Here is a 57671-nt window from a genome sequence, read left to right as displayed (position 1 = left end):
GCTGTTCGTGGTCGTGCCCGACCTGTTCGGCACGCTCGGCACCGCCACCGCCCTGACGATCGCCATCGGCTCCCTCCTCTGTATCGCCGTGGCGTTCTGCTACTCCGAGCTGGGCACCATGATCCCCAGCGCGGGCGGCGAGTACGCCATGGTGTCGACCATGGCCGGGCGGCTGGCGGGCTGGCTGGTCTTCGTGCTGTCCCTGCTGGTCGTCATGATCGTCCCGCCGGTGATCGCGATGGGCACGGCCGACTACCTCGAACCGATCGTGCACCTCGACCCGTCGATCGCCGGCGCCGGCGTCATGGTGCTCGCCACCCTCGCCGGCCTGCTCGACCTGCGCGCCAACGCCTGGATCACCGGCGTCTTCCTGGTCCTGGAGGTCATCGCCGCCGCCGTCGTCGCGGTGCTGGGCTTCGCCCACGGCGAGCGCGGCCCCGGCAGCCTCGCCTCGATGGAGGTGGCCGGCGCCGACGGCCACACGGACGCCGTGACGGCCATGCTGGTCGTCTCCGGGCTCGCCATCGCCCTGTTCATCACCCAGGGCTTCTCCACCGCCGTCTACCTCTCCGAGGAGCTGGAGCACCCGCGCCGCAACGTCGCCCGCACGGTGCTGGCCACCCTCGCCATCTCCACCGTGATCATCCTGGTGCCGGTCGTCGCCATCACCCTGGGCGCCTCGGACCTCACCGAACTGACCGGCGGCGACATCGGCTCCATGGTCACCGCCTGGTCCAACTCGGCCGTCGGCACCTTCGTCAGCCTCTGCGTGGCCCTCGCCATCATCAACGCCGGCATCGTGATGGTCATCCAGAACTCGCGCGTGCTGTTCGCCTCCGCCCGCGACAAGGCGTGGCCCGAGCCGGTGAACAACCTCTTCGCCAAGCTCGGCCGCTTCGGCTCCCCCTGGGTCTCCACCCTCGCGGTCGGCGTGCCCGGCGCGATCCTCTGCTTCGTCAACCTCGACACCCTGTACGGCGTCACCGGCGTCTCGGTGACCGGCATGTACCTGCTGGTCGCGATCGCCGCCCTGCTGTGCCGGCGCGGCGACCACCGGCACACGCAGGCGTGGCGCATGCCCCTGTGGCCCGCCGTGCCCGTCCTGCTGATCGTGGTCCTCGCCTACATCCTGACCCAGCAGGAGACGAGCTACCTGCTGTGGACCGGCGGCATCACCGCCGTCGCCACCCTGTACTGGGCCCTGTACCTGCGCCCGCGCCGCGACACCCGCTGGCTGGTGACCCTCCCTGAGGACACCCGGGACGACGCCCGGGTCCCCGCCGAGGCGTGAGCCCGGACCGCCCCGCCGTCTACCGCGTCCGCGGTAGACGGCGGGGCGCCGTACGCCCGTGGGAGGGGCGGTGGTTCAGCCCCTGGAGGGCCCCCGATTCCGGTGGCGGACCGTACCGTTGACGCATGGATCTTCGACTGCCCCGCATGCGGGGGCTGCTGCGGCGGCCGCGGCGGATGCTCTCCGCCGCGGCCGCCGTCGTCGTGCTCGCCGGCGCGGGGACGTGGACGGCGGTCGCCTCCGACGACCCGCCCCCGGTACGGCGCACCGACCGGATGATGCCCGTCGGCGACGGAGTGCGTCTGGACACCTCCTACTTCACGGCCGGTTCCGGCGGCCGCCGTCCCGCCGTCCTGCTCGCGCACGGCTTCGGCGGCAGCAAGGCCGACCTGCGGCAGCAGGCGGAGAGCCTCGCCAGGGACGGGTACGCGGTGCTGACCTGGTCGGCGCGCGGCTTCGGCAGGTCCACGGGGAAGATCGGGCTCAACGACCCGGACGGCGAGGTCGCCGACGTCTCCCGGCTGATCGACTGGCTGGCGCGGCAGCCGCAGGTGCGCCTCGACAAGGCCGGCGACCCGCGCGTGGGCATGGCCGGCGCCTCCTACGGCGGCGCGGTCGCGCTGCTCGCCGCGGGCCACGACGACCGCGTGGACGCCATCGCCCCCTCCATCACCTACTGGAACCTCGCGGACGCGCTGTTCCCGAACGGCGTCTTCAAGAAGCTGTGGGCGGGCATCTTCGTCAACACCGGCGGCGGCTGCGACCGTTTCGAGGACGCGCTGTGCCGGATGTACCAGCGGGTCGCCGAGTCCGGGGTGCCGGATGCGGAGGCCGTGAAGCTGCTCCGGGAACGCAGCCCGCAGGCCGTGGGCGAGCGCATCGAGGTCCCCACCCTGCTGGCGCAGGGCCAGACCGACTCCCTCTTCCCGCTCGGCCAGGCCGACGCCGCGGCCCGGGCGATCCGTGCGAACGGCGCGCCCGTCGACGTCGACTGGATCGCGGGCGGGCACGACGGCGGCGACCTGGAGACGGACCGCGTCCAGGCGCGCGCGCACTCCTGGTTCGACCGCTATCTGAAGGACGACGAGGGCGCCGCCACCGGCCCCGCCTTCCGGGTCACCCGCACCGGCGGAGTGGACTCCACCGACGGACGGGCCCAGTTGCGGGGCGCGAGCGCGAACCGGTACCCCGGCCTGGGCGGCGGGCCCGCCTCCGTGCCCCTGGGCGGACGCGAGCAGCGCTTCGCCAACCCGGCCGGCGCGAACCCGCCCGCCGTCTCCGCCCTCCCCGGCATCGGCGGCGCGGGCGGGCTCGCACAGCTGTCCTCCCTCGGCGTCGGCGTCTCCCTGGACTTCCCCGGCCAGTTCGCCGCCTTCCAGTCGGCCCCGCTGACCGAGGACCTGCACATCACCGGCTCCCCGACGGCGACCGTCCACGTCCGCTCCACCTCCGACGACGCCGTCCTCTTCGGCAAGGTGTACGACGTCGGCCCCGGCGGCGCCGCCCCGGTGCTCCCCGCCCAGCTCGTCACGCCCGTCCGCGTCGAGGGCGCCAAGGCCGGCAAGGACGTCACCCTCACCCTCCCGGCGATCGACCACGAGGTCGAGAAGGGCCACCGGCTGCGCCTGGTCCTCGCCTCCACCGACCTCGGCTACGCCTCCCCGGCCGCCCCGGCGACGTACACGGTCTCCCTCGCGGGCGGCCTGTCGGTGCCGACGGCGCCCGGCGTCACCACGGCCGCCGCCCCGCTGCCCGCCTGGGTGTGGTGGCTGCCGCTCGCCGGTCTCGCCGTCGCCCTGGCCCTGCTGCTGACCGGCCGCCGCCGCACCGCCACGCCCGCCCCGGACCCCGCCCTCGCCGAGGTCCCGCTCCGGATCACCGGCCTCACCAAACGCTACGCCGGTGCGGCCGACCGGTACGCGGTGCGGGACCTGTCCTTCCGCGTTGAGAAGGGCCAGGTCCTCGGCCTGCTCGGCCCGAACGGCGCCGGCAAGACGACCACCCTGCGCATGCTGATGGGCCTGATCACGCCGGACGAGGGCGAGATCCGCGTCTTCGGCCACGCCGTCCGGCCCGGCGCCCCCGTGCTGTCCCGGGTCGGCGCCTTCGTCGAGGGCGCCGGCTTCCTGCCGCACCTGTCCGGCCGGGAGAACCTGGAGCTGTACTGGCGGGCCACCGGCCGCCCGCCCGGCAACGCCCACCTGGACGAGGCCCTGGAGATCGCCGGCCTCGGCGACGCGCTGGCCCGCGCGGTGCGCACCTACTCGCAGGGCATGCGCCAGCGCCTCGCCCTCGCCCAGGCCATGCTGGGCCTGCCCGACCTGCTCATCCTGGACGAGCCGACCAACGGCCTCGACCCGCCCCAGATCCGCGAGATGCGCGAGGTGATGATCCGGTACGCGGCCGCCGGGCGCACCGTCATCGTCTCCAGCCACCTGCTCGCCGAGGTCGAGCAGTCCTGCACCCACCTGGTGGTCATGGACCGCGGACGCCTGGTCCAGGCCGGTCCGGTCGCCGAGATCATCGGCTCCGGCGACACCCTCCTCGTCGGCACCGACCTCCCCGTGGAGGAACCGCTCGTGGAGAAGGTCGCCGCGCTGCCCGGCGTGGCCTCGGTCGTGCACACCGACGACGGGCTCCTGGTCCGCCTCGGCACCGACGGCACGGCGCCCCGCCTCGTGGCCGAACTGGTCCGGCTGGAGGTGCCGGTGGCCTCGGTCGGCCCGCACCGCCGCCTGGAGGACGCCTTCCTCACCCTGATCGGAGGTTCCGCATGAGCGCGCTCACCGAGCGGACCCGGCGGCCCGCCGAGCCGGCCGAGTCCGCGTACGACTACCGGCCGGGCCGCACCCTGCCCCTGCGGGTGGAGCTGGTGCGCCAGCTGAAGCGGCGCCGCACCCTGGTGATGGGCGCGATCCTCGCCGCCCTGCCGTTCGTCCTGGTCGTCGCCTTCGCGATCGGCGGCGAACCGGACGGCCCCGGCGACCGCATCACCCTGATGGACACGGCCACCGCCTCCGGCGCCAACTTCGCCGCGGTCAGCCTCTTCGTCTCGGCGGGCTTCCTGCTGGTCGTCCCCGTCGCCCTGTTCTGCGGGGACACCGTGGCCTCCGAGGCGAGCTGGTCCTCCCTGCGCTACCTGCTCGCCGCACCGGTGCCGCGCGCCCGGCTGCTCGCGTCCAAGCTCGCCGTCGGGCTGGGGCTCAGCCTCGCCGCGATGGTGCTGCTGCCGCTGGTCGCCCTCGCCGTGGGAACGGTCGCCTACGGCTGGGGGCCGCTGGCGATCCCGACGGGCGGCTCGCTCGCCCCGTCGGCGGCGGCACTGCGGCTCGTGGTGGTCGTGGCGTACATCTTCGTGTCCCAACTGGTCACGGCCGGGCTCGCGTTCTGGCTGTCCACCCGGACCGACGCCCCGCTCGGCGCGGTCGGCGGCGCGGTGGGCCTCACCATCGTCGGCAACGTCCTGGACGCCGTCACCGCCCTCGGCCACTGGCGCGACTTCCTGCCCGCGCACTGGCAATTCGCCTGGGCGGACGCCGTCCAGCCGCAGCCCGAATGGTCCGGCATGATCCAGGGCACCGCGATCTCCGTGACGTACGCCCTCGTCCTGTTCGCGCTGGCGTTCAGGGGGTTCGCCCGCAAGGACGTGGTGTCCTGAGCGGCCGGGCGCCGCACCGTTCTTTCCGGAACTTTTTGAATACTGCGCGGTCCAACCGGGTGAACCTGCGCAACCGATTCTCACGCGTCGGGTTTATGAAGCAGTAGGCATGCGGCGCCACGAGAAAGGAACGCGCAGTGCCCGAGAAGGCAATGGGCACCGACGCCGTCGCCTGCTCCATCCGCGGTACACGGGCCTTTCCCGCAGGAATTCGCGCAGCACTTCAAGCAGGAAGATCACGACATTGCGACAGACCCTGAGCAGGGGAGTGTTCGCGGCGGCCGCCGCCACGGGCATTCTGTCCCTGTCCGGCACCCCGGCACTCGCTGACAGCATCGCGGTGGGAGCCACCGACGATGCTTCCGGTCTGCTGTCCGGGAACAACGTCCAGGCGCCCATCGACGTGCCGGTGAACGTGTGCGGCAACACCGTCGGTGTGCTCGCGGCGTTCAACGACGCGTACGGCAACGCGTGCGGCAACGTCTCGCACAAGGGCCGGTCCGGTTCCGCCGGCGGCGCCCAGGCGGTGGGGCACACCGAGGACGCCTCCGGGATCGCGTCCGGGAACAACGTCCAGGCGCCCATCCACGCGCCGGTGAACGTGTGCGGCAACACCGTCGACGTGCTCGCGGCGTTCAACGACGCGTACGGCAACGCGTGCGGCAACGTCTCGCACGCGGAGAAGTCGTCCACGTCCTCGCACGACGGCTCCGCCGACGGCGCGCGGGCCGTGGGGCACACCGAGGACTCCTACGGCCTGCTGTCCGGGAACAACGTCCAGGCGCCCATCCACCTGCCGGTGAACGTGTGCGGCAACTCCGTCGACGTGCTCGGGGTGTTCAACGACGCGTACGGCAACGAGTGCGGCAACACCTCGTACGGGTCCGAGCCCGGCTACGGCACCGAGGAAGAGCTGCCTCCGGCGCCCGAGACGCCTCCGACCACCAGCACGCCCACCACTCCGCCGGTGCGCACGGTCGACACGCCGCCGTCGGTGGGTGTCGAGGAGCCCGGCGAGACGCCGCAGCTGGCCGAGACCGGCAGCGCGGGCATGCTGACGGCCTCGGTCGCCGGTGCCGCGCTGCTCGGTGGCGGAGCGATGCTGTACCGCCGCGGCCGCGTCGCCGCCCGCCGCTAACCCCTCCCGGGCGCCGGACGGCATCCGCCCGGCACCCGCTGTCCTCCTCGGCGAAACGCCCCCGGACCAACCCGGGCCACCACCAGGTGGCCGGGCGGACCGGGGGCGTTTCGCCGTGCCGGGCGGTCGTACGCCGCGGCCGGCGGTCCACCTGCGGACCGCCGGCTCGCCTCGCGGCAGCGGCCCGCGGGTGGGCGGCGCTCCCGTCAGTGGCCCACCGGCGACGGCGACGGCGACGCGGTCCGGCCGGCCACTCCCGGAACGGGGACCGTTCCGCGGGCCGGGGTCGCCCTGAGCCGGCGGCGCACCCCTTGGACGAGGGTCCTCGCCGTGAACGTCGCGCCGTGGACGAAGCGCATGGCCGGGCCGAAACCGGAGGCCGTCACCAGGCCCGCGAGGAACAGGCCCGGGTGGGACGACTCGAACTCCCGGCCGGTCGCCGGGGAGCCGTCGGGCAGGACCGCGAGCGTGCCGCACAGGTCGGAGGCGAGCATCCCCATCCGGTCGCAGCGCGGCTTGAACCCGGTGGCGGCGATGACGTGCTCGGTCTCCAGGGTGTGCACTGTGCCGTCGCGGCGCACCGTGTCCAGCCGCACGCCGCCCGCCACCGCACAGGCCGCGGAGACCTCGTGGCCCGGCATCAGCTCCACCGCGCGCTCCACCCGGTCCCGCACCCACCACGCGCCGGCCGGCCCCAGCGCCGTGGCCGCGATCCGGGTCCGGGTCGCCTCCGGCAGCCGCCGGAAGACACCGGGGCGCTCGGAGTAGAACCAGTTCCGCCAGCCGGGGCCGAGTCCGCTGTGCGGCGAACGGACCGTCTCCGTCCAAGGGCGCTCCCAGGGCGGCGGCACGTCGTTCCAGCGCACCCGCTCCGCCCGCGCCAGCACCCGCACCCGGGTGCCCTGCTCGGCGAGCAGCGCCGCGGTCTCCAGCGCCGCCTGGCCGCCGCCGATCACCGTCACGTCCTTGCCGCGGAACGGCGTGAGGTCGCTGTGGTGGCTGCTGTGCGTCACCAGCGCCGGGTGCAGCCCGCGCAGTGCGGGCGGTACCTCGATGAACGGCATCACTCCCACCGCCATCGCGACCGTCCGTGCGTGCAGCACCTCTCCGTCCTCGGTGACCGCCGTGAACCCGCCGGGGCCGGACGCCACCCGCGCCACCATGCGCTCGTCCACCTCCGGCACGGCGTGACGCGCGAACCACAGGCCGTACGACGCGAACTCCTCCACCGGGATCGGCTGCGCGTGACGTGCCGTCAGCCCCCTCTCCGCGCAGTACGCGTCCAGGCGCCAGCGTCCGTGGGGGTCGGAGAGGTTGGACGCCCAGGGCTCCGACTTCAGGTACATGCCGGCGGGCATGTGGTCCCGCCAGGACGCCATGGGCCGGCCGAGCACACGCAGGTTCAGCCCGGCGGCCGCGGCGTGGGACGCGATCGACAGACCGTACGGACCCGCGCCCACCACCAGAAGGTCGTACATCATCACTTGCTCGCTTTCTCGTTGTCGGTCAGGGAGGACGAGGCCGCCCTGGGGATCAGGTGTGATGCCGTCGACGTGCGGGCCGGCGTCGTCGGGCGCAGCCGCTCTCGCAGCCGGCCCGAGACATGACGGCTCCACAGGGCCCACATCGCCCATCCGGGTGCCGGGTCGTCCCGGGCGTACCAGGCCAGTTCGCGTCCGTCCGGGGCCGGACGCAGCACGGTCAGCGGCGCGTAGTTCTCCACCACGAACGCCCGTCCGGCCAGCGGGGCGCCGTCCGGGAGCGGGCGGCCCGTCAGGTCGAGATGCAGGGCGCGTACGACGTCCAGTCCCGCGCTGTCCGCGAAGAGCCGGAACTGCGCCCCGGGGCGCGGATTGAAGTCGAGCAGGTGATAGCGGCCCGTCGTGCCGCAGCGGCGGAAGTCGAGATCGAAGATGCCCCGGTAGCCCAGCTCGCCGGCGATCCGCTCGGCCAGCTCCTGCACCTGCGGGTTGGGTGTCCAGCGGCCCACCGCGGTCAGGCCCGCTCCCCGCGGCCACGCCAGCTGCTTGCGGCCCGGTCCGCCCGCGCGCACGGCGCCCGAGCCGTCGGCGTAGCCGTGGAAGAACCAGTCCCGGTCGCGCCCCGGCGGCAGGTAGGCCTGGAGCAGCAGCGGGCTGCCCGCCTCCGCGGTGCGCAGGTACAGCTCCCGCGCCTGCTCCGGGGACCGCACCAGCAGCGTGCTGCGCAGCCCGCTGCCGGCCGGCAGCAGCCAGGGACGGCTCCACTTCGCCACCACCGGCACCCCGAGCCGCCGCACGGCGTCGGCGGCCCCCGCCGCGCTGTCCGGGACCAGCGTCACCGGGTGCGGCACGTCCGCGGCGGCGCACACGGCGGCCAGTTCGCCCTTGTCGGCGACGCGTTCGGCCAGCGCGCCCGGCATCGCGGGCAGCAGGTAGGACGGGGCGAGGGCGTCGCGCATGCGGGCCACGGCGATCGCGCTCGCGTCGTCCATCGGGATCAGGACGGCGGGTGACGCCACCTCACCCGCCACCCGGCGCAGCACGGTGAGGATGTCGTCCGCGGACGCTCCCGGAAGCGGCGGGGGGTGCATCCGCCGTACGTAACGCGACTTGGGGAGGGGACTTCCGGCCGAGTCGGCGACGACGTGCACCGCCACGCCCGCCCTGCCGAGGGACCGCACGGCGCCCAGCGTTCCGTGGTGAAAGGGATTCGGATCGATCCGCAGCAGTACCGCGGGGACACGGGTGTCGAGCAAGGACATGAAATCTCACTTTCTTTTGGGTCTGTTCCGGGTCTTTTCACCCGCACGGGCGAGTTCGGCACTCGAAAGCCCCAAGGGCGGTGGCGCCCCGGAATGTCCTGTGTCTGAATTCATATGACTGTTCGTCAATAGCGAGAACAGAAACAGAGGTCGGACGAGAGCGAAGAAAGGAGCAGGCATGGCTCCACAGCACAAGCGGTTCCGGTTCGGCAGGCTGGCCGTGGGCGCGGTGACGGTGGCCGCGTCGGCCGTCCTGGCGTCCGGTCCCGCGGCGGGGGTGGGGGTGGTGCGAGGCACTGATCCACCCGCTCCGTCGCCGGCCCCGACCGGGCCCGCAGGTCAGCGGCCGGCCGTTCCCGAGCCGTCGGTGACGCCGTCGGCGGCCACCCCGGCACCGGGCCCGGAGGCACCGGCCTTCGGCGCCTTCCTCGCCTCCGACGCCCGTGGTGTGGCCCGTATGGCGCAGCTCAGCCACTGGCTCGGCGGTGCCGAACTGCGCGTCGGCCACACCTACCTGCCCGGCAACCGCTGGCAGGACATCGAGGGGGACATCCGCTTCCTCGAGACGTGGGCGCACTGGCGCAGGGCCGAGGACGACCGGATGCTCGTCCTGAACGTGCCCATGCAGGAGCGCAACGAGGAGGGCGTCTCCGACGGCGAGGTCCGGCAGCTGCTGCGGCGGGGCGCGGCCGGGGAGTTCGACCACCACTTCCGCGCCCTGGCCGAGCGGCTGGTCCGGCTGAAGGTGCCGGACACGATCCTGGTGCTCGGCTGGGAGATGAACGGCGTCACCTACACCCACCGGTGCGGGCCGGACCCGGAGGCCTGGAAGAAGTACTGGAACCGGATCGTCACCACCATGCGCTCGGTGCCGGGCCAGAAGTTTCGGTTCGACTTCACGCCGAGCCGCGGCCGGGACGCCCTTCCCTGGACCGAGTGCTACCCGGGCGACGACACGGTCGACGTCATCGGCATGGACTCCTACGACCAGCCGTCCGGGATGTCCTTCGACCAGCAGGTGAAGGAGCCTTACGGGCTCCAGGCGCACGTGGACTTCGCGAAGGCCCACGGCAAACCCATCTCCTACCCCGAGTGGGGGCTCTTCCGGAACGGCGACAATCCCGAGTACATGCGGCGCATGCTGGAGTGGATCGTCGAGCACAAGCCGCTGTACAACACGCTGACCGACTACTGCCCGCACGGTGTGTGGCAGTGCGGGGCCAACCCGGACGCCTCCCGCGTCTACCGGTCCGTCGTCTCCCGCCTCGCAGACGGGACGACACCCACCGCCCCGCCCGCTCCCACCACGCCCGATCCCACACCGACCGAGCCCACCGTGCCGCAGGCCCCGGAAGGGTGCTCGCCGCTGGACCTGGGCAGTTGGGTGGAGTACTGGCTCGGCGGCAAGCTCTGCCTCCGCTTCGAGTGGTGGTCGCCCGAGGACTAGGGCTCCCGCCGTCCCGGCCGGTGGCGGCGGGCCCGTGTCAGGGTCCGCCGCCACCGCCGGGCACCGCAGCGCCGTCACCGCTGCCCGTGCACGTCGGCGGCCGTGGCCGGGCCGGGCACCGACGGAACGGGGGCGGGGTCGTCCTCCCGGCGGGCGCGCCTCGGCCGCGCCAGCAGGGCCAGGCCGCCCAGCAGCCCGCCCGCGCTCGCGCCCACCAGGGTGGTCACCGTCGGCGAAGCGGACGTCGGGCTGCCCGGCTTCACCGCGCGGGAGAACTGCACGAGCCGGACCTGGGTGTTGTTCTTGGAGTGGTCCGCGTGCTGCGTCAGCGCCCGGGAGACCGCGTTGGCCATGTCGACGGCGAGGCCGGGCCGCGTGGAGGTGGCCGAGACGGCGACCATCGGCGCGTCCGGCGAGGTCGCGGTGCGCACCTTCTCCTGGAGGGTGCGCACCGGTACGCCCGCCCACACCTGCGCGTCCCCGAGCACCGCGAGCTGGGTGGCGACACGGCCGTACGCCTGCGCGAACCCGCGGGCGGCCTCCGGGGTGGACTTCGCCGTCGGCACCGCGACGACATAGCTGGTGGCCGTGTAGGTGGCCGGTGTGAAGAGGCCGTAGGCGCCGCCGGCCAGCGTGCCGGCGAGGGCGCCCGCCGCGAGCACGGACCAGGACGGCAGCTTCTTGACACGAGCCGCGGACACGAGGCGCCGACGGGTCGGAGTGTCGGTCATGAGGGGCTTGCTCCGAGGGTTGAGAGGGGTGACGGCGAACGGGAGACCGCTGCCGCGTAGACGTCGACGAGGCGGGCTGTACTGCGGGTGATGCAGTAGCGGTGCGCGACGTCCGGGACGGTGCGGGGCCCGGCGCCCGCCTGGCTCACCTCGGCGATCGCGCGGGCGTACGCGTCGGGTCCGCCCCGCACGCGCCGGGCGCCGGCGGTGGCCGACGGCGGCAGGTCCTCGATCGCCGGGCAGGAGGCGTAGAGCACCGGCAGGCCCGACGCCAGCGCCTCCACCGCCGCCAGACCGAAGGCCTCGTCCGGCGACGGGGACGCGAACAGGTCCATCGCGGAGGTGAGCGCGGGCAGGTCGGGGCCCGGGGAGCCGTCCGGGACGTAGGGGCGTTCGCCGGTGAACAGGACCCGCCCGGACACACCGGCCTCGTGGGCCGTGCGGCGCAGGAGGTGCTCGTCGGGGCCGCCGCCCACCAGCAGCAGCCAGTGGTCCTCCGGCAGCCGGGTGAGCGCGTGGACGAGGACGTCGAACCGCTTCCCCCGGGTGAGCCGGCCGACACCCCCGACGACGAACGCGTCCTGAGGCAGACCGAGACGCCGGCGGGTGCGTGCCCGCCGGTCCCGGTCGAAGCGGAAGCGGTCCAGCTCGATGCCGTTCGGGACGACCTCGATGCGGGGAGCCGGCACGCCCCAGTGCTTCAGCCGGTGGGCCACCGCCGAGGAGACGGCGACCGTCGTCGAGCCCAGCCGCTCGCTGGCGAGGTACAGCGCGCGTACCCCGGCGGTGAGCCTGCGGCCCTCCATCTGCGAGTCGCCCAGCGAGTGCTCGGTGGCGACCACCGCCCGGACCCCGGCGACGCGCGCGGCGAGCCGGCCGTAGACGCAGGCCCGGTACAGGTGGGTGTGGACCAGGTCGTACCCGCCGGCGCGGATCAGCCGGACCAGCCGGGGGAGCGCGGTCAGGTCGCGGTTGCCGGTCATGCCCAGGTGCACGACGCGGACACCGTCGGCGGTGAGGCCCTCGGCGACCGGGCCCGGGTTGGTGAGCGTGACGACGTCGCACGAGACGGGCAGATGACGCAGCAGCAGACGCAGTTGCTGCTCGGCCCCGCCGACGCCGAGGCCGGTGATGATGTGCAGGGCCTTCATCTCACAGGCCTTCCACGGGACGCCGGCGCAACCGGTGCAGCCGGTGCTTGAGGTACAGCCGCCAGGCCGTGTCGTTCTGCCCGACGTGGACGCGGGGCAGGGCGTGCGGGCCGGTCAGCGGGCCGGGGTCGATGGCGCAGGCGTAGGCGTACCCGGCGTCGCGCACCGCCTCGACGGCGCGGGCGTCGACCGTGCCGTACGGGTAGCAGAAACCGTCGGGGCGGACACCGGTCAGCTCCGCCAGCCGCGCGCGGCTCTCGACGACCTCGGTCTTCAGTTCCAGGTCGTCCGCCCGGGTCAGATCGACGTGGGTCAGTCCGTGCGAGCCGATCTCCACGCCTTCCGCGGCCGCCTGCCGGATGCCGTCGGCGGTCAGCAGCGGCTTGCGCGGGCCGAGCGGGTCCCAGGCGTTGTCGCCGCCGAGCCGTCCGGGCAGGACGAAGAGGGTGGCGCCGCAGTTCCACCGGCGCAGCAGCGGCAGGGCGGCCGTGACGAAGTCGGCGTACCCGTCGTCGAAGGTGAGCCCGACCAGGCCCCGCCCCTCGCCCCGGGCGCGGGCGGCGAGCAGGTCGGCCACGGACACGCCCCGCAGCCCCCGGCGGCGTAGCCACGCCAACTGCTTGCCGAGTCGCTCGGGAGTGACCGTGATGCGGTACGGATCGTCCGAGCAGTCGCCCACCGAGTGGTACATCGCCACCCAGGGCAGGGAGCCCGGGTGCGGGGCGGCGGGTCTGGCGGTCTGGACGGAATCAACGGAAGCGGCCATGGGTGAGCCTTCGTGTGACGGTGCGCAGGAAACGCACGGCGGATGAGGAACCCCGGACCCCCGTGGCCCAGGCGAGCGGGACGAAGACGGCGGTCACGGTCAGGCAGCCGGCCGCGAGGCCCCCCACCGGGGAGCCGAACCGGCTCGCGGCGAACGCCCCGGCGGCGGTGGCGGCGACCGTCGCGAGCACGGGCCCGTTCAGCTGGGCCAGGACCTGCCGGACGCGGACCGTGACACCGTGCGGGCTGCCGCGCCGGCCCGTTCGCAGCCCGGCGAGGAGCAGGGCGGCCGTGACGGTGATGCCGAAGGCGTTGGCGGCGGCGATCCCCGCCACCCCCCAGGGGCGCACGGTCAGGGCGCCGATCAGGGACGTCACGCCGATGCCGGCGGCCATCACGGCGGCGGGGTACCAGCGGGGCCGGCCCGCCGAGAAGTAGGAGCGGATCAGGGCGCCCACCAGGGTCTGGCCCAGCAGCCCGACGGCGTACACCCGCATCACGTCCGCCGTCGCGACGGTGTCGCCCTCGGTGAAGGCCCCCCGCTGGAAGAGCAGTTCGATCATCTGCGGGGCGCAGGCGATCACCGCGCACATCCCCATCAGCACCACGCAGGAGGCCAGCACGAGGTCCCGCTCCACCCGGCTGCGGGCCCGCTCGGTGTCGCCGTCCGCGAGGGCCCGCGCCACCACGGGAAAGGTGACCGTGCACACCATCAGCGACAGCGTCATCGGGATCTGGGCCACCTTCTGCGCGTAGTTCAGGTGGGAGATGGCCCCGGCGGGCAGGGAGGAGGCGAGGAAGCGTTCGACGAGGACCTGCGACTGGCGGCACAGGGCGAAGAGGAGGACGGCGGCGACCAGGGCGAAACGCATCGGCCGTTCCCCGGCGTCCGTCCCGGTCCCGGGCCCGTGCGACGCCGGTGTGCGCGATGTCAGCTGCCGCCACAGCGAGGGCAGTTGGACCGCCACCATCAGACAGCCGCCCACCGCGACGCCGGCCGCCGCGGAACGCACGCCCCACCGGCCGCCGAGCAGGAACATCGCGGCGATGATGCCGGTGTTGTAGGCGACGTAGATCGCCGCCGGCGCGAAGAAGCGGCGGTGCGCCCGCAGCGCGGCGCTGCAGTACCCGGCCAGCCCGAAGGCCAGCAGGCTGATCGCCGTGAGCCGGGTGCAGTCGACGGCGAGGCGGGGGTCGGGCAGGCCGGGCGCCAGGGCCCGGACCAGGAGGGGAGCCGCACCGGCGACCAGCGCGGCCACCGCGGCGAGGGCCAGGCACAGACGGGGCAGGGTGGCGGCGACCAGGGCCCGGACCGGGTCCCCCGCGGCGCCCCGGGCGCGGCGGGCCAGCGCCAGGCTGAACGCCGGGATCAGCACCAGCGCCAGCCCGTCCTCGATCAGCAGCGTGGCGGCCAGCTCCGGCACGGTCCACGCGACGAGGAAGGCGTCCGTGTCGCTCCCGGCTCCGAACAGCCGGGCCAGCGACTGGTCGCGCACCAGGCCGAGCAGCGAGCCGGCGATGGACAGCGACGCCGTGACGAGCGTCGCCCGGGCGAGGAACTTCCGGGAGGCCGAGGCCTGGTCGGGGCCGGCCTGTGCCGAGGTGGCCGCACGCGCCGCGGGTACGGGCGCCGCTTCGCCGGTCTCGGGTTCGGGGATCCGTGAGGGCACCGTCGTCATCGGGCCACTGCCTCCTCGATGCGGTCCCGTACCCCACCGGGTGACAGGGCGTCCCGCCGCTCGCCGCCGGCCAGCGCCCACCAGGCCGTGAGCCCCAGGGCCATGGCGGTCACCAGGGTCGAGGGTCCGCCGATGTCGCCGTACAGGAAGTCGGTCAGCACCCAGACCAGCAGCCCGCAGGCGACCAGCCCGCAGTCGAGCCCCGGTCCGCGGCGGCGGACGCGCAGCAGCCTGCGCATCCCGCACACCAGCAGGGCCAGCCAGCCCCCGGCGAGGGTGAGCAGACCGATCAGCCCCTGCTCGCTCAGCACCAGCAGGTACATGTTGTGCGGCGACAGCAGTGCCTGCTTGTGGTACTCGGCCCCGGCGCCCTCGACGTCGCTGCCCGACGACAGGGCCAGCGTGGCGTGCCCGTCGCGATACTCGGGGAAGTTCTTCAGGCCCACGCCGGTCAGCGGGTGGTCGCGCCACATGCCGGTCGCCGACGACCACAGGGTGTACCGGTCGACGACGGACTGGTCGGGCGCGTCGGTGACCTGCGCGATGCTGCCGATCCGCTCCTGCAGCTGTGCGGTGCCGACGCCGAACCCGCCGACCAGGACCACCCCCGCGGCGGCCAGGGCGGCGGCCACCTTCAGGGTGCGGCGCAGCCCGGCCAGCGCCAGTTGCACGCCGCACGTCAGGACGGTCGCGATCCAGGCGCCCCGGCTGAAGGACACCGCGAGCGGGGCGAGCAGCACGAGCGCGCAGCCCGTGGCGGTCGCCCGCTGCCACACCGGTGCCCGGCCCAGGGAGAGCCCGGTGGCGCACACCAGGCCCAGGGACACCACGGACGCCATGCCCATCACGTCCTGGGCGCCGAAGGTGCCGACGGCCCGGATGTCGTCGCCCTGGTAGGAGGCGCCGGTCCGGGTGACGTACTGGTGGACGCCGACGGCGCCCTCGCACAGGGCGAGGCCCACGAACGTCCAGGCCAGCACCCGGAAGTCGCGGCGGTCCCGGAGCAGCAACAGCACCGCCGCCGGGACCAGCACGAAGACCTGCAGATAGCGGACCATGCCGGCCAGCCCGGCCGCGGGCGAGGACGCCCCCAGCGCGGCGAACGCGATCCCCACGACCGGCAGGCCCAGCACCAGGGCCGCGGCGGGCGACAGCGGGCGCCGTCCCTCCCGCAGCAGACGGATCACGCAGTACCCCACCACCAGCCCGGAGCCCACGTCGGCGGGCCCCGCGCCGTGCCCGGCCGGCGGCAGCGCCAGCAGGGCGAGCACCGCCGCCAGGGGCAGGACCGGTCCGAGCGCGGCGGCCCGGCGCGGGAGCGGTGCGAGAGCGTGGCTCACGTCGGTCAGCTCCCCGTCGGGCGGACCAGCGTGGCCGCGGTGCGCAGCAGGATGCAGATGTCCTGCCACAGCGACCAGTCGTCGATGTAGGCGTTGTCGAACCGGCAGCGGTCCTCGATCGAGGTGTCGCCGCGCAGCCCGTGGATCTGGGCGAGGCCGGTGATGCCCGTCCGCATGCGGTGGCGGGCCGCGTAACCGGGGTGGGCCCCGCTGAACTGCGCCACGAAGTAGGCGCGTTCGGGACGCGGGCCGACCAGGCTCATGTCACCGCGCAGCACGTTCCACAGCTGGAGCAGCTCGTCGAGCGAGGTGCGGCGCAACATACGGCAGAAGCGGCTCATCTCGTTCTCGTTGGCCACGCTCCACCGCGTCGCCGACTCGTGCTCGTTCACCGGGCGGTGGGTGCGGAACTTCAGCAGCGTGAACGGCTTCCCGTCCCTGCCGATCCGCTCCTGCCGGAACACCACGCCCGGACCGTCACTGAGGCGCAGGACCGTCGCACACACCAGCAGCAGCGGGCTGACCAGCAGCAGCAGCGTGCCCGACACGAGGATGTCGAGCAGCCGCTTGCCCGCGCCGCCGCGGCGCACCGGGGACAGATCGAGGCGCCGGCAGGCGAACCCGGCCAGCCGTTGCCCCGTGGTGTACGAGGGGGAGTCGGCGTCCAGTTCCCAGATCACGCAGCCCGACTCGGCCAGCGTGCGCAGCAGCGGCGCCTGTTCGGCGCGGACCGAGGGATGGACGGCCAGCACCGCGCGCACCCCGTTCTGGATGACCGCCCGCTCGACCTCTTCGCCGGTCCGCAGCACCGGGATCCCCTCGGGGCCCTCCGGCTGCTCGGCGACCACGCCCACCGGCCGCACGCCGCACCGAGGGTGGCGGAGCACGGCGGCGGCCACGCGTTGTGCCGTCGCCGGCGGGCCCACCACGAGCGCGGTGTGCGGATGGCGCAGCAGTGCGGCGCGCCGCCGCCCGTGCACGGCCGCGCGCAGCGCACAGCACGCCCCCGCCTGGAGGACGACGCCCGTCAGCACGGTCCCGGCGGACAAGGCGTCCTCCGGCCGGTACGCCGCCCAGAGCGCCGCCGGCACCAGCCAGGCGACGGCGGTGCGGCCGCACACGGCGGGCAGTTCCTCCAGCAGGCCCGGTACCGGCGGCCGGCTGTCGCGGGCGCGCAGCAGAAGGGACGTGACGATCAGCAGGGTGATCAGCAGCGGCTGGCGCTGGGCGCCGGTGAGCGCCAGCGTGCCCAGCACGGCTGCGCCGCCGTCCACGAGGAACAGCGGTACCGGCGAGGCCGGAGGTGCCGGGGACCGCGGGGCGGAGAACCGCACATGGGTCGCGGTGTCGAGCGGCGGCATGACGGAGACGGGTGGGAAGCCGTGCTCCCGCGGCGTTACACCGGGGGAGGACACGGTACGTTCGGCAGTCACGAGTGGATGGACTCCCTGTGCTCGGTGGACTCGACGTCCTGTGTTGTCGGGTCCGCCCCGGCGCCCCGGCCCCTGCCGAGCGGTCGGCCCCGCTCGACGCCGTGGGTGGTGGCGCGTTCGATCGCCGCGAACGGGCGCGCACCGGGTGAGGCGGGCCATGGGCCGAGGAGGTCGCGGTAGACGTCCGCGACGGCCTCGGTGGTGTGTCGTACGTCGTGGAGGGACAGCACGTGCCGGCGGCCCTGGACGCCGAGGGACGCGCGCAGCGGCGCGTCGAGCAGCAGTCCGGTGATGGCCGCGGCCAGTTCACCCGGGTTCTCCGGCGGGATCACGCACCGGGCGGTGAGGGCGGGCGGCAGGCTCTCGCGGGCGCCGTCGACGTCCGTGACCAGCACCGGCACGCCGCAGGCCATCGCCTCCAGCGGGGCCAGCGCCATGCCCTCCCAGCGGGACGGCAGGACGGCGAGGTCGGCGGCCTGGTACCAGACGGAGGTGTCGGCGACGGCGCCGGTGAACAGCACGGAGCCGGGGGCGTCCCGGCGCAGCCGGTCGCGGTCGGGTCCGTCGCCGACCAGCACGAGCCGGGCGTCGGGCACCGTGCGCACCACGGTGTCCCACGCTCGCAGCAGGACGTCCTGCCCCTTCTGCGGGCACAGCCGTCCCACACAGACCGCGAGGGGGGCCGCCGGGTGGACGCCGGCGAGCGGTGCGAGCCCGGCTCGCACGGTGCCGGCCACGGCCGGGCGGTAGCGTTCCGGATCGATGCCGTTGGGGACGACCGTCCACCTGCCGGTGATGCCGGCCCGGACGCCGGTCGCGCGCTCGGCGTCGCTCACGCACAGCATCCGCGTGGTCCAGCGTGCCGCCCACCGCTCCCACCGGAGTGCGAGTGCCGCGGTGCTCCCGCCGACCGCCTCGAACGACCAGGCGTGCGGCTGGAAGACCGTCGGGATCCGCCCGCGCACCGCGAGCCGGCCGGCGAGCCCCGCCTTCGCGCTGTGCGCGTGCACCAGGTCGGGGCGTACGTCGTCGATCAGGCGGGCGAGGCGCCGTACCTCGCGCGGGAGCGAGGGCCCCGGTGACCGCGTCGCCTGCCAGTGCCGGACGTGCGCGCCGTCCGCCCGCAGCCGGGCGGCGAGCACGCTGTCGGGGCAGACCGCGGCGACCTCCAGGCCGTCCGCCAGCTGGGCCCGGACGAGGTCCGTCACGACGCGCGCGACCCCGCCGTCCACCGGTTGGGTGAGGTGCAGGACCCGCGGCGGACGGCCGCGGAGCGACGGGGCCACGGACACGGTTTCCTCACTCACGCAGGTACTCGCGACGGGTTGCGGCGTGTTCACCGCCGGGCGTCGACCGCGGCGAACAGCACGCCGGCCCACGCCCCGTCCCGTGCGGAGGCGAGGCGGAGGGTCGCCTCGTCACCGGCGTTCGGCAGACCTCCCGCGAGATCGAACACGTCGGAGTCGTAGCCGAGGTTGTTGGCGTACGCCGGTACCCGCGCCGGGGAGTTCTGCCCGGGTCCGGTGATGGTGGAGTTCAGTACGTCGTCGCGGGGGTTTCCGGGGCCGCTGAGCGCGACGGTGCCGGATCCGGTGGTCACGGTGAGCGAGTCGCCGTCGCTGCCGCGGTCGCCGTCGTAGGCGACCAGGCCCACCCTGCCCGAGGCGTCCGCGGGGAAGCGCGACTCCCGCAGCCGGAGCTCCGCGGCCTGGGCCCACAGCGGTACGAAGCCGTCCCAGAGCGCGAGGTGCCGCAGCGGTTCCCTCTCGTTCTCGTACGCCACCACCAGGGTCCAGCCGCCCCAGGCCCCGGCCGTCGATCTGCCGGCGGCCACGTTGACCTGGGCCACGGTGTACTGACCCGCCCCGCTGTCCCGCACCAGCCGCGTCACGTCCGCCGAGGCCTGGAAGGCGTCCACGGTGTCGGTCACGCGGTGCCCGACGACCGTGTCGGCGAGGATCTCCTTGTACTCTCCGCCGGGTTCGGCGATCAGCACCCGCCCGTTGTCCTCGGACGGCTTCTGCTCGCCGACGCGCAGGTTCCCGCCCCAGTACAGGCGCGCGTACGTCACCCGGGAGCCGGCGGGCAGGCGGACCTCCGCGCGGGAGGAGTTGTAGGTGTTCGGGTCGCGGTCGACGTCGACGTAGAACATGTCGAACGCGCCGTTCACCCCCTGCGCGCCCGCCTGTACGTCGTGGCAGGAGGACGCCTGGGCCCGGCAGGTGGCGGACGCGTTGGCCGCCCGCACGATGCCACCGTGCTGGACCGCGCGGTAGCGCTCGGAGAAGGCGAGGCTGTCGGCCTCGGGGGCGGGCGCGAGCGGCACGGTGGCCGCGGGGCCGCAGGATGCCCACATCGCTGCGAGGGAGAAGACGCCCACAGCCGCATGGCGAAGCATCTGACCCAGGGATTGACGCATGACCGTCGGAGCCTTTCGGAACAGGGTGGCGGTGGCAGGCAGCGGAGACGAGCGCGATGCGGCCGCCCATGAGGATGCTCGGGAGGTTCGCAACTCTAGTCACCAAACGGACAAATTCACTGAAATTCAGTGAAAGCGGCAAGTGTGTTGGAATCGTGAAGCCTGGTTCGGGAGCGGTCGGCCCCGCCTCCGCTCCGCCGGGGACTCCTCAGGGGGTGAGGCGCGGCGCGTGTCACCGAACGGCGCAGCTCCGGTTGCGGGGGTGCCGGGGCGCTCCCACGGTGGGCTGCAAGATCCGAAGCCTGCGAAAGGAACCTCCATGCGCGCTCTGCCTGCCCGGCTCATCGCCCCCGGCGTCCTGTGTGCCGCTCTGCTCACCGGCGTCACCGGCCCGGCGGCCTGGGCGGCCGACACGGCCCCCGAGCACCACCGCGCGACGACCTCCGCCGCACTGCTCGCGCAGGTCAGGGCCGTCGATGCCGACGAGCACGGGCTCGCCCCGGTCGTCGACCTGCTGAAGGCCGTACTCGAGGCGGACGACGGCCGGCTGCCCGCCGCCGAGGCCAGGAAGCTGGGCGAAGCGGCGAAGGAAGCGCTGGCCAAGGCAGCCGACGAGGACCCGGCGGCCACGACCGGGACCACCGCCACCTCGTCGGTCACGACGTCGGACGACACGGTGGTGACCGTCACCGGCGACGAGCTCTCGGACGAGGAGCTGGCCACCCTTCGGGAGGCCGTCGACAGCCTCCTCGACTTCCTCCAGTCCGGCATCGCGACGAGCACGGACACCGACACCGACACCGACGAGACCGGTGCGACGACGGAGACCGACGCGGACACGAGCGCCACGGAGACGCCCTCGCTGATCGACGCACTGCTGGGCCGCGTGGGCAACCTGATCGCCGCACTGTTCGGCACCGAGACCCAGGCGTCGATTCTGCCCGCGCCGGCCGCGCTCACGCGGACGCCGATCCTTCCGGGGGTCACGCTCCCCGGGGTTGCACCGCTGACGTCGGTGCTGCTGCCGGCGTAGTCACCGAAAGCCCGAAGTCCGCGAAAGCCTTTCATATGAGGACTTCTCAATCTTCTGCTCCACGGTTTCCGCTCCGGCCCGGGGTCGTTAGGCACGGCGACACACTTCCCCTCCGGTGACCCGCGTTGCCGAAGAAAGGAACATGATGAAGTCCCTGAAGGCTGCCGCCGTCCTTGCCGGATCCCTGATCGCCGCGGGCGTCGCCTCCCCCGCGTTCGCCGGGCAGACCGAGCTGGCATCCACCGGTGTCGACACCGGCCTGCGCACCGCGCTCCCCTTCGAGGTGACGTCGCCGGACTCGGCGCCCGTGCTCGACACCGGCAAGGAAGGCCCGCTGCAGCACACGACGAAGGACGCGGCGGCCGCAGTGAACGAGGTCAAGCCGGTGCGCGGCGACCTGGGGCTGCACGCCTGATACCGAGCAGCCCGAAAGCCGGCCCCCGCACATGCGGGGGCCGGCTTTCGCATGCGGTCGTCGGAACTGTTCCCCGGGTGTGGGCGCCGGACCGGCCGGCGGCGGAACCCCGGGCGTTCCTCAGGTGGTCCCTCTCCGGCATTCACGCCCTGAGCCGTACGGCGGGTGACCGCCTGCCGCGTCGGTCGGTTACCGCTACCGACAACCGCACGGACGAGGGAGTGGACCATGACGACCGACATGGGCGGGGCGCCGGCGCGTGCCGAGGACCGGAACGGCGCGCCGGGCTCGGCGCGGACCCGGCCGACGGGCAGAACACGGCGGGACGTGGCCCGCGGTCTGCGTGCCGGAGCACTAGCCGCTGCACTGGCCCCGGCGCTCACCGCATTCCGCTCCGCGCGCCACCGGCACCTGTCCGGGAGCGACCGCCGCGACACCGGATTCGACGTGACCCACCGCGGACGCCGTATCAAGGGTGTCCGGAGCTACGCCTCCAGCGCGAATGAGGACATCCAGTGGCACGTCACCGTCGACGGCCGCCCCCTGCACCTCATGCGCCGCGCCGACGGCACCTGGCTGAGCATGCTCGACCACTACTGCTCGTACCCCACACCGCTGGAGGCCGCCCGCGCAGCCGTCGACGCGCTCGGCCCCGGCCGGCAGCTGCTCGACGCCCCGGCGCCGACGGGCACGGGGCAGGCGCACGTTCACGCGGGGGGCCGGCATGGCGTACGTGCGTAAGGACGCCGCCACGCTCACCAGCGCCGAGAAGCGACGGTTCGTCAACGCCCTGCTGGAGGTCAAACGGCGCGGCGAATACGACGAGTTCGTACGGACGCACATCACGTACTTCGCCGCCGACGGCGAGTCCGGACTGCGCACCGCGCACATGGCTCCCTCCTTCCTGCCCTGGCACCGCCGGCTCCTGCTCGACATGGAGGACGCCCTGCGCCGCGTGGACTCCTCGGTGACCCTCCCGTACTGGGACTGGACCCGCGATCGCACGACCACGTCCGCACCCTGGACGGCGGACCTCATGGGCGGCAACGGGCGGAGCTCCGACCACCGGGTGATGACCGGCCCGTTCGCCCACCGGGAGGGAAACTGGACCATCAACGTGGGCGTGACCGACGGGGGATTCCTCACCCGGGACCTCGGCCGCCGCAGCGCCCCGATCGACCTGCCCGTCAAGAGCGACCTCGAGTGGGCGCTGAAGGACCCCGCCTACGACGTGGCGCCGTGGGACTCGACGGTCACCAAAGGCTTCCGCAACAAGCTGGAGGGGTGGGGCACGGGCCGTGGCAGCGCCTCCTGGCGCAACCACAACCGGGTGCACCGCTGGATCGGCGGCGACATGCTCGGCGGCGCCTCCGTCAACGACCCCGTCTTCTGGCTGCACCACGCCTTCGTCGACCTGCAGTGGTACCGCTGGCAGCGCCGGCACGGCGGGGCCCGCTACCTCCCCGCGACACCCCCGGGCTCCGGCGACACGCAGCACGGCCGCGTCGTGGCACGCCACGAGAAGCTGCCGCCGTGGGACGTGACGCCGGACGAGCTGGCGGACGTGAGCCGGATCTACCGGTACGCGTGAGGTGACGAGGGCTGGGGCGCCGGGTGGACGGCCCCTTTCGTGGCGAGACCGACACGTCTGGGCATTCACCCGACCGACAGCCCTACAGGGGCTGTGACGTGCATCTTTACAAAAAAGTCACGCGTTGGGGCGGTTCGATTGTGAAAAGCAGCGAATGTCGCCTATGTTGAACACTGTCAGTGACCAGTCCAACACGGACTGTGTCGACAGGAGAAACGGAGAGGTAATGCGCAAGTACCAGAAGGCCGCGGTCGTCCTGGCCATGCTCGGCAGCGCCGGTTTCCTCGGCACGGGTGTCAGCTACGCCGGTGGCGACCACCCGTCGATCGACAGCAAGCAGAGCCAGAACTGCACGGGCGAGGTCAACAACCAGCAGGCCCTGGTCGGCCTGCAGGACACCAACGTTGCCGCCAACCTGCTCCTGGCGGTCGGCAACCCGGCGGCCGGCAACACCGCCGTGACCTGCACCCAGGCCTTTGGCTGAGGATCACTGATCAGGTGATCTGAGTAGGTCTCGGGGCTCGAACTCAGCTGTTCGAGCCCCGAGGCTTATCGGCTTATGGGCCGATTCAGTCGTTCCGAGCGACTCTGCCGCCCGGGGGCGGAAAGGGTCGACCGTATGAGGAAAACAGGTAGATGTTCACTTCGCAGAAGATCGCAGCGACGATGGCGGCCGGAATCCTGGGCGGTTTTGCCCTGGTCGGTTTCGGTGCCGTCTCGGCGTCGGCCGATGATGGTGTCGACAAGTGCGTCAAGGACGGCGACGGCATTCACTGTGTGCAGTCGCAGACCTGCGCCGGCGGGGGGCAGGTCGACTGCACCAGCGTCGTCTTCATCGAGGGCAGGAAGCAGGAGTCCTGACGTCCGAGGGGCCGATCGAGGTGCCCTTGTTCACGTCGGCATCCGCCGCTCAGACTTGTGTCGCTTAGGTCTATTCGCGCAGCGGAGAATGGCCGGGACCCACGCCGGGTCCCGGCCATCGGTGTTTTCCCGGCCTCCTCGGTGAGGCCCGGCGCAGGAGCAGGGCCGGTGTGCGGTGCCTCCACCGGCTTGCGGTACGACAGGTCGTCGACGGGGCAGAACCGGCCGATCAATTCCGCGGACTCCCGCCGGCGCTCGACCCTGACCAGCGACGGCAGTGACCAGGGACGGCAGGCCTGGGATGTGGCGGCGTCCGCTAGGGCGCATGGCCGGAAGCGATGCCCGGGTTCGGCCGTCTGCGGAACCCTCTGAAGCCCATGACCTGCCTTGTCGCAAGAAACTTACGCATATGGGTGTTTCGACTACGGCAGGTCGGCACTCATCGCCTATAGTCATGACTGTCGGTGAGCGATCCAACACGGAACGTGCACGACTGAAACAGGAACGGAGAGGTAATGCGCAAGTACCAGAAGGCCGCGGTCGTCCTGGCCATGCTCGGCAGCGCCGGTTTCCTCGGCGCCGGTGTCAGCCACGCCGGTGAGGGCCCGTCGCTCGACAGCAAGCAGAACCAGACCTGCACGGGCGAGGTCAACAACCAGCAGGCCCTGATCGGCCTGCAGGACACCAACGTTGCCCTCAACCTCCTCGGTGTCGGCAACCCGGCGGCCGGCAACACCGCCGTGACCTGCACCCAGGCCTTTGGCTGAGGATCACTGATCAGGTGATCTGAGTAGGTCTCGGGGCTCGAACCCAGCTGTTCGAGCCCCGAGGCTTATCGGCTTATGGGCCGATTCAGTCGTTCCGAGCGACTCTGCCGCCCAGGGGCGGAGGGTCGACCGTATAAGGAAAACAGGTAGATGTTCACTTCGCAGAAGATCGCAGCGACGATGGCGGCCGGAATCCTGGGCGGTTTTGCCCTGGTCGGTTTCGGTGCCGTCTCGGCGTCGGCCGATGATGGTGTCGACAAGTGCGCCAAGGACGGCGACGGCATTCACTGTGTGCAGTCGCAGACCTGCGCCGGCGGGGGGCAGGTCGACTGCACCAGCGTCGTCTTCATCGAGGGCAGGAAGCAGGAGTCCTGACGTCCGAGGGGCCGATCGAAGCGCCCTTGTTCACGTCGGCATCCGCCGCTCAGACTTGTGTCGCTTAGGTCTATTCGCGCAGCGGAGAATGGCCGGGACCCACGCCGGGTCCCGGCCATCGGTGTTTTCCCGGCCTACTCAACGGGGCCCCGGCGCGGGAGCCGGAGCGAGGTCGGTGCGAGGTGACTCCACCGGGTTGCAGTACGGCAGGTCGTCGACCGGGCGGTCGGTGATGAACCGGCCGATCAGCTCCGCGGACTCCTGCCGGCGCTCGACCGTCACCAGGTGGTCCGCCTCCTTGACGGTGGTGAAAAGCGCCGAAGGCATCGTCGCGGCGAGTTCGCGCCCCATCTCGGGGGTGCACAGGGTGTCGTACTCCCCCGTGAACACCAGGGACGGTACGTCGGGGACCGGCAGGGGCCGGTAACAGCCGTGCGACACCAGCCGGGTGTTGTGCTCGACCGCCTTCTTGATCTCGTCCGGCGTCTGGTTCACGAACTGCTGCTGGAGGAGACGTGCCACGGCCGCGTGCTTGCGGACCCGTCCGGCTTCCGGATTCGACATGAACAGCCGCACCAGTCCGCCGGCGGCCTCGTCGATCTCGCCGCGTTCGAGCGCGTGCGACAGGCGCGGTACGGCATCGGTGTAGATCTGGGGAAGGCGCTTCGCCGCGCCGCAGAAGACGATGCGGCGGACGTACGCGGGATGGAGCTGCGCGAAGCGGAGGCCGACGACCTCGCCGAAGCAGCCGCCGAACAGATTCACCCGCGGCATGCCGAGGGTCGCCAGCATGTGCTCGACCGCGTCGGCGAGGAAGTCGATGCCGTACCGGGCGGGTACGAAGTCCGAGGTGCCGTAACCGGGAAGATCCACGGTGATCAGCGTGCACAGCGGGGACAGCCACTTCTCGTGGCCCTGCCATGAGTACCTGTTCTGGGACGAGCCGCCGAGCAGCACCAGCGGCTCCGTCTGAGGGGTGTCCTGGTGGACGATCCGGCACGTGTACCCGAAGCCCTCGAAAACGAGGTCCCGTTCCTCTGTTTGTTCCGGTACCGGAGAGGCGGACCCGTGACCCTGCGGGCTCGGTGAGTCCTGGACGGCGGTGAAGGTGGTGCGCATGGACGGCTCCGCGACGAGTGGAACGACGGCGAACTCGTTCATAATGGCCAACTTCATCACCAATTGGCCGTAACCACTCATTTGTGGGCGATCCTGTGAAGGCGTGTGCGAATGGCGCCCTGTCGCGGCATGACCCGGCGGCCGCGCTCAAGGGCGGCGCGGGGCGGAAGCCGTGCACGGTCCGGAAGCGGCGACGGCAAAGACGGGCACCCCGGGCAGGATTCGAACCTGCGGCCAAGCGCGGAGAAGACGCCTGCTGCGTCGGTGCCGCACCCTCACCGACCTGGCCACCCTCCCACGCTCCGACGTCTCGTCGGCCGGACTTCGACATGCATTCGTCCGGGGGAGTGGCAGGGCTGGTGACGGTTGACGGGGATCTCGCAGACGATCTCGCAGTGAGTGGCGGGCACCACGAGGTCCGCCGTCCCGACGGGCCGCCCCTGGTCGCTGTAGTACGTCCGGCGGATGTGCGGCTTGCGGCAGGATTGCTCAGCACTGGCGAGGTCGAAGGCGGGTTACCCACGACCCCCCAGGGAAAGATTCCGAGTGCATCTCAGGGAGTCGGAGGGGGCTGCTCATGAGTGGTACATCACGGTCGCGCCACGACAGGACAGAGCCGGGGCCGCCGCCCGAGCGCGGCTCCGATCGCTTCAGCGACGGTCCCCCTGACCCCCTCGCCTCGCTGCTGGCCAAGGTCAACAATGGGGAACACATTCCGACTCCTGGAGGCAACGCGGGCGGCGAAGACCGCGACCCCCATGACGAGGAATGGCGGGAACATGATCGCCACGGTCCCTATGCGCAGGGGCGTCGCCGGAGGAACTGACACACAGGGTGGTGGCCCCCGTCTGCGGCAGCGCAGGCGGGTACTTGGCGCGAGGGCTGCTCACGCCGGGCCAGAGCGGGGCGGCTTGCATATCGACGAGCAGACGGCGTGCGCCAGGAGGCAGCTTGCCCCCCGTATGGGAAAATGCAGCCTGACCGTCTCAACGCGGTGACCGAGGCTGCCCTCTACGTCTGGCACGACTGTGGCATGCGACCTCTTCACATCAACTCGACGCACCCCCTTGGTCCCTTGCCCAGCCGGCCAGATGCAACCTCGGGCAGTGCGAGCTGCTGATCGACACGGCCACCCGCGAAAACCCGGTGACAGCCGGACAGCCCCGGAGCCCGCCCTTGATCGTCAGAAGGGTGCCCGGGGCTTCGTCGTGGCGGCTGGTACCGGTCCTGACCAGCGAAAAGCCCTCCCCGACGGGAAGGCAGAGATGGGCGCCCCCGGCAGGACTCGAACCTGCGGCCAAGCGCTTAGAAGGCGCCTGCTCTATCCACTGAGCTACGGGGGCCTGGTGTGGTGGCCTCGGTCGTGGTGGCCGGGTGGGCCGGTCCACGACGTTGCCGGGGACAAGGATAGGGCTCCCGGTTCCGTGTCCCTGACGCCTCGCCTCCGTGGCTCGATGTGGAGGTTCGGTGAAGCGGAACCGATAATCGCAGGCAGGTACGAATCGTGCATCGCTTTTGGCGTCTCGCGCATCGGGTGTTGTGCACTCGTTATGCCTGGACTGTGCTCGTGTCCCAGTAGTCCCTTCCGTCCGTAGTGTCCGGTCGGCGCGCAGACATGCTCATATGCTTCAGAATTCCCCTAAAATTGGGCATTCTTCCCATGTGGTGACCTTGGACGTACGGCCTCAGCTGCTCGACGCACTTTCCGCCCTGCGCGACCGTGTCGCGGCCGCACGCTTCCCGCTGCCCCTCGCGGGGGCTCCACGCGCGCGTGCCAACCGAGACGAACTGCTCGCCCAGCTCGACGACTATCTGGTGCCCCGGCTGAGAGATCCCGAAGCGCCGTTGCTGGCCGTCGTGGGCGGCTCCACCGGCGCCGGGAAGTCCACGCTGGTGAACTCGCTCGTGGGCCGGCGCGTCAGCGAGGCGGGCGTTCTGCGGCCCACGACCCGGACCCCGGTGCTGGTGTGCCATCCGGAGGACCACCACTGGTTCAGCGGCATGCGCGTGCTGCCCGATCTCACGCGCGTGTGGGTGCCCCACCACGCCCCGGACGACGATCTGCTCCTGCCCGGCGAGAACCCCACGCGCGTGCTGCGCGTCGAGACCGCCGACACCCTGCCGCCCGGCCTCGCCCTCCTCGACGCACCCGACATCGACTCCCTCGTCGCCGACAACCGCATCCTGGCCGCCGAGCTGATCTGCGCCGCCGACATCTGGGTCATGGTCACCACCGCCGCCCGGTACGCCGACGCCGTGCCCTGGCAACTGCTGCGCACCGCCAAGGAGTACAACGCCACGCTGGTCACCGTGCTGGACCGGGTGCCCCACCAGGTGGTGGCCGAGGTGTCACGGCAGTACGCGGCGCTGCTCACCAAGGCCGGCCTCGGCGACGTCCCCCGCTTCACCGTCCCCGAACTTCCCGAGTCGGCCTGGGGCGGCGGGCTGCTGCCGGCCACCGCCGTGGCGCCGCTGCGGTCCTGGCTCGTCCACCGTGCCCAGGACCTCGCGGCCCGGCACGACGCCATGGCCCGTACGGCCTACGGCATCCTGGACTCCCTCAAGGCCCGGATGCCCGAGCTGGCCAGCGCCACCGCCGCGCAGTACGCCGCCGCGCTGCGGCTCACCGCCGCCGTCGACGGCGCGTACGACGCCGAGCACGCGCGCGTGCGGGGGCGGTTGCAGGCGGGGGCCGTGCTCGCCGGGGACGCCCTGAAGCGGTGGCGGGCCTTCCCGCTCGACTGCTCTCCCGGCGAACTCCTCGACTCGCTGGTGGAGAGCCTCGGCGCGCTGCTGCTGTGCGCCGTCACCGCCGCCGACGAACACGTCGACGAGGCCTGGCGGCGCGAGCCCGCGGCGGGCGCCCCGGAACTCACGTCCCGCGCGTGGTCGCCCGAGAGCGCCGAGCACCGTATCGGGATGGCCGTACGGCGGTGGCGGCGGGAGCTGGAGGAGTACGCCGAGGAGGAGGTGCGCCGGCTCGACCGGAGCCTGGCGCCGGACCCGGAGATGGTCGCCGCGCTGGGCGCCACCGTGCTGCTGGGCGGCAGGCGGGCGCGCAGCGCCGGGGAGAGGCTCGCCGAACGCATCGGCGCCCATGGCGCGCTGCGGCTGCGCGACCGGGGCGGACGGCTGCTCAACGACCACATGGACCGCGTCATGCACGCGGAGCGCGAGCGTCGGCTCGCGCCGCTCGACGCGCTGGAGGTCCACCCCGAGCCGCAGGCCGAACTCATCGCCGCGCTGTCCGTACTGCAGAAGGAGAGGTGAGCGGTGACCGCCGTCACTGACCAGGACCCCACCGAGCACACCGACCACACGGAGGAGGCGGACACCCTAAGCGGCCGTAGCCGGAGACAGGATGCCGAGGAGCGCGCCCGGGAGAAGAGCGCCGGCGAGCGGCGCGCCGGGGAGGGCGGTGCTGCCGAGGACACGGGCCGGGGCGAGCGCACCCGTGACGACGAGCGCGAGCGTGCGGGGAGGGAGGAGAACGAGCGCGGACGGAGCGGCGGGAGTGAGGACGCGCCCAACGGGGCGAGTGAGCGTGCGGCGCGTGGTGAAGGGGAGCGCGCCCGTGAGTCCGGCTCCCCCGCGCGCGTGGCGGACGACGGCGCCCCTCGGCGGCGTACGGAGCACAAGGAGCGTACGGACGGCAAGGAGCGTACGGACCACAAGGAACGTACGGAGCAGAAGGAACGTACGGACGGCAAGGAGCGGGCCGACGGCAAGGCGCGTACGGACGGCGCCCAGGGCGGCTCGGCGGCCGGAGCCGGGGCCCGGGGCGAGGAGGAGGCCTGGGGCGACGGGCTCATCGCGCGGCGGGTGGACGAGAACGCCGGCGCGGAACAGTTCACCGCCGTGCCGAGCAGACCGGCGAGTTCCTCCTCCCTGATGCCCTTGGCCTACGACGGGAACCTCAGGTCGCGGCTGGACGCGCTGCGCGAACTGGTGGGGCTCTCCCGCACCCGGCTCGACGGCGGGACGCTGGCCGAGGCGGGACGGGTCCTCGACGAGGCCGCCGCGCGGCGCAGGCTCTCCGGGCAGCACACGGTCGTCGCCATCGCGGGCGCGACCGGCAGCGGCAAGTCGCAGCTGTTCAACACGCTCGCCGGGGTGACGATCTCCGAGACGGGCGTCCGCCGGCCCACCACCGCCGCGCCCATCGCGTGCAGTTGGAGCGACGGCGCGGCCAGCCTGCTGGACCGGCTCGGCATCCCCGGCCGGCTGCGCCGCCGTCCGCTTCAGCACCCGGACGCCGACTCGCCGCTGCGCGGGCTGGTCCTGATCGACCTGCCCGACCACGACTCCGCGGCCGTGCAGCACCGCGAGCAGGTGGACCGCATCCTGGGCCTCGTCGACGCCGTCATCTGGGTCGTCGACCCGGAGAAGTACGCCGATGCCATGCTCCACGAGCGCTATCTGCGGCCGATGGCGGGCCACGCGGAGGTCACCTTCGTCGTCCTCAACCAGGTCGACCGGCTGCCCGGGGAGGCCGCCGAGCAGGTCCTCGACGACCTGCGACGCCTGCTCGACGAGGACGGCATCGCGCTGGGGGAGTACGGCGAACCCGGCGCGACCGTGCTCGCGCTGTCCGCGCTCACCGGAGAGGGCATGGGCGAACTGCGGGAGACGCTCGGCCAGTTCGTCGCCGAGCGGCAGGCGCCGGCGCGCCGCATCGCGGCCGACGTGGACGCCGCCGCCGGGCGGCTGCGGCCCGTGTACGTCACCGGGCGGCGCACCGGGCTCAGCGAGGAGGCCCGGGAGGAGTTCGCGGACCGGCTCGCCGACGCGGTGGGCGCCACCGCGGCGGGCGACGCGGCCGAACGTGCCTGGCTGCGCAACGCCAACCGGGCGTGCGGCACGCCGTGGCTGCGGCTGTGGCGCTGGTACCACGACCGGCGCGAACCCTCCACGGGGCGGCTGTCGCTGCGCACCCAGGCGGACGAGGAGGTCACGGCCCGTCAGCGCGTCGAGCAGGCGGTGCGTACGGTGTCCGACCGGGCGTCGGCCGGGCTGCCGGCGCCGTGGGCGCAGGCGATGCGCGAGGCGGCCGTACGCGGCGCCCAGGGACTGCCCGAGGCACTCGACGAGCTGGCGGTGCGGCAGGGCCTGCCGACGGCACGCCCGCCGCGGCCCGGGTGGTGGCCGGTCGCCGTACTGGCCCAGGCGTCCATGACGCTCCTTCAGGTGGTGGGCGGCCTGTGGCTGCTCGGTCAGATCATCGGCTTCATGGCGCCGAACCTGGGCGTGCCGGTGCTGCTGATGGTGTCCGGCATCGTCGGCGGCCCGGTCATCGAGTGGAGCTGCCGCATGGCGGCACGCGGACCGGCGCGGCGCTACGGGTACGAGGCGGAACGCCGCTTGCGTGAGGCGGCCGCCGGGTGCGGCCGGGCCCGGGTGCTGGATCCGCTGGCGGCGGAGCTGCTGCGGTACCGGGAAGTCCGGGAACAGTACGGGCGCGTCGCGGGCACGGGCGTGGGGGCAGGCATCGGGGTGGGGACCCGGGCGAGGTAGGGGAGCGAGGCCGTCGGGGGAGCCCCGCCACCCGTTCGGGTGGCGGGGTTTTCCACAGGCGAGGGGGCGTTCCACAGGGCTCAGCGGGCCCGGGCCGGCGGAGGCAGTCTGGCCTCACGGCGACCGCGGCGGAAGCGGTCGCCGGCAGGCAGACGCAGCAGCCGTACGGGCCGGGCCCGTACGCGTGGAGGGAGGGACTCGCGATGAACGAGACCATGATCTGTGCCGTGGGCAACGTGGCGACGCAGCCGGTGTTCCGGGACCTGGCGAGCGGACCGTCGGCGCGGTTCCGGCTGGCGGTCACCGCGCGCTACTGGGACCGCGAGAAGAACGCGTGGACGGACGGCCACACCAACTTCTTCACGGTGTGGGCCAACCGGCAGCTCGCCATCAACGCGTCGGCGTCGCTGGCGGTGGGTGAACCCGTCGTCGTGCACGGCCGGTTGAAGGTGCGCACGGATGTGCGCGAGGGGCAGAACTGGACCTCCGCGGACATCGACGCGGTGGCGATCGGGCACGACCTCTCGCGGGGGACGGCGGCGTTCCGGCGCACCAACCGGGCCGAGCCGGCCGCCTCTCCGCCGCGGCCGGAGCCCAACTGGGAGACGCCGCCGGTGGAATCGGCGCCCGCCGACACCGAAGAGCAGCCGGAGCCCGTCGCGGTGGCATGACGCCGGCGACCCGGCAGGAGTGACCGAAGTGCGGCTTATCGGCGAAAGCGCACGGAACGACCCGGGTGGATTTGTCGATAAGCCCTGCTCACAGAGGTGTCGGCCATAACGATTCCGAGTCGGATCACCGCTCCGACCAACATCACCGGGAGGCCCGCTGCGCCAGGTCCTTAGGATGCCGAACATGTCCTACGGGGCTGCTGATTCTGCTGGTGGGACCGTGCCCCCCACGCCAACGGGTCCTGCTCGAAGGGGAATTTGGTGTTTTCTTCGCTCTCTGTCCTGTCCCGGCCCGGCCGAGGAACGGCGGCGAGACTCGCCGCCACGGTGCTGGTCTCCGCGCTCGCCGCGGCCGGCGTGGCGGCGGGTGCCGCCCCGGCCGCAGCCCAGGGGAAGACGCAGGGCGTGGGCGGGGCGGCGGCCACCATAGGCGGCCTGAAGACCTACGGCACCGCGGTCATCCACGGGGCCACCGGTGACCAGGAGGTGTCGGCCGGGCTGTTCGAGATGTCCGTCGACGGCGGCGGCATGCTGCAGACCTATTGCGTCGACATCCAGAACCCGACGCAGAAGGACGCCAAGTACCACGAGACGCCGTGGAGCGGGACCTCGCTGGGCACCAACAAGGACGCCGGCCGCATCCGCTGGATCCTGCAGAACTCCTACCCCCAGGTCAACGACCTCGCGGCGCTCGCGAAGAAGGCCGGGGTGCGCGGCGGGCTCACCGAGCAGGACGCGGCGGCCGGCACGCAGGTGGCCATCTGGCGCTACTCGGACGACACGGACGTCGAGGCCGTCGACCCGCAGGCCGAGCGGCTCGCGGACTACCTGGAGAAGCACGCCCGCGACCTGGCCGAGCCGGCGGCGTCGCTCACGCTGGACCCGCCCGCGGTCTCCGGACACCCGGGCGAGCGGCTCGGCCCGGTGACGGTGCACACCAACGCCGGCAGCGCGACGGTCACACCACCGGCGGACACCACCACGGGAGGGGTGCGGTTCGTCGACAAGGCCGGCAAGCCCGTCACGTCGGTGACCGACGGCAGCCAGATCTTCTTCGACGTACCGAAGGACACCGCGGCGGACACCGTCGGGCTGACCGTCCAGGCGTCGACCACCGTGCCGGTCGGCCGCGCCTTCGCCTCCGAGAGCCGCAGCCAGACGCAGATCCTGGCCGGCTCCAGCGAGTCGACGGTGGCGGCGACGGCGAGCGCGACCTGGGCGGACCAGGGCGCGATACCCGCGCTGTCCGGGGCGAAGAACTGCGCCAAGGGCGGCCTCGACATCACCGCGGTCAACAAGGGCGACGAGGCGTTCACCTTCGAGCTGCTGGACAGCGAGTACACCATCGCGGCTGGCGAGACCCGGACGGTCACCGTCCCGCTGCCGGAGGACCGGGCCTACGACTTCGCCGTCCGCGGCCCCTCGGGCTTCGAGCAGCGCTTCACCGGCGTCCTCGACTGCCGCACCCAGAGCAGTCCGGTCGAGCAGGACACGCGCACCCTCGGTGAGCCGGCCGCCGCGGTGGTCGACCCCACCCCCGACACCGACCTCGCCGAAACCGGAAGCTCCGACGCGACGCCCCTGATCGGGGGCACGGCCATCGGCCTGGTGGTGATCGGCGGCGCGGTCCTGCTGTTCGTCCGCAGGAGGAACGAGGGCGGGCAGAGCTGACCGCGCTGGGGCGGCACGGGGGCAGCACCGCCGCCCCGCTGCCGGCCGCCCCCCGGTCGACGCACCCGCGCGGCACCGTCAGTAGCGGTGGCCGGGCCAGTGCGGGTCCGTCCAGCGGGCCTCGTCGGTGACCGCGAGCAGCCGTATCCGGTGCCGTAGGTCCGCCGGAGCGCCCGACTCGCGAAGCCGCGCCGCGCCGTGGCCGAGGAGCCAGGTGACCAGGTCGGCGCGTAGCTCCTCCTCGTCGTTCTCGTACCAGTGCACGGACCACGGCAGGCGATCCCCCAGGAGCTCGTACTCCCATTCCGCCGCCGCCTCGGCGAGACGCCGGTCGCTGAGGGGCCCGGTCTGCCGTTCCCACTCGGCGAGCCAGGGGCCGACCGTCCCGGACGCCTCGGCGCACAGCGCGAAGACCTGATGCGCCGGTACGGCCGCGTCCGGATCGGTGAGGCTCTGCACCCACCAGGCGTGCAGGAACTCGCGCACCGGGCCGGCGTGGTCGTCGGGCCACTGCTGCCAGTGCCCGCGCGCCAGGGAGTATCCGGCCTCTTCCAGCCCGAACAGGGCATCGGCGCGGCCGGCGACCAGGACCCTGGCGAACTGGGGCAGGATGCGGCGCAGCACCGCCGCGTGATCGCTCCAGTCGGTCGCCTGCCAGGTCCGGCGCAGGAGATCCGGCTCCAGTTCCACGTCCGGCGTCTTCAGGAGGGCGAGTTCCTCCGGGCCGCCCCAGTGGCATTCGCAGTTGTGCTCGTCCGGACGCGCGGTCATGCCACGGAAGGTGACGGCGAGGGCGTCCAGGGCGTCGTCGAGGCGGCGGCGCCCGGAACGGTGGTCGGCGAGGTGCATGGTGTGCCCGGCCTTCGAGGACTCCGGACGGCTTCCGCCGGCCGAAGATCGTCACCTTACCGGGGCGTCACGCGTCCGGGTACCGGATTGCCGCCGACCACTCGTCCACCACGTCCCGGGACTCGTCCAGGGCGGGATCGCGCCTCCGGTCGGGGGCGTAGGCGGGAGATCTGCCGGGGCGCAGGGGCACGTGGGCGCAGTACCAGGCACGCCGGGCGCCCGCCCGTTCCGCGTCCGTGCCCGTCCGCAGATACGCCAGCAAGGCCACCCTGACCCGACGGCGTCCGAAGGCGTAGACCGCCGGCTCGACGAACCAGCGGCAGAAGCCGGGGTCCGGACCGTGGACGGCGGCGGCCATCAGCGGGGCGAAGAGCTCCTCGGGCAGAACGGACCGTTCGAGCAGCGGCCTGCGCACCGCATGGGCCAGATGCCGCGCGCGTCGGTCGTCCGGCACGCCGGCCGTGTCGCCGAGGCCCAGCAGCCGGGCCACCTCGGCGGCGGACGACAGGAAGGAGCGTGCCGCCGTCCACCTCGCGAGGGTGGCGAAGTCGGCGTCGGTGAGACCCTCGGCCGGGTCGACGCGGTGCAGGAGGGCGGGCCCGGGGTGGCCGGCAGCGACCCACTGGCGATCCATGGCGCTGATCTCGTCGTCGACCCAGACGAACGGCCGGCCGCCGGCCCACTCGACGAGGGGTCGCGTCTTCCAGTGCAGGCCCCGCGGGCCCTCCTCGGCACCGGCCGCCGGCCACTCCACCATGGGCAGCGGCGGCAGGCCGATGCGCGGGGCGACGACCTCGTTCGCCTCGTCCGCCCAGGTCGTCGCCCACACCAGATCGCAGCCCAGAGCCATGAGGCGTGCCCCGGCCCCCGGGTCGAGCCGGGTCAGCAGGGGGTTACCTCGGTCGGCAGGTGTCACGGCGGTGGCCGTAGCGGCCTGCGGGCGACCGGACGGCGACCCGAAGGGGATCAGTGGGCCATCGACGTCGAGGAAGAGGAGGGGGCGCTCCGATGCGCTGGTCACGGCCGCACCGTAGCCGGGCCCGGCAGGCGGCACCCCCGGGCCGGGCCGTGAGAGGGCGCCGAGGCGGACCCGCGGCGACCGGCACTGACGGTCGTACCTCCGCCGGCGGCCACGAAAGCCCAGGTCAGCGGACCGACAGGGAACGCGTTTCCGCCCAGGGGTGGCGGTACGGCAAGATGGGGTGTATCTGCCCACTGCCTGATTAAGCTGCCGGACGGTTTCTCTTGGCTGAGTTCATTTACACCATGCGCAAGGCGCGCAAAGCGCACGGCGACAAGGTGATCCTCGACGACGTCACCCTGAACTTCCTGCCCGGCGCGAAGATCGGTGTCGTCGGCCCGAACGGTGCCGGTAAGTCGACCGTTCTGAAGATCATGGCGGGGCTGGAGCAGCCGTCGAACGGTGACGCGTTCCTGTCGCCGGGCTACACGGTGGGCATCCTGCTGCAGGAGCCTCCGCTCAACGAGGAGAAGACCGTCCTGGAGAACGTCCAGGAAGGTGTCGCCGAGGTCAAGGGCAAGCTCGACCGGTTCAACGAGATCGCCGAGCAGATGGCGACCGACTACTCGGACGCGCTGCTCGAGGAGATGGGCAAGCTCCAGGAGGAGCTGGACCACGCCAACGCCTGGGACCTCGACGCCCAGCTCGAGCAGGCCATGGACGCGCTCGGCTGCCCGCCCGGAGACTGGCCCGTGGCCAACCTCTCCGGTGGCGAGAAGCGCCGCGTCGCGCTCTGCAAGCTGCTCCTCGAGGCGCCCGACCTGCTGCTCCTCGACGAGCCGACGAACCACCTCGACGCCGAGTCGGTGAACTGGCTGGAGCAGCACCTCGCCAAGTACGAGGGCACCGTCGTGGCCGTGACCCACGACCGGTACTTCCTGGACAACGTCGCCGGCTGGATCTGCGAGGTCGACCGCGGCCGTCTGCACGGCTACGAGGGCAACTACTCCAAGTACCTGGAGACCAAGGCCGCCCGCCTCAAGGTCGAGGGCCAGAAGGACGCCAAGCGGCAGAAGCGCCTCAAGGACGAGCTGGAGTGGGTGCGCTCCAACGCCAAGGGCCGGCAGGCCAAGTCCAAGGCGCGCCTCGCCCGCTACGAGGAGATGGCCGCCGAGGCCGACAAGATGCGGAAGCTGGACTTCGAGGAGATCCAGATCCCGCCGGGCCCGCGTCTGGGCAGCATCGTCGTCGAGGTCAACAACCTCACCAAGGCCTTCGGCGAGAAGGTCCTCATCGACGACCTCAGCTTCACCCTGCCGCGCAACGGCATCGTGGGTGTCATCGGCCCGAACGGCGCCGGCAAGACCACCCTCTTCAAGATGATCCAGGGCTTCGAGGAGCCGGACTCCGGTTCCATCAAGGTCGGCGAGACCGTCAAGATCTCGTACGTCGACCAGAGCCGCGAGAACATCGACCCGAAGAAGACGCTGTGGGCCGTCGTCTCCGACGAGCTGGACTACATCAACGTCGGCCAGGTCGAGATGCCGAGCCGTGCCTACGTCTCCGCCTTCGGCTTCAAGGGCCCGGACCAGCAGAAGCCGGCCGGTGTCCTCTCCGGCGGTGAGCGCAACCGCCTCAACCTCGCGCTCACCCTCAAGCAGGGCGGCAACCTGCTGCTCCTCGACGAGCCGACCAACGACCTCGACGTCGAGACCCTCTCCAGCCTGGAGAACGCGCTGCTGGAGTTCCCGGGCTGCGCCGTGGTCGTCTCCCACGACCGGTGGTTCCTCGACCGCGTGGCCACGCACATCCTCGCGTACGAGGGTGAGTCCAAGTGGTTCTGGTTCGAGGGCAACTTCGAGTCGTACGAGAAGAACAAGATCGAGCGGCTCGGCCCGGACGCCGCGCGTCCGCACCGTGCCACCTACAAGAAGCTGACCCGGGGCTGATCGATCTTGCGCCACATCTACCGCTGCCCGCTGCGCTGGGCGGACATGGACGCGTACGGCCACGTCAACAACGTGGTCTTCCTCCGCTACCTGGAGGAGGCCCGTATCGACTTCCTGTTCCGCCCGGACAAGGACTTCCAGCAGGGGTCGGTGGTGGCGCGCCACGAGATCGACTACAAGCGGCAGCTCGTCCACCGGCACCACCCGGTCGACATCGAGCTGTGGGTCACCGAGATCAGGGCGGCCTCCTTCACGCTCACCTACGAGGTGAAGGACGGCGACCAGATCTACGTCCGCGCGTCCACGGTGATCGTGCCGTTCGACTTCGAGGCGCAGCGGCCCCGCCGGATCACCGCGGAGGAACGGGAGTTCCTCCAGGAGTACACGGACGACCAGAGCGAGAAGGCGGACGACGAGGAGGAGGCCGTCGCCGCATGACGGTCCTCCACCTCGCCGACGAGGGGGAGGCCGCCGATCTCGCGGCCTTCCTCTCCCGCCTGCTCCACTACGACCGCGGCGCCGCCGTACGCCTCCAGGCGCACGGCACGGCGCTCGCCGTCTTCGGGCGGCCGCCCTCCTTCGAGGTGCTGGCCGTGCGGGCGGTGCGGCTGGCAAAGCCGTACGAGAACGGGCTCGACGTCACGCTGGACGTGACCGTGTCCGCCGGCGAGCTCCTCGAGTCGGTGGACGAACCGGCGGCCACCGCGACCGTGCCCGGCGCGGTCACCGGACCGCCGTGGGCGGGGGTGCTGCCCCCGCGCGGAGGCTGGCGGCCCGAGCCGGGCCTGCCGGCCCCGGACGCGCTGCGGGCGCTCGTCTCCGCGGCCGTCGCCGAGTTCCGGTCACGGACCGGGGAGCTGGCCCCCGAGAAGCGCACCCGGGCCGAACTCGACCGGATCGGCCGGGAGATATGGTCCCGGACGGTCGGCGAGACCGGACTGCCGGTGCGGGCCGTGCACGCGGCCCAGTCGCTGGGCTTCCTGCGCCCCGCGAACGCGGCCGGGGACGGGCCCGCGCTGGTCTCCTCGGGGGCGTGGCTGCGGCTGCGCACCCCGTACGGATCCGTCGCCCTGCGCCGGGCGGGCACCGGCGCGCTGGGCCTCAGCGTGCGCTGAGCCGCCCGCGGGGTCACGGACGGTCGCTGTCGTCCGGTCGTACGGCGATGTGGTCGGGCTCCAGTTCCAGGGCGACGCGGTCGCGCATGCCGAGGGCCCGCGTGTACTCGGCGGGCAGCTGGAGGCGGCCGGCGCGGTCGAGCATGGCGTACTCGCGGGCCACCACCGTCTCGTGGCCGGTCGTCGCGTCCACCTCGCTGCGCCGCAGGACCTCCGTGGAGGTGCGGCCGTCACGGATGGCGACCGTGCGGCGGACCTCGCCGGCCACCGCCTGGTCGTGGGTGACGATGACGATGGTGGTGCCGAGCCGTTCGTTCGCGGTCCGGAAGGCGGCGAAGATCTGTTCCGCGGTGTGGGAGTCGAGCTCACCGGTGGGTTCGTCCGCGAGCAGGACCGCGGGGTCGTTGGCCAGGGCCACGGCGATGGCGACGCGCTGCTGCTGGCCGCCCGACATCTGGTGCGGACGACGGTCGCGGCAGTCGGCCACCTCCAGCAGTTCCAGCAGTTCCAGGGCGCGTTCGGAGCGGGCCCGCCGGGTCGCACGGCCCCGGCCGCGGGTGCCCGCGAGCTGTACGGGCAGGGCGACGTTCTGGGCCGCCGTCAGGTAGGGCAGCAGATTGCGGGCCGTCTGCTGCCAGACGAAGCCGACCACCTCGCGGCGGTAGGAGAGACGGTCCTTCGCGGTCATCGTGAGCAGGTCCCGGCCGGCGACGCGGGCCGCGCCGGCGGTCGGGGTGTCCAGTCCGGCGAGGATGTTCATCAGCGTCGACTTGCCGCTGCCGGAGGCACCGACCAGGGCCATCAGCTCGCCCTCCCGGACCAGCAGGTCGAGGCCCTGGAGGGCCTGCACCTCGATGCCGTCCGCGCTGAAGACGCGGACCAGGCGGTCGCAGGTGATGAGGGCGTCGTGGCCGTAGGCGGGGCGGTCACGGGACGCGGTGGCGCGGTCGGCCAGGTCGGCGAGGGTCGGGTTCGTCGTCATCGGGGTCTCCTCGGCGGCTGCCCTGGGTGTCTCCGGGCCGGGCGACACGGGTGGTGCGTGCGGTGCGGGAGGCTGGGGCGAACCAGGTGGCTCAGGTGGCTGGGGTGCCGCAGGTGCCGCAGGTGGCTCCAGTGGCTCGAGGGGGCTGACGCGGTGCGGGCGCCGCGGGTGGCTCACGCGGCTCAGGTGGTGCACATGCGGCACGGGGTGTGGTCGGCCGGGTCCCTTCATCCGGAGTCACCCGCCCGCAGCTCCGTGACCGACCCGCGCCGCCCCGACCACCACGCCTGCACCGCCGCCGCCCCCACCGCGACCACCAGCACCGCGACCGTCGGCACCGCCAGCGACCACGGGTCCGTGCGCAGCCCGGCCGGGCCCCCCGGGGACGACGCCGTGGCCAGCGCGATCGTCGTCACGTCGATGCCGGGGGAGAGCAGCCGGACGGCCGCCCAGCCGGTCAGCGCCCCGCCCGCCGCCGCCAGGGCGGCCTGGGGGAGGGACTCCAGGACGAGCAGGCGCCGGCCCTGGGACCGGGTGAGGCCCATCGTGCGCAGGCGGGCGAGCAGCGCAGCCCGTTCGGGCGCGGCGCGCAGCAGGGACAGCAGCAGGGCGAGTACGGCGTAACCGGCGCCGGCCGCCACGGCCGCCCTGTAGACGCGTTCGGCACCGGACTGCAGGGGCGAGTCGACGTACCGGGCTCGTTCCTGCGCCCGCAGGAGCACGGAGCCGGCGTCGCCGGTCGCCCGGCGCAGGGCGCCCCCGTCGATCCGGCCGCCGGTCAGCAGCAGCACGTTCGGACGAGCCGCCTCCGCGGACAGCCCGGCCCGGTCCACGACCAGGAACTCGTCGCCGGAGACGGCCGGGGTGAGGTCGCGCACGACCGCGATCCGCAGGACGACGGCGGTGCCGTCCTCCATGCGGACCCGGAACGGCTCCGTACCGAACCGCTCGGCGACCGCGGGCGAGGCCAGTGCGCGCAGGGGCTCGTCCTGGCCGCCCGGCTGCTTCAGGTCGCCCGCGTCGAAGGCCCCCAGCTCCGTCCGCGCCGCCAGCCTCGCGTACGCGGCGGGGTCGACGCCCGCCACGGGCAGCGTCTGGCGGCCGTTGCTGGTCCTGGCCTCGTAGGCGATGCTCACCCCGGTCAGCCCGTCCACGCCCGGGGTGCGACGGACCCGGTCGGCCAGGGCGGACGGCAGCGGGCCGGTCCCCTCCACGCGGGCGTCGGCGCCGGTGCTGAGCAGGGCCGCCCGGTCCCGGGTGTCCGTCACACCGGTCAGGACCGAGCCGCCGAAGGCCGCCGTGGTGAGCGCGGTCAGCAGCGCCAGAAGGGGCAGCACCGCCGGGACGGACGTACGGCCGGCGCGGGCCAGCGCCAGGTGCCCCACCGCGCCGCGCAGCCGCCCCGCCGGGCGGGCCAGCCGGCGCAGAAGCAGGGGGTGCAGGCGCACCAGGACCAGCGCGGCGATCACCCCGACCAGCACCGGCGCGAGCGACACCAGGTCGTCGGCCGAGTTCGCCGCACCGCGTCGGCGCAGCGTCTCGACCGCGGCCACGGCAAGGACGACGGCGGTGAGTTCGGCGACCGTACGGCGCCGGGACGGGCGCCTCGACACCACGTCCTGCCGGCCGCCGTGGACCCGGACGGTGCGGTGGGCGACGGCGGCCCGCAGAGGCAGCGCGGAACAGCCGACGACGGTGACCGCGACGGCGGCCGCGACGGACGGGACGAGACGGGCCCCGGGGAGGGCGAGCAGCGCGGCGGCGAGACCGAGGGCGCCCGCGGGCACCGCCGCCACGGACGTCTCGGCCAACAGCCGCCCCACCAGGCCCCGCAGGGACGCGCCCCGGGCCCGCAGCAGGGCGAGTTCCGCGCGGCGCCGGTCGCCGGCCAGGCCCGCCGCCATCAGCAGGACCACCCCGGCGACCGTGCCGGTGCCGACCGCGGCGACCGTGACCAGTGGCCCGATGCCCGACCGCAGCCGGTCGAAGGCGGCGAACACCTCGTCCAGGTCGGTGCTCACGTCCGCGTCCGGGGCGACGGCCGACCGCACCTCCCGCAGCCCCGGCCCGGACTCCAGGGCGGCGACGGACGAGTTCCGCCGGTCCAGGTCGTGGGCGTGCAGCGCGTCGGCGTCCGGCGCGAACCGCCAGTAGCGCACGGGGAAACCGGCCGTGCCCAGCAGGGCGGGCCCCGCGTCGGGGGCGAGCAGCAGGGCGCCGAGCCAGTACTTGTCGGTGTCCGCGCCGGGCGGCCCCGGCACCCTCTGCAGCGACGGGGTGCGCAGCACGGGCTGGGTGGCCCAGTAGGCGCCGTCCGGGTCGCGCGGGGCGAGGACGCCGGTGATGTGGACGGCGAGCGGGGCGCGGGCCACGCGGGGCACGTGGAGGACCGCGCCCACCTCGATGTGCAGGGCCTCGGCCGTCTCGGTGGTGACGGCCGCCTCCACCCGGTCGCTGGTCGCGGTGACCGGGGTACCGGACGGGCGCGGCAGCCGGCCGGCGTGCAGCCGGGCGTGGTCGCCCAGGCCGTGCTGGGCGGCGAGGTACACCCGCGGGTCCCACCCGCTGGGCCGGGGCAGCCAGGGCTCCCGGACCTCGATGGTCTCGGTGGTGCGCACCCCGTACGCCGACTGTTTCCGGTCGACGGGGAGCCGGCCGGCGACGATGCCGAGCGCGCTGTCGTAGCGCTCGCGCAGCGCGTCGGGACGCATGTCCTGCTGCCACTGCTCCAGGTCGGAGCCGAAATCGGGCTGCCCGGTCGTCAGCAGCACGCTGGTCCGGTCGGGGCGGGCCTGGCGGAGATCGTGGTGCAGGGTCGCGTCCGCGTACCGGTCCAGTGCCCGCGGGAAGGCGGCGGCCAGACACGCGGTCAGCGCCACGAGCAGCGCCAGCGCGCACGCGGCACCGGGGGCGGTGCGCAGCCGGGTCCGCACCCACGGGGCGGCGACGGGGTTCACGTCAGCTCACCTCCTCGTCGCACGACGAACGGGCCGGCCGCCGGTGCGGTCGGGGCGTGGTCCCGTGCCGGGCGCCGTACGGCTGTGCGGCGGCCGTGGGGCGACGGCACTCCGGCCGCCGCCGTGCGGGGTGTCGTCACCGGGTCTCGCCTCCCTGCTCCCTGAGGGCCGGCACCGGGTCCGCCCGGCGCACGGCGAGGAATGCCGTGACCAGCAGGGGAGTGACCGCCACGGCGGCCAGGAGGACGGCGACGCGGCCCACGGGCAGGTCGACGAGCACGGCCGGCACCGGGTGGGTGGCCTCCGGGGTCAGCACGATCAGCGGAATCACCGCCCGGGCCAGCACGGCACCCAGCGCCGTGCCGACGAGCAGCGCCAGCACCACCAGGACGCCCTGCTCGACGGCGACCGCGCGGGCCAGCCGGCGGCGCGGGGCGCCCAGGGCCCGCAGCACCGCGAACTCGGCGCCCCGCTCCCGAAGCGACCCCGCCGCGCTCACCGCGAAGCCGACGGCCGCCAGCGCCGCCGCCACCCCGGCCGCCGCGGTGAACGCCGTCCCGGGGCCCGCCCCGAACGGGTCGTCACGCAACTGCCCGGCCAGCTCGTCCCGCACCACGACCTGCGCCGGATCGACGTCCGGGAAGGCGCGCAGGGCGGCGGCCACCCCGGCCGCCTTCCCCGGCGCCGTCCGCAGCCACCACTCGGTGGGCGTCACGCTCTCCCCGTACCGGGCCTGGAGCACCCGGTTCACCGACCGCAGATCGACCAGGAGCGCACCGCCGTCCCGCTCCGCGGCGTCCGTCGCGGTGGTGGTCGGCAGGGCGTGGACCGCTTGCACGATCCGCACGGTGACGGTCCGGCCGTCGAGCGCGATGTCCACCGGCTGCCCGGCGCGGGCACCCGCGGAGTCGAGGAAGCGGTCGGTCGCCACGGCCGTGAGCCGCGGCGGCGCGGGCTGCTCGGCGTCCAGCCGCACGGTCAGCGACGCCGACTCCCAGGGCATGTCGGCCGGGACGTACCCGGTGCCGTACTCGATCACCGGCGGCGCGGACGCCCGCAGCCGGGGCCGGGTCGGGCTCGTGGGCGCGTCCGGGGGCGAGAACTGGCCGGCACCGCGTGCGGAGGCCGTCCACGAGCGGGGCAGCGCCAGCTGCCGCACGGTGCCGTCGGCCGCCGTGGCGGTCAGCGCCTCCAGGACGAAGCGGTGCTGCTGAGCGCGGCCGCTCGGCTGGGCCATGACGAGCTCCAGGCCGGTCACGGTCAGCGGACCGGAGGACACGGCGAGGTCCAGGGTGTGGCCGCGGCCGTCGGCGTCCAGCGCACCGGCCGGCAGCCGGTACGGCACGCCGTGTCGGTCCCGCACCGTGACCGTCACGTCCGCGGTCGTGCCCGTGTCCCCGCCTGCGCCCGCGCGGCCCAGGGCCACCGTCAGGCCCAGTCGCGCGGTGCCCTCCGGCACCTTCGCGCCCGCCGCCTCGTCCTCGGGCCCGAGAGGGGCCAGCAGCGACCGGGCGGGCACGGGGGACAGGTCCGGACGGAGCAGCATCGCGTCCGCGGCGCCCGCCGTGTCCAGCGCCAGCACCGTGGCCGTCCGGTCGCCGGACAGCTGCAGCGTCGTACGGACGGCGGGGGCCGCCTCCCGGACGCCCGGGACGGCCGCGTACGTCTCCGTGCGGCCGAGGTCCGCCGTCCCGGCGGCGAGCACCCGCACCGGAGCGCCGGCGCGGAAGTCCGCCTGGTCGTCCTGCGAGCGGTCCCAGGAGGCGCCCTGGCCGATCGCCAGCATGCCCAGCGCCGTGGCCAGGACCAGCAGCAGCACCGGGCCGGCCCCGCGCATCGGGCGGCGGCCGAGCTGCCAGCCCGCCAGCGCCGAGGCCAGCCCGCGTCCGCCGGCCGCCCGGCGCTCGGCGAGCCGCGCGACCGGCGGCAGGAGCCGCAGCGTCAGCACGGTGCCGGCCAGCAGCGCCAGCGCGGGCGCCGCGACCAGCAACGGGTCGATGCCCAGGGTGCCGCTGCCGTCGCCGGTCACCGCGCCCGAGGTCTGCCGGGACAGCTGCCAGTAGGCGACGCCGGCCACCACCAGCAGGCCGATGTCCGCACCCGCCCGCAGCGGCGCGGGCAGCGGCCGGGTCCGGCCGCCGGCGGCCAGGGAGGCGGTCAGCGCGGGCAGCGTCACCGCCAGCGCGCACCCCAGGGCGGCCACCCCGGCGGCCAGCCACACCCCGCCCCCGCCGACGGCCGGCACCTCCAGCCGCAGCCCGATCCGGGCCAGCGCCCCCTGCCCGGCCAGCAGCCGGGTCAGCGGACCGGCGAGCAGCGGCGCGCAGACCAGCGCCGGGACGGCCAGCAGCAGCGCCTCCAGCGCGGCGAGCCACCCGAGACGGGCCCGGGAGGCGCCCCGCGCCCGCAGCAGCCGCAGCTCGCCCGCGCGTTCGGCGCTCAGCAGCCGGGCCACCAGCAGCAGCGCGCAGCCCGCCAGCAGCGCCAGCTGGAGCGCCACGACGAGGAGCGTGGAGCGGGACACCAGCAGGGAGCGGTCGAGCCGGTCCAGCACCTCGGGCAGGGACGTCGTCGCGGCCGTCGTACCGCTGAGGACGGGCCGGCCGCGCAGCCACGCCATTCCGTCCCGGGCCGCCTCGCGCAGCGCCTCCACGCGGCCGGCCGTCACCGTGGAGAAGTCCGCCGTCGCGAGCCACCCGGACGGCCCGGCGCTCAGCCGGCCGCCGGTCAGCGCGCCGGGGGCGGCGAGCAGCGGCCCGTACGTCGTGAAGCCGCCCTGCTTGATCCCGCGCCCGCCCAGGTCGTCCAGGTCCCAGTACGGGGACGCGGCTTCGGCCGGCCGGTACAGGCCGGTCACCTCGATGCGCACCGCCGGGCCGTCGAACCGGTCGGTGAGGGTGAGGCGGGCGCCGGTCCGGACGCCGAGGCGCTCGGCGGCGGCCGTCGGCAGCGCGACCTCGGTCACCGGCCCGCCGTGCCGCGGCATCCGTCCCTCGGTGATCCGCACCTGCGCCGGGTCGAGCGCCGCGAAGTACGTCAGGTCCGGGTTGTCGCCGGACCGCTCGCCGGACGGCCGCGGGGTGCCCGGCAGGGCGTACGGGCCCGACCGCATCAGGGTGCGGACGGTGACCGGCAGCCCGCCGAAGGTGTCCCGGGCGCCCTTGCGCACGGTGGCGTCGGCGTCCTCACGCCCGTCCTCGGGCACGTCCGCCTTGACGATCAGCGCGGTGTCGGCGGCGTTGCGCGGATCGGCGAGGGCGTGTCGCAGGGACGCGTCGCCGATCGCGCCCGAGTAGGCGGCCAGGGTCGCCAGTACCGCCGTGGTCAGCAGGACGGTGAGCAGCGCGGCGGCGAGCAGCAGGCGATGCGCCCGCGCGCGCAGCAGCACGAACCCCGTGAGCCCCCCGCTCCCCACCACCCGGCCCCCCACCGCCGTTGTCCAGACCTCTCGGCGATGTTGTCAGAGGGCCCATGGCGGGGGTAACCGTTCGAAGGGCGGACTTGACCGGATCGTGACCGGATTCCGGCGATGCGGGACCGGAATCCGCTCATCGGCTCCCGGGAGCCGACGCCCCCCGGCGCAGTCAGCCTTCGGTGTTGACCATCGAGGCCGCCGCGTACGTCAGGTACTTCCACAGCGTCTGCTCGTGCTCCTCGGACAGGCCGAGCTCGTCGAGGGCCGCCCGCATGTGCTTCAGCCACGCGTCGTGCGCGGCACGGTCCACGGCGAAGGGGGCGTGCCGCATCCGCAGGCGGGGGTGGCCGCGCCGCTCGCTGTACGTCGTCGGGCCGCCCCAGTACTGCATCAGGAAGAGCGCGAAGCGCTCCTCCGCCGGGCCCAGGTCCTCTTCGGGATACATCGGCCGCAGGACCGGATCCTGGGCGACCCCCTCGTAGAAACGGTGGACGAGCCGGCGGAAGGTCTCCTCCCCGCCGACCTGCTCGTAGAAGGTCTGCTCCTGAAGCGTGCCGCGCCGAATCTCATTCACGCCGTCCATGGTCTCAGACGGGGCGGCATAGGCCTGGAGACTTAGGACCTCCTCCCGCCCGCGGACCACCCACGGCGACCGCCGGGCCCTACTGTGGAGGCATGGGCGGGCACCAGGACCTGACAGGCCTCGCCGCCTCCGCGCGGGCGGAGCTGGTGCGCGAGATCGAGCGGAGCGGCGCCTGGGCGGCCGACCCGGTCTGGCGGGAGGCGTTCGAGACGGTCCCGCGCCACCTCTTCGTGCCCTACTACTACGTCGGCGTCCGGGGCGGCTACGAGCGCCGTTGGGGCGAGCACCCCGACCCCGCGGCCCGCGAACGCTGGGTGCGGGGCGCGTACGCCGACGTCCCGCTCGCCACCCGGCTGCGCGACGGCGAGCTGCTCTCCTCCAGCAGCCAGCCGTCGCTGATGGCGATGATGCTGGTGGAGCTGGACGTGGCGGACGGCAACCGGGTCCTGGAGATCGGCGCCGGCACCGGCTACAACGCCGCCCTGCTCGCCCACCGGCTCGGCGACGACGACCTGGTCACCACGGTCGATCTGGACCCGGAGATCACCGAGTCGGCCCGTCGGCACCTGACCGCCGCCGGGTACCGCCCGGCCGTCGTCACCGGTGACGGGGCGCGCGGGGTGCCCGAGCGCGCCCCCTTCGACCGGATCATCGCCACCTGCGCGCTGCCGACGATCCCCCGAGCCTGGCTCGTCCAGTGCCGGCCCGGAGGGCGCATCCTGGCGCCGCTCGCCACCGGCCTGATCACGCTCACCGTCCGCGACGCCGGGCACGCCGAGGGACACTTCCTGCACACGCCGGCCTACTTCGTGCCACTGCGGGGCGCCGGGCGGACCGAGCCGGAGCCGCCGGGCCTCGGCGGGGTGCCGCGCCGGGCCCGCGACGACGACCTGTTCCGGTTCCTGCTGGCCCTGACCCGGGGCAGCCTCGACCCGCAGGAGGCGTACGCGCTGTGGGAGCGCGAGGACGCCCCCCGGCGCGAGCGCTACGGCATCACCGTCCGCGGCGAGCGGGCCTGGGCCTGGCTGGACGACCCGGAGGGTCCGTACGCCTGGCCCTTCACCTGACGGCCCGCACCCGCCTCAGCCGCGGCGGATCGTGATCGTCGTCCAGGCGCCGACGTGCACCCGGTCGCCGTCCTGGAGCGGCACCGGCACGAAGGGCTGGATCGGCTCCTCGCCGCCGTTGACCGTCGTGCCGTTCGTCGAGTTCTGGTCGACGACCGCCCAGCTGCCGTCCGGCTGCTGCACCAGCACCGCGTGCTGGTGCGAGACGCCCGGGTCCTCCGGCGGCACCGCGAGATCGATGTCCGGGGTGTCGCCGGTGGAGTGCCGGCGGCGGCCGATCGTGATCTGGTTGCCGGTGAGCGTGCGCTGCTGCTCGGGCGAGTACGCGGGCAGGTTCAGGCCCGCGGCCTCGGGGCCGGAGCGCTGCATCATCGCCATGAAGTACTCGCGGTCCGGACCGATGGTCGCCGTCCAGGTCGCCGGCTGCTGGTGCTGGGGCGGGAAACCGTGGCCGGGCGGGGCCTGGGTGGCGCCGGGCTGCGGGTAGCCGTAGCCGCCACCAGGACCGCCGGGGCCACCGGGGCCACCAGGACCGCCGGGGCCTCCTTGGCCACCAGGACCGCCGGGGCCGGACGGCGGGGAGAGCACCCAGTCGTCCTCACCGCCGCCGAAGGAGGGGCCGCCGCCCTGCTGGGGGCCACCGCCCTGCTGGGGGCCACCGCCCTGCTGCGGGCGGCCGGTCTCCTGCGGGAAGCCGGGCGGGGCCGGGGGCGCGGACTGCTGGAACGCCTGCGGGGGGCCGCCGGGGCCGCCGGGACCGCCGGGACGACCTGGGCCTCCCGGACCACCGGGCCCGCCGGGACCGGGCGGGGGCGGAACGGGGCCGGGCGGCGGCGGAACCGGCCGCGACGGGTCGGCACCGAAACCGGGCGGGGCCGGCGGGCCGGAGGGACCGCCCTGGCCGCCGGGACCCGGGTAGCCGGAAGGGCCGCCCTGGCCGCCGGGACCGGGGTAGCCGGAAGGACCGTTGGGGCCGCCGGGACCGTGCGGACCGGGACCGTTCGGACCACCCGGACCGTGCGGACCGGGACCACCCTGGCCGTGCTGACCGGGACCACCGGGGCCGCCCTGGCCGTGCTGGCCGGGACCGCGACCGCCGGGGCCCGACGGGTCGCCGCCGAAGGGCGGGCCCGGCGGGATCGGCTCGGCGGGACGGTTCATCTGGGACGGGCGGGAGCCCTGGTAGTCGTACGCGTCACCGCCGCCGTACGACGGTCCGCCCGGCGGCTGCGGGAACCGGGGCCCCGGGCCGGGCGCCGGCGGGCGCGGGGCCGCCGGGGTGTACGAGGTGGCGGTGTTGGTGAGGAAGTTCCACCGGCACTCCTCGCAGAACGGCGCACCGCCCTCGCGGGGCGTGCGGCACTGCGGGCACAGCTGCGGTTCCGCGGCGGGGCCGCCCTGGCCGCCCGGGCCGCCGGGACCGGCGGGCGGCGGGAAGCCGTAGCCCCCGCCCGGGGGCGGTGGTGGCGGAGGGGGCGGCACGGCACCGGCCATGCGGTGACCGCAGACCTCGCACCAGTCGTCGGAACCCGACTGGTGTCCGTTCGGGCAGGTCGGCATGTCGGAGCTTCCCCCTCTTGCGGAGCTTGTCGCTGTGTTGTCCTGCGTTACTGCGTCACTTCTTCACGCGAACAGTCTTCGTCGACCGGGTCTCGAGAGTCATCTCGTCGGCCTCCTCGACCTTCGCTTTCAGTCGCACAGTACCTGCCGCCGCGTCGACCACGTCCACCACCTTCGCAAGCAGTTTCGCCGTATCCGCGTTTCCGGAGGCTCCGGCCAGCTGGACCGCGCGGCCCAGTTTGGCCGTTGCTCCGTCGATGTCTCCCGCTTTGCGCAGATCCAGCCCCTGCTGGATGACTTGTGCCAGTTCGGCCTGCCCGGTGTAGTGGGCGACCTGAGGGTTGATCGACGTGGACGCGGCCATGTCGTCCGTCCACACGGCGCGTACGAGACCCTGCGCGCCGAGATTCTGCACGGTGCCTCCCCCACTCCCGGCTTCGCTCGAGCGGGAGGTGCCCCCAGGCTCCGGGACGACCAGGGAGACCCGGGCGGCCAGCATCTCCTGGCCGATGTTCGCGGCCGGTACCTCCACGCAGACGTGGTAGTCGCGGGACTCGTCGCCCCAGGACCCGGTGGGGTAGTCCCCGGCGCGCGGCCCCGCCTCCGTGCGGCGGTCGGTCAGCTCCTCGACCGTGGGCGCGACCTGCTTGACGAACCTCACCGTGGTGCCGACCGGGGTCCACAGGCGCAGGGCCACATCGGCGACCTCCTTGCCCATGGCCGTCTCCATCATCCGCGTGAAGTCGGCGGCGAGGCCCGCCGGGTCCGCGACGATGTCGGCGGTGCCGAGCAGGGCGGAGGCGATCCCTGTGACTTCTTTCACTTCCCAGTCGGTGCCCACGCCACGGGCGTCACAGGTGAACCGTCCGGCACAGGCGTCGAGCGCCGCCTTCAGGTCCTCGGGCGACTCGTGCTCGTTGCGGCCGTCGGTGAGCAGGATGCCGTGCCGGATGGCGACATCCGCCGTGGACAGCAGCCGGTCGGCCAGCCGCAGCCAGGTGCCGATGGCCGTGCCGCCGCCCGCGCTCAGCCTGCGCAGGGCCTGCTTGGCCTGCTCCCGGGTGGTGGCGTCGGCGACCGCGAGCCGGCCGTTGCCGGGGTAGACCTCCGTGGCCACGTGCGTGCCGCCGACCACCGCGAAGTGCACGCCGTCGCGCAGGGTGTCGATCGCGGCGGCCGTCGCGTCCCGGGCGTTGCGCATCTTGGTCGGCGGGTAGTCCATCGAGCCCGAGCAGTCGACCATCAGCGCCACGGCGGCGGACGGGCCCCGGCCCGGCGTGTACAGATGGGGCGCGGCCACCGCGCTTCCGACCGTGCCGCCGCCGGTCGCGGTGACCGTGACGATCGCGTTGACCTCACGGCCGCCCTCGGGCAGGTACTCGTTCTGGTAGACGTCCACCGAGAACTGCGGCACGTTCGACTTCGAGAAATTGGCCATGCCGGATCGCATCCCCCTCTACGTCCCCACGGTGGTGGGGTGATGGCTCGTGGCGCGGACCGCCCCCTGCGGTCCGCGAGGCCGCCCCGCCGTGTACCCGGCCGTGCGTGGCCCGGCTGCGCGGCCTCAGCCGGATCCTGCCCCCGCGGGCGGGGCCGGGAACGGCACGACGGCCACTGTTACGTTGTCGTGGCCCCCGCCGTCCAGAGCGTGGCCGACCAGGACCCGGGCGCTGTGCAGCGGGCGCGCGGCGGCGTCGAGGGGCACGGCGCGGGCCATCTCCTCGGCCGACTCGGCGTAGTTCCACAGACCGTCCGTGCAGACCACGACCACGCCGGGGCGGTCCGGCTTGAACGACGCGGTGTGCGGCTCCAGTTCGTAGGCGTCGGCGCCGAGCCAGCCGGTGATCGCGTGGGCGCGCTCGTCGGCGTACGCCTCGGCCTCGTTCATCAGGCCCGCGGCGACCATCTGCGCGGCCCACGAGTCGTCCTCGGTGAGCCGGGCCGCAGGTGTGCTGCGGTCGACGGGCACCCAGTAGACGCGACTGTCGCCGACCCAGCCGACGACCAGCAGGTCCGAGGTCACCACGGCGCCGACGAGGGTGCAGGCCGGGGCGTTCTGGTGCGGTGCCTGCTCGCGGGCCGTGGCGGGCTCGTCGGCCAGCGCGTTGACGGCGTGCGAGGCGGCGACGATCGCGTCGTGCATGGCCTGCTGCGGGTGCGTGCCGCGCGGCAGCACCGCGAGCAGCGACTCGCCGGCCGCGCGGGAGGCGGCGAGGGAGGCGTCGTCCGGGCGGGTCGCCGAGGAGACGCCGTCGCACACGATCGCCACGGTCGCGGGTGTCCCGTCGGGCAGCGCGGTGTGGCCGACGCAGAAGGCGTCCTCGTTGCGGTGGTGGCGCAGACCGCGGTCGCTGACCGCGGCGACGGGGCCCGACTCCTGCTCCATGTGGTCGCGTTCGCGGGGCTGGGCGTGCCCGCAGTTCTCGCAGTAGCCGTCGCCGTCGACGCGGCCCGCGCGGCAGGCCACGCACACCTTGCCGGACGCGGCCGGGGCGGGGGCGGCCTCCGGGGACGGTGCCGGGGCGGCGGCCGACCGCGGGTCGGGTGCCTGCAGCGGGTACTCGTCGGGCTCGCCCGGACGGTCGAACCGCACACCGGACGCGGCCGGTTCGGCCCCGGCCGGTCCCGACGCCACCGGCGGCGCGGCGGGCGGTGCGACCGGCGGTGCGGCCGGCGGCGGGGGCGCGGCGGCGGCCGGTGGCGGGGGCGCGGCGGGCCGTGGCGGCGGCAGCGGGGGGCCGCCCGACTCCGTGCCCGGCACGGGCCGGCCGGTGCCGTCCGGCGGCGACGACGGGGCGGGCACCGCGCCGTTCATGGCGATCGTCGGGCTGTCCTCGGGCCGCGCGGGCACGGCGGACAGGTCGTATCCGCACGCGCCACAGAAACGGTCGCCCGACTCGAGGGGTTCCTCGCAGCTCGGGCACTGGGACACAGCGGCCTGCTGGGGCATCTGCGACATCAACTACACCCACGTCCGGGGGCGGTAACGATTGGCACGTTCCACCAGGTCGATCCTCTCCTCGCCGCCCCGCGCCAGCCGGGCCAGCGTGCGGTACGAACGCTCCAGGCCGAAACGCAGGCCGCGTTCGTCCAGACCGCTGCCGAGCACTGCCCGTTCCCCGGCGGCGGGAGGAACGGAACCCCGGCCCCCGGAGAGTACCCAGTCCAGGGCACAGCCGAGGACCTCGACCGACAACTGCTCGCGGCGCGCCGGGTCCAGACCGTACACGTCCAGCGCCTCGACCTGCCGGGCGGCCGCGGTCAGATCGTCCAGGAACGCCACGTCGCCCGGGGCCGCCGTGCGCCGGCGCAGCCGGGCCCTGACGGCCGCCACGCGCGCGGCCGTGCAGTGGACGGACGACTCCGGCACCGACTCCAGCGTCCGTACGGCACCGGACCGGTCGCCGCCCGCCAACTGGACCCGGGCCAGGCCGAAGGCGGCGCTGACATGGCTCGGGTCGGCCGACCACACCAGGCGGTAGTACTCCGCGGCGTTGTCGAGCTGGCCCAGCACCTCCGCGCACAGGCCGAGCGCCAGCTTGGGCGCGATCTCGCCCGGGAAGGCGTCGTAGACCGCGTCGAAGGCGAGCGCGGCGCCCTCGTGGTCGCCGGTCACCAGCGAGGCCAGGCCCCGGTACCAGACCACCCGCCAGTCGTCGGGCCGCTCGCCCTCCAGGGCGTCCAGGGCCGCCAGCGCCCCCGGCGCGTCGCCCTGCTCCAGCCGCGCCCGTATCTGCCGCAGCCGGGTCTCGGTCGACGGCGCCGGGGCGGCGCCCAGCGCGGTCAGCAGCTCACCCGGCGCGGACGCCATCAGGCCGGCCAGGAAACCGGCGTTGGGGTCCCCGGGGTCGACCCGCGGGACCGGCAGGGCGAGGGCGGCGGCGGGGGCGTCGACGGACTTGACCAGGCCGGAGGCGCCGGCCTCGACGCTGCCGACCGCGCTCACGGCACCCGGCAGTGAGGCGCTCGCGCCCGCTCCGGCGGGCAGCGCCGCCGCCACGCCCGTCCCGCCGTGGACCGCGGTGCCCGCGACCGTCCCGCCGGGCGCTCCGACGGCCGGGCCCGAACCGCCGGGCAGCGCGGGACCGACGCCCCCGCCGCCCGTCGGCAGCGCCGCTGACGCGCCGTCACCGCGCTTGCGGGTGCCGGTCACCCGGGCTCCCAGCGTCGACACCTCGCCGTCCAGCCGGGGGAACAACTCCGTGTCCGTGACCCGCACCTCGGGCCCGAACAGCGTGGACAGCGCCGGCCGGGCGCGGCCCGTCTGCAGCGAGACGACCTCGCGCAGCACGCCCGTCAGCTGCTCCGCCATCTCCTGCGCGGAGGCGAACCGGCGGGCCGGGTCGGGGTCGGTGGCGCGCACCAGGAGTCGGTAGAACGACTCGTACTGCCGGAACACCTCGATGGAGTCGGGGTCCGGCAGGGAGTCGGCGTAGACGGTCGTGTAGCCCTGGAAGTCGAAGGCCAGCACCGCGAGGGTACGGCCGACCGTGTACAGGTCGGAGGCCACCGAGGGCCCGACGTCGGCGACCTCCGGCGCCTGGTAGCCCACCGTGCCGTAGATGGCCGACTCGTCGTCGTCCATGCGGCGCACCGCGCCCATGTCGATCAGCTTGAGCTGGTCCTCGGTCTGGATGGCGTTGTCGACCTTGAAGTCGCAGTACAGCAGGTTGCGGCTGTGCAGGTGGCCGAGGGCCTCCAGCGCCTCGATGCCGTAGGCGCACGCCTGCTCCACCGGCAGCGGGTCGCGCCGGCCCTCGGGCGTGCGGCGGGCGTTGGCGATCTCCTTGAGGGACTTGCCGCCCACGTACTCCATGACGATGTAGCCGTCGAGGGAACCGGTGCGCTGGTCGAGGTGCTCGACGAAGTTGTAGATCCGCACGATGTTGGCGTGCTCGATCTCGGCGAGGAAGCGCCGCTCGGAGATCGCCGCCGCCATCGCGTCCTGGTCGCCGGTGTCCAGCAGGCCCTTGAGGACCACCCACCGGTCCGAGACGGCCCGGTCGACGGCGAGGTAGATCCAGCCGAGCCCGCCGTGCGCCAGGCAGCCCACCACCTCGTACTGGCCGTGCACGACGTCCCCGGACTTCAGCTTGGGCACGAACGAGTACGGGTGGCCGCACTTGGTGCAGAAGCCCTCCGTACGGCCGGGCCGGTCCCCGCGCGCCCGCCCGACCGGCGCCCCGCAGTCCGAGCGCGAGCAGAACCGCTTGCGCTCCGGCACCTCCGGGTTGTCCAGGACCATCGCGCGCGGGTCGGGCCTCGGGATCGCCGGGACCTCGACCAGGCCGGCCCCGAGCCGCCCCCGCGCGGACGAACCGGCGGGCGTCCCCGAGCTGCGCACCGACACCGAACGGCCCGTGGACCGGCCCGACACGGACCGCGAGAGCCGCCCCGAGACCGAGCGCCGGGACTTCGACGACTGCGACGACGTCCGCGCACTGCGGCCGCTGGCGCGCGCGCTGCCGCTGCCCGCCGAGCCGCGCGATCCCCGCCCGCCGCCGGTGATCCCGGTCGGCGTCGAGCCCACCATGCCGTTGGACGCGACGACCGGCGCGAGACCGCAGGTGTCGCAGTACAGCTCGCCGCCGCCCATGTCCTCGTACGACCCGCCGCAGCCCGGACGCTGACAGGTCCGCTGCTCCTGGCTCATGCCGTCGCCTCCCCGTTGTCGCTCATGCGCCGGGCCCCGTCCGGTCCACCGGCCCGCCCTGCCCGGGCACGCGCGGCGCGGAGCCCAGCAGTTCGGCCGCCGCGTGCTGGTAGCGCAGGACGGCCTGCTCGGCGACGCGCAGGTCGCAGGGCGCGCTCCACAGCATGCGGCGCGCCTTCTCGTACTTCTCGACCAGCTCCGGATCCTCCGCGAAGCCCAGCCGGGCGACCTTCGCCTTGTACGCGTCCAGCCGGCCGCGCAGCTCGGCGCGGACCGCGAGCGGCGCGGTGACCGCGGTCAAGGACTCGCGGGCCCGCAGCAGCTCGTCCTCCGCCTTCTCCTCCAGGGACTCCAGGAGCGGGGACAGGCGGTGCCACTGGGCGTGTCTGCGGTACTCGGCGGCCGTCGCCAGCTGCTCCTGGAGCACGGTCGGCGGTCCGCTGACCACCGGCACCTCCGTCGCGGCGATCTTCGCCAGCACCTCGCCGCGCGCGGTGCGGGCCTCGGCGAGCGTGCGGTCCGCGCGGGAGAGCACGTCCCGCAGCCGCACGATCCGTTGCTCGGCGTCCTGGCGGACGGCCAGCACCGCGTCGATCTCCCGGCGGACGTCCTCCAGGGCGCGCGCCTCCCGGTCGTAGACCGTGGTGTCCGGCCGGCCGCCGCCCGGCGCCGAACTGCCCTCGGTGGGCACCCAGAACGCCAACGGGTCGGACACCACCTGCTCGCGCAGCCTCGTCAGGGTGCGGGTGATCCGCTCCAGGTCGTCACCGGCCGGGTGCTCGCCGGGACGTACCCCCACCGAGTGGGCGAGCCGGCGGGTGCGCTGGAGCTCGGCGGCGAGTAAATCGATGCGCGCGGGCAGCGCCGACCACACCGCGTCGGCGGCGACCACCAGGTCGAGGGAGGCCGCGTACAGCTGGTTCATCCGGTCCACCAGCGTGACCAGCGAGTACCGCTCGCTGAGCCGGCCCGGACCGCCGTGCAGGGTGGGCGCGCCGGCGGTGGCGGCGGCATTGCCGGCCACGGTGACCGCCTCGCCGCGCAGCAGCTCCGTCAGTTCCACCAGGTCCTCGCGGCTGGACCAGCGGCGCCGGGAGCGGATCTCCCGGGCGGTGCGCAGGGCGCCCGTGTACGCGTCGAAGTAGGACCAGAGCAGCGTGATCGACGCCTCCGCGGCGGCCCAGCGCTCCTGGGTCACGCCCGTCAGCTCGGCGCCTTCCAGGAGTCTGCGGCCCGCGTGGTCCTGCAGGGCGAGGAGCGAGGTCTCGATCGCCTCGTGCTCCGCGCCGAGCCGCGCCAGCGCACGGTCCACCTCGTCCCGGTCCATCACCGGCCCGGAGGGTCCCGTGTCGCCCATCGATCACCTTTCGCTGTTGCGGACTCGTGCGTGCTCTTTCCCGGTGGTGCGGCGGCCGGTCAGCTCCCGCCCCGGTACTGGGGGGCCGGCGGTTCCGACTTCCGGGAGTCGTCGCCCATGGTCTCCGACAGCCACCGCTCGTACGAGTGCTGCCAGCCCCGGGCCTTGTCGGCGCGCCACTCCACGAGGATCTGGTTGACCCGGCGTACCAGATCGTCGGCGTCCTTCTTCATCGCCACGCCGTAGTACTCGGTGGTGAAGGGGTCGCCCTTCAGTTCGACCGTGGGGTCCTGTGCGGCCTGGCTCGCGGCGAGCGCGCCGTCGGTGACCACCGCGTCGACCTCGCCGAGCTGGAGCCGCACCAGGCAGTCCAGCTGATTGGGCACGGTGGTGCCCAGGTCGGCGCCGGCCGCCGCCCTGCCGTCCGCCTGGTCCTGCTGCAGCGTGCTCAGCGCCGTCGAACCCGCCGCCGTGCAGATCCGCTTGCCGGCGAGCGTGTCGTCGTACCCGGTGATGTCCGAGGACTTGGGGGCGAGCAGCTGCTGGCCGGTCCGGAAGTAGGGCGCGGAGAAGGCGACGTCGGCCAGCCGGTCGCAGTTGATGGTCATCGTGCGGACCACCATGTCGACCCGGCCGTCCTGGATCGCCGGAACCCGCTGGTCGGTGGGTATCGCCTTGAACTGCACCGCGTTCGGGTCGCCGAGGATGTCCTCGGCGATGCGGTGCACCAGGTCGATGTCGAAGCCCTCCAGCTCGGCGTCGCCGCCGCTGTTGGGGTCGCGGTAGCCCCAGCGGTAGCTGTTCTGGTCGACACCGACGACCAGCTTGCGCTTGGCGCCCTCGCGGTTGCGGATCGCCTCGATGGTGGGGCCGTCCGCGCCGCCCGGGGACAGGGTCTGCTTCTCCGGGTCCGTGCACTCCTCGGCGGCGCGTGCCTGGCGGCCCTGGGCGGCGCCCTGGCCTCCGGTGCCCGCGGTGCCCTCGCCGTGCGAGCGGACCACCGGCAGGAGCAGGGCGAAGAGCACCGCCAGGGCGCAGGCGAACGCCATCGCACCCACCCCGCCCCAGCCCTTCAGGCCGGTCCGCAGTCGTCGCGCACGCATCCTCACGCCCCCTTTCACCGCCACCCCTTCCCACCCGCTCGCCGGGCCCAGGCCCCGCCTCACCGGTACTCCGACAGCCTGCGGCCGATGCCCAGCAGCGCGCCGGCCGCGCCCAGGACGGCGAGGGCGGCGGCGCCCTCGGGCAGCAGGCCCATCGCGTCCAGGCCGTCGCCCGCCGCCCGCTCGAACTCGTCCTTCTCGTGGTCGAGGGCGTCGGCCAGCGAGGCGTCCACGCCGTCGAAGCACTCGACGGTGGCGCCCTTGCCGCCGATCACCAGGTCCAGCGCCTGCCGGTAGTTGCCGTTCTC

At 73.9% G+C, this 57671-nt stretch carries 44 protein-coding genes, 1 tRNA gene and 2 pseudogenes (2 of these 47 cut by a window edge); 21 read left to right on the top strand and 26 right to left on the bottom strand.

The window, feature by feature from the left end:
* The 4 genes from IEZ05_RS16270 to IEZ05_RS36935 form a co-directional block, all read left to right on the top strand.
* Window positions 1-1291 carry the 3' portion of an APC family permease gene (locus IEZ05_RS16270; RefSeq protein WP_189230827.1) on the top strand. Its footprint begins 146 nt before the window's first position, so the window shows 1291 of its 1437 coding nt (coding positions 147-1437); the start codon falls outside the window, past its left edge; it ends in the stop codon at window positions 1289-1291.
* Window positions 1292-1416: 125 nt separating this feature from the next.
* A complete protein-coding gene (locus tag IEZ05_RS16265; protein WP_189230826.1) occupies window positions 1417-4068 on the top strand; it encodes a CocE/NonD family hydrolase in 2652 nt (883 codons plus the stop codon).
* Window positions 4065-4949 (top strand): ABC transporter permease, encoded by an 885-nt coding sequence (locus IEZ05_RS16260; RefSeq protein WP_189230825.1) that lies wholly within the window; start codon window positions 4065-4067, stop codon window positions 4947-4949. The genes IEZ05_RS16265 and IEZ05_RS16260 overlap by 4 nt, the downstream gene beginning before the upstream one ends.
* Window positions 4950-5193: 244 nt before the next feature.
* Window positions 5194-6087, top strand: a complete 894-nt coding sequence (locus IEZ05_RS36935; RefSeq protein ID WP_229869733.1) for a chaplin — start codon at window positions 5194-5196, stop codon at window positions 6085-6087.
* Between the two features lie 206 nt (window positions 6088-6293).
* Here the strand turns inward: IEZ05_RS36935 and IEZ05_RS16250 are convergent, their stop codons facing one another.
* Window positions 6294-7565 carry an NAD(P)-binding domain-containing protein gene (locus IEZ05_RS16250; RefSeq protein WP_189231079.1) on the bottom strand — a complete coding sequence of 424 codons (1272 nt, stop codon included), beginning with the start codon at window positions 7563-7565 and terminating at the stop codon, window positions 6294-6296.
* A 2-nt stretch (window positions 7566-7567) separates the two neighbouring features.
* Complete coding sequence (locus tag IEZ05_RS16245; RefSeq protein ID WP_189230824.1) at window positions 7568-8830, bottom strand: carboxylate--amine ligase; 1263 nt, start codon at window positions 8828-8830, stop codon at window positions 7568-7570.
* A 178-nt stretch (window positions 8831-9008) separates the two neighbouring features.
* Between IEZ05_RS16245 and IEZ05_RS16240 the strand changes: the two genes are divergently transcribed.
* Window positions 9009-10277: a glycoside hydrolase family 26 protein gene (locus IEZ05_RS16240; RefSeq protein ID WP_189230823.1), complete on the top strand. Its 1269-nt coding sequence runs from the start codon at window positions 9009-9011 to the stop codon at window positions 10275-10277.
* Window positions 10278-10351: 74 nt separating this feature from the next.
* Here IEZ05_RS16240 and IEZ05_RS16235 read toward each other — a convergent pair whose 3' ends face one another.
* From IEZ05_RS16235 to IEZ05_RS16200, 8 genes are read right to left on the bottom strand one after another with little or no spacing between them, the layout of a single operon-like run.
* Entirely contained in the window at window positions 10352-11008 is a 657-nt protein-coding gene (locus IEZ05_RS16235) for a YveK family protein (protein ID WP_189230822.1), read from the bottom strand.
* The gene (locus IEZ05_RS16230; RefSeq protein ID WP_189230821.1) at window positions 11005-12159 is read right to left on the bottom strand and encodes a glycosyltransferase; all 1155 of its coding nucleotides are present in this window, start codon (window positions 12157-12159) and stop codon (window positions 11005-11007) included. Before IEZ05_RS16230 ends, IEZ05_RS16235 begins: the two co-directional genes overlap by 4 nt.
* Before the next feature lies 1 nt (window position 12160).
* Window positions 12161-12925: a polysaccharide deacetylase family protein gene (locus IEZ05_RS16225; protein WP_189230820.1), complete on the bottom strand. Its 765-nt coding sequence runs from the start codon at window positions 12923-12925 to the stop codon at window positions 12161-12163.
* On the bottom strand, window positions 12909-14603 hold the full coding sequence (murJ, locus tag IEZ05_RS16220; protein ID WP_189230819.1) for a murein biosynthesis integral membrane protein MurJ: 1695 nt from the start codon (window positions 14601-14603) through the stop codon (window positions 12909-12911). Before murJ ends, IEZ05_RS16225 begins: the two co-directional genes overlap by 17 nt.
* Window positions 14600-15943, bottom strand: coding sequence for an O-antigen ligase family protein (locus tag IEZ05_RS16215; RefSeq protein ID WP_189230818.1), 1344 nt, complete (start codon window positions 15941-15943; stop codon window positions 14600-14602). The genes murJ and IEZ05_RS16215 overlap by 4 nt, the downstream gene beginning before the upstream one ends.
* 5 nt (window positions 15944-15948) lie before the next feature.
* Window positions 15949-17376, bottom strand: coding sequence for an exopolysaccharide biosynthesis polyprenyl glycosylphosphotransferase (locus IEZ05_RS16210; protein ID WP_189230817.1), 1428 nt, complete (start codon window positions 17374-17376; stop codon window positions 15949-15951).
* On the bottom strand, window positions 17373-18662 hold the full coding sequence (locus tag IEZ05_RS16205) for a glycosyltransferase (RefSeq protein ID WP_189230816.1): 1290 nt from the start codon (window positions 18660-18662) through the stop codon (window positions 17373-17375). The genes IEZ05_RS16210 and IEZ05_RS16205 overlap by 4 nt, the downstream gene beginning before the upstream one ends.
* A 50-nt stretch (window positions 18663-18712) precedes the next feature.
* Window positions 18713-19795, bottom strand: coding sequence for a DUF3344 domain-containing protein (locus tag IEZ05_RS16200; RefSeq protein WP_189230815.1), 1083 nt, complete (start codon window positions 19793-19795; stop codon window positions 18713-18715).
* Between the two features lie 319 nt (window positions 19796-20114).
* On the opposite strand from IEZ05_RS16200, the gene IEZ05_RS16195 reads away from it, so the two are divergent.
* The 8 genes from IEZ05_RS16195 (at window position 20115) to IEZ05_RS16160 (ending at window position 24837) form a co-directional block, all read left to right on the top strand.
* Window positions 20115-20828 carry a hypothetical protein gene (locus IEZ05_RS16195; protein WP_189230814.1) on the top strand — a complete coding sequence of 238 codons (714 nt, stop codon included), beginning with the start codon at window positions 20115-20117 and terminating at the stop codon, window positions 20826-20828.
* 142 nt (window positions 20829-20970) lie between these two features.
* A complete protein-coding gene (locus tag IEZ05_RS16190) occupies window positions 20971-21243 on the top strand; it encodes a hypothetical protein (protein ID WP_308426934.1) in 273 nt (90 codons plus the stop codon).
* Between the two features lie 228 nt (window positions 21244-21471).
* Window positions 21472-21984 (top strand): tyrosinase family oxidase copper chaperone, encoded by a 513-nt coding sequence (locus tag IEZ05_RS16185; protein ID WP_189230813.1) that lies wholly within the window; start codon window positions 21472-21474, stop codon window positions 21982-21984.
* Window positions 21968-22834 carry a tyrosinase family protein gene (locus IEZ05_RS16180; RefSeq protein ID WP_189230812.1) on the top strand — a complete coding sequence of 289 codons (867 nt, stop codon included), beginning with the start codon at window positions 21968-21970 and terminating at the stop codon, window positions 22832-22834. Before IEZ05_RS16185 ends, IEZ05_RS16180 begins: the two co-directional genes overlap by 17 nt.
* Before the next feature lie 226 nt (window positions 22835-23060).
* Window positions 23061-23318 carry a hypothetical protein gene (locus IEZ05_RS16175; protein WP_189230811.1) on the top strand — a complete coding sequence of 86 codons (258 nt, stop codon included), beginning with the start codon at window positions 23061-23063 and terminating at the stop codon, window positions 23316-23318.
* Between the two features lie 152 nt (window positions 23319-23470).
* On the top strand, window positions 23471-23695 hold the full coding sequence (locus tag IEZ05_RS16170; RefSeq protein ID WP_189230810.1) for a hypothetical protein: 225 nt from the start codon (window positions 23471-23473) through the stop codon (window positions 23693-23695).
* 515 nt (window positions 23696-24210) lie between these two features.
* Window positions 24211-24462 carry a hypothetical protein gene (locus IEZ05_RS16165; RefSeq protein ID WP_189230809.1) on the top strand — a complete coding sequence of 84 codons (252 nt, stop codon included), beginning with the start codon at window positions 24211-24213 and terminating at the stop codon, window positions 24460-24462.
* 150 nt (window positions 24463-24612) lie between these two features.
* Window positions 24613-24837 (top strand): hypothetical protein, encoded by a 225-nt coding sequence (locus IEZ05_RS16160; RefSeq protein WP_189230808.1) that lies wholly within the window; start codon window positions 24613-24615, stop codon window positions 24835-24837.
* 138 nt (window positions 24838-24975) lie between these two features.
* Here IEZ05_RS16160 and IEZ05_RS16155 read toward each other — a convergent pair whose 3' ends face one another.
* The 3 genes and pseudogenes from IEZ05_RS16155 to IEZ05_RS16150 all read right to left on the bottom strand — a co-directional run bounded on the left by IEZ05_RS16155 (window position 24976) and on the right by IEZ05_RS16150 (window position 27299).
* Window positions 24976-26013, bottom strand: coding sequence for an alpha/beta fold hydrolase (locus IEZ05_RS16155; protein WP_229869732.1), 1038 nt, complete (start codon window positions 26011-26013; stop codon window positions 24976-24978).
* A 305-nt stretch (window positions 26014-26318) separates the two neighbouring features.
* Window positions 26319-26429 (bottom strand): annotated as a pseudogene (locus IEZ05_RS37075) (GntR family transcriptional regulator); the annotation flags it as partial.
* Between the two features lie 797 nt (window positions 26430-27226).
* A tRNA-Arg gene (locus IEZ05_RS16150) sits at window positions 27227-27299 on the bottom strand.
* Window positions 27300-27618: 319 nt separating this feature from the next.
* On the opposite strand from IEZ05_RS16150, the gene IEZ05_RS16145 reads away from it, so the two are divergent.
* The 4 genes from IEZ05_RS16145 to IEZ05_RS16130 all read left to right on the top strand — a co-directional run bounded on the left by IEZ05_RS16145 (window position 27619) and on the right by IEZ05_RS16130 (window position 33812).
* The gene (locus IEZ05_RS16145; RefSeq protein WP_189230807.1) at window positions 27619-29226 is read left to right on the top strand and encodes a dynamin family protein; all 1608 of its coding nucleotides are present in this window, start codon (window positions 27619-27621) and stop codon (window positions 29224-29226) included.
* A 3-nt stretch (window positions 29227-29229) separates the two neighbouring features.
* Window positions 29230-31470: a YfjP family GTPase gene (locus tag IEZ05_RS16140; protein WP_189230806.1), complete on the top strand. Its 2241-nt coding sequence runs from the start codon at window positions 29230-29232 to the stop codon at window positions 31468-31470.
* A 203-nt stretch (window positions 31471-31673) separates the two neighbouring features.
* Complete coding sequence (locus IEZ05_RS16135) at window positions 31674-32141, top strand: single-stranded DNA-binding protein (RefSeq protein WP_189230805.1); 468 nt, start codon at window positions 31674-31676, stop codon at window positions 32139-32141.
* A 261-nt stretch (window positions 32142-32402) separates the two neighbouring features.
* Window positions 32403-33812, top strand: coding sequence for a Cys-Gln thioester bond-forming surface protein (locus IEZ05_RS16130; protein WP_189230804.1), 1410 nt, complete (start codon window positions 32403-32405; stop codon window positions 33810-33812).
* A gap of 78 nt (window positions 33813-33890) precedes the next feature.
* Here the strand turns inward: IEZ05_RS16130 and IEZ05_RS16125 are convergent, their stop codons facing one another.
* Window positions 33891-34661 (bottom strand): hypothetical protein, encoded by a 771-nt coding sequence (locus IEZ05_RS16125; RefSeq protein ID WP_189230803.1) that lies wholly within the window; start codon window positions 34659-34661, stop codon window positions 33891-33893.
* A 517-nt stretch (window positions 34662-35178) separates the two neighbouring features.
* Window positions 35179-35682 (bottom strand): annotated as a pseudogene (locus tag IEZ05_RS16115) (HAD domain-containing protein); the annotation flags it as partial.
* Between the two features lie 224 nt (window positions 35683-35906).
* Between IEZ05_RS16115 and ettA the strand changes: the two are divergent.
* The 3 genes from ettA to IEZ05_RS16100 are packed head-to-tail and all read left to right on the top strand — an operon-like array spanning window position 35907 to window position 38686.
* On the top strand, window positions 35907-37571 hold the full coding sequence (ettA, locus tag IEZ05_RS16110; protein ID WP_189230802.1) for an energy-dependent translational throttle protein EttA: 1665 nt from the start codon (window positions 35907-35909) through the stop codon (window positions 37569-37571).
* A 6-nt stretch (window positions 37572-37577) separates the two neighbouring features.
* The gene (locus tag IEZ05_RS16105; RefSeq protein WP_189230801.1) at window positions 37578-38009 is read left to right on the top strand and encodes an acyl-CoA thioesterase; all 432 of its coding nucleotides are present in this window, start codon (window positions 37578-37580) and stop codon (window positions 38007-38009) included.
* Window positions 38006-38686 carry a hypothetical protein gene (locus IEZ05_RS16100; RefSeq protein WP_189230800.1) on the top strand — a complete coding sequence of 227 codons (681 nt, stop codon included), beginning with the start codon at window positions 38006-38008 and terminating at the stop codon, window positions 38684-38686. Before IEZ05_RS16105 ends, IEZ05_RS16100 begins: the two co-directional genes overlap by 4 nt.
* A gap of 13 nt (window positions 38687-38699) precedes the next feature.
* Here IEZ05_RS16100 and IEZ05_RS16095 read toward each other — a convergent pair whose 3' ends face one another.
* The 4 genes from IEZ05_RS16095 to IEZ05_RS16080 form a co-directional block, all read right to left on the bottom strand.
* Window positions 38700-39668, bottom strand: a complete 969-nt coding sequence (locus IEZ05_RS16095; protein ID WP_189230799.1) for an ABC transporter ATP-binding protein — start codon at window positions 39666-39668, stop codon at window positions 38700-38702.
* 227 nt (window positions 39669-39895) lie between these two features.
* Window positions 39896-42625: an FtsX-like permease family protein gene (locus tag IEZ05_RS16090; RefSeq protein ID WP_189230798.1), complete on the bottom strand. Its 2730-nt coding sequence runs from the start codon at window positions 42623-42625 to the stop codon at window positions 39896-39898.
* A 136-nt stretch (window positions 42626-42761) separates the two neighbouring features.
* Window positions 42762-46043, bottom strand: a complete 3282-nt coding sequence (locus IEZ05_RS16085) for an FtsX-like permease family protein (RefSeq protein WP_229869731.1) — start codon at window positions 46041-46043, stop codon at window positions 42762-42764.
* 166 nt (window positions 46044-46209) lie between these two features.
* Complete coding sequence (locus tag IEZ05_RS16080) at window positions 46210-46623, bottom strand: globin (RefSeq protein WP_189230797.1); 414 nt, start codon at window positions 46621-46623, stop codon at window positions 46210-46212.
* Window positions 46624-46715: 92 nt separating this feature from the next.
* On the opposite strand from IEZ05_RS16080, the gene IEZ05_RS16075 reads away from it, so the two are divergent.
* The gene (locus IEZ05_RS16075) at window positions 46716-47690 is read left to right on the top strand and encodes a methyltransferase domain-containing protein (protein WP_189230796.1); all 975 of its coding nucleotides are present in this window, start codon (window positions 46716-46718) and stop codon (window positions 47688-47690) included.
* 15 nt (window positions 47691-47705) lie between these two features.
* Here IEZ05_RS16075 and IEZ05_RS16070 read toward each other — a convergent pair whose 3' ends face one another.
* The 7 genes from IEZ05_RS16070 to IEZ05_RS16040 all read right to left on the bottom strand — a co-directional run.
* A complete protein-coding gene (locus IEZ05_RS16070; RefSeq protein ID WP_189230795.1) occupies window positions 47706-49250 on the bottom strand; it encodes an FHA domain-containing protein in 1545 nt (514 codons plus the stop codon).
* A gap of 55 nt (window positions 49251-49305) precedes the next feature.
* Window positions 49306-50688 (bottom strand): vWA domain-containing protein, encoded by a 1383-nt coding sequence (locus IEZ05_RS16065; protein WP_189230794.1) that lies wholly within the window; start codon window positions 50686-50688, stop codon window positions 49306-49308.
* Window positions 50689-50814: 126 nt separating this feature from the next.
* Complete coding sequence (locus tag IEZ05_RS16060; RefSeq protein WP_189230793.1) at window positions 50815-52209, bottom strand: PP2C family serine/threonine-protein phosphatase; 1395 nt, start codon at window positions 52207-52209, stop codon at window positions 50815-50817.
* A 3-nt stretch (window positions 52210-52212) separates the two neighbouring features.
* Window positions 52213-54903: a serine/threonine-protein kinase gene (locus IEZ05_RS16055; protein WP_189230792.1), complete on the bottom strand. Its 2691-nt coding sequence runs from the start codon at window positions 54901-54903 to the stop codon at window positions 52213-52215.
* A 22-nt stretch (window positions 54904-54925) separates the two neighbouring features.
* Complete coding sequence (locus tag IEZ05_RS16050) at window positions 54926-56260, bottom strand: hypothetical protein (protein WP_189230791.1); 1335 nt, start codon at window positions 56258-56260, stop codon at window positions 54926-54928.
* Window positions 56261-56319: 59 nt separating this feature from the next.
* Window positions 56320-57363: a glutamate ABC transporter substrate-binding protein gene (locus IEZ05_RS16045; RefSeq protein ID WP_189230790.1), complete on the bottom strand. Its 1044-nt coding sequence runs from the start codon at window positions 57361-57363 to the stop codon at window positions 56320-56322.
* Window positions 57364-57422: 59 nt separating this feature from the next.
* Window positions 57423-57671, bottom strand: partial view of a hypothetical protein gene (locus IEZ05_RS16040; RefSeq protein ID WP_373298787.1) — the 3' end only. Its footprint extends 1203 nt past the window's final position; the window shows 249 of its 1452 coding nt (coding positions 1204-1452); its start codon lies off the right edge, out of view; its stop codon occupies window positions 57423-57425.

This window comes from Streptomyces flaveolus, from assembly GCF_014648815.1.
GTDB classification, from domain to species: Bacteria; Actinomycetota; Actinomycetes; order Streptomycetales; family Streptomycetaceae; genus Streptomyces; species Streptomyces flaveolus.
This window is presented reverse-complemented; position numbering and strand designations above follow the sequence as displayed.

Coding starts and splice junctions, on each gene's coding strand:
- IEZ05_RS16060 (WP_189230793.1), bottom strand. CDS start 52,209: ATGTCGCAGATGCCCCAGCAGGCCGCTGTGTCCCAGTGCCCGAGCTGC.
- IEZ05_RS16125 (WP_189230803.1), bottom strand. CDS start 34,661: ATGCACCTCGCCGACCACCGTTCCGGGCGCCGCCGCCTCGACGACGCC.
- IEZ05_RS16160 (WP_189230808.1), top strand. CDS start 24,613: ATGTTCACTTCGCAGAAGATCGCAGCGACGATGGCGGCCGGAATCCTG.
- IEZ05_RS16170 (WP_189230810.1), top strand. CDS start 23,471: ATGTTCACTTCGCAGAAGATCGCAGCGACGATGGCGGCCGGAATCCTG.
- IEZ05_RS16250 (WP_189231079.1), bottom strand. CDS start 7,565: ATGTACGACCTTCTGGTGGTGGGCGCGGGTCCGTACGGTCTGTCGATC.
- IEZ05_RS16190 (WP_308426934.1), top strand. CDS start 20,971: ATGATGAAGTCCCTGAAGGCTGCCGCCGTCCTTGCCGGATCCCTGATC.
- IEZ05_RS16055 (WP_189230792.1), bottom strand. CDS start 54,903: ATGAGCCAGGAGCAGCGGACCTGTCAGCGTCCGGGCTGCGGCGGGTCG.
- IEZ05_RS16080 (WP_189230797.1), bottom strand. CDS start 46,623: ATGGACGGCGTGAATGAGATTCGGCGCGGCACGCTTCAGGAGCAGACC.
- IEZ05_RS16200 (WP_189230815.1), bottom strand. CDS start 19,795: ATGCGTCAATCCCTGGGTCAGATGCTTCGCCATGCGGCTGTGGGCGTC.
- IEZ05_RS16100 (WP_189230800.1), top strand. CDS start 38,006: ATGACGGTCCTCCACCTCGCCGACGAGGGGGAGGCCGCCGATCTCGCG.
- IEZ05_RS16155 (WP_229869732.1), bottom strand. CDS start 26,013: ATGAAGTTGGCCATTATGAACGAGTTCGCCGTCGTTCCACTCGTCGCG.
- IEZ05_RS16225 (WP_189230820.1), bottom strand. CDS start 12,925: ATGGCCGCTTCCGTTGATTCCGTCCAGACCGCCAGACCCGCCGCCCCG.
- IEZ05_RS16075 (WP_189230796.1), top strand. CDS start 46,716: ATGGGCGGGCACCAGGACCTGACAGGCCTCGCCGCCTCCGCGCGGGCG.
- IEZ05_RS16165 (WP_189230809.1), top strand. CDS start 24,211: ATGCGCAAGTACCAGAAGGCCGCGGTCGTCCTGGCCATGCTCGGCAGC.
- IEZ05_RS16240 (WP_189230823.1), top strand. CDS start 9,009: ATGGCTCCACAGCACAAGCGGTTCCGGTTCGGCAGGCTGGCCGTGGGC.
- murJ (WP_189230819.1), bottom strand. CDS start 14,603: ATGACGACGGTGCCCTCACGGATCCCCGAACCCGAGACCGGCGAAGCG.
- IEZ05_RS16235 (WP_189230822.1), bottom strand. CDS start 11,008: ATGACCGACACTCCGACCCGTCGGCGCCTCGTGTCCGCGGCTCGTGTC.
- IEZ05_RS16065 (WP_189230794.1), bottom strand. CDS start 50,688: ATGGCCAATTTCTCGAAGTCGAACGTGCCGCAGTTCTCGGTGGACGTC.
- IEZ05_RS16050 (WP_189230791.1), bottom strand. CDS start 56,260: ATGGGCGACACGGGACCCTCCGGGCCGGTGATGGACCGGGACGAGGTG.
- IEZ05_RS16195 (WP_189230814.1), top strand. CDS start 20,115: ATGCGCGCTCTGCCTGCCCGGCTCATCGCCCCCGGCGTCCTGTGTGCC.
- IEZ05_RS16265 (WP_189230826.1), top strand. CDS start 1,417: ATGGATCTTCGACTGCCCCGCATGCGGGGGCTGCTGCGGCGGCCGCGG.
- IEZ05_RS16185 (WP_189230813.1), top strand. CDS start 21,472: ATGACGACCGACATGGGCGGGGCGCCGGCGCGTGCCGAGGACCGGAAC.
- IEZ05_RS16045 (WP_189230790.1), bottom strand. CDS start 57,363: ATGCGTGCGCGACGACTGCGGACCGGCCTGAAGGGCTGGGGCGGGGTG.
- IEZ05_RS16245 (WP_189230824.1), bottom strand. CDS start 8,830: ATGTCCTTGCTCGACACCCGTGTCCCCGCGGTACTGCTGCGGATCGAT.
- IEZ05_RS16135 (WP_189230805.1), top strand. CDS start 31,674: ATGAACGAGACCATGATCTGTGCCGTGGGCAACGTGGCGACGCAGCCG.
- IEZ05_RS16260 (WP_189230825.1), top strand. CDS start 4,065: ATGAGCGCGCTCACCGAGCGGACCCGGCGGCCCGCCGAGCCGGCCGAG.
- IEZ05_RS16095 (WP_189230799.1), bottom strand. CDS start 39,668: ATGACGACGAACCCGACCCTCGCCGACCTGGCCGACCGCGCCACCGCG.
- IEZ05_RS16175 (WP_189230811.1), top strand. CDS start 23,061: ATGCGCAAGTACCAGAAGGCCGCGGTCGTCCTGGCCATGCTCGGCAGC.
- IEZ05_RS16230 (WP_189230821.1), bottom strand. CDS start 12,159: ATGAAGGCCCTGCACATCATCACCGGCCTCGGCGTCGGCGGGGCCGAG.
- IEZ05_RS16070 (WP_189230795.1), bottom strand. CDS start 49,250: ATGCCGACCTGCCCGAACGGACACCAGTCGGGTTCCGACGACTGGTGC.
- IEZ05_RS16180 (WP_189230812.1), top strand. CDS start 21,968: ATGGCGTACGTGCGTAAGGACGCCGCCACGCTCACCAGCGCCGAGAAG.